This window comes from Bradyrhizobium campsiandrae, assembly GCF_014529705.1.
In the GTDB taxonomy this organism is placed as follows: domain Bacteria; phylum Pseudomonadota; class Alphaproteobacteria; order Rhizobiales; family Xanthobacteraceae; genus Bradyrhizobium; species Bradyrhizobium campsiandrae.
Window position 1 is genome coordinate 57672 of sequence record NZ_JAANIH010000003.1, and the last position, 55900, is coordinate 113571.

59 protein-coding genes (2 of these 59 only partly in view) are annotated in these 55900 nt (G+C 61.8%); 17 read left to right on the plus strand and 42 right to left on the minus strand.

The features are described 5' to 3' along the window. Both G8O24_RS02820 and G8O24_RS02825 read right to left on the minus strand, forming a co-directional pair. Positions 1-273, minus strand: partial view of a bifunctional acetate--CoA ligase family protein/GNAT family N-acetyltransferase gene (locus G8O24_RS02820; protein WP_188096264.1) — the start only. Its footprint begins 2418 nt before the window's first position; only the first 273 of its 2691 coding nucleotides appear in the window; it begins with the start codon at positions 271-273; its stop codon lies beyond the left edge, outside the window. Positions 274-341: 68 nt separating this feature from the next. After that, positions 342-1184, minus strand: a complete 843-nt coding sequence (locus G8O24_RS02825) for a universal stress protein (RefSeq protein WP_188096266.1) — start codon at positions 1182-1184, stop codon at positions 342-344. 172 nt (positions 1185-1356) lie between these two features. On the opposite strand from G8O24_RS02825, the gene G8O24_RS02830 reads away from it, so the two are divergent. Genes G8O24_RS02830 through G8O24_RS02840 form a run of 3 tightly spaced genes read left to right on the plus strand, consistent with a single transcriptional unit; the run spans position 1357 to position 4887 of the window. Further along, entirely contained in the window at positions 1357-2340 is a 984-nt protein-coding gene (locus G8O24_RS02830) for a zinc-dependent alcohol dehydrogenase family protein (RefSeq protein WP_188096613.1), read from the plus strand. Between the two features lie 23 nt (positions 2341-2363). After that, positions 2364-3887, plus strand: a complete 1524-nt coding sequence (locus G8O24_RS02835) for a bifunctional aminoglycoside phosphotransferase/ATP-binding protein (protein ID WP_188096268.1) — start codon at positions 2364-2366, stop codon at positions 3885-3887. 25 nt (positions 3888-3912) lie between these two features. Further along, the gene (locus tag G8O24_RS02840) at positions 3913-4887 is read left to right on the plus strand and encodes a CHAD domain-containing protein (RefSeq protein WP_188096269.1); all 975 of its coding nucleotides are present in this window, start codon (positions 3913-3915) and stop codon (positions 4885-4887) included. On the opposite strand, the gene G8O24_RS02845 is transcribed toward G8O24_RS02840, so the two are convergent. Continuing rightward, complete coding sequence (locus G8O24_RS02845) at positions 4884-6716, minus strand: PHA/PHB synthase family protein (protein ID WP_188096271.1); 1833 nt, start codon at positions 6714-6716, stop codon at positions 4884-4886. The two genes, G8O24_RS02840 and G8O24_RS02845, sit on opposite strands and share 4 nt — an antisense overlap. A gap of 216 nt (positions 6717-6932) precedes the next feature. Between G8O24_RS02845 and G8O24_RS02850 the strand changes: the two genes are divergently transcribed. Continuing rightward, positions 6933-7661 carry a CBS domain-containing protein gene (locus G8O24_RS02850; RefSeq protein ID WP_188096273.1) on the plus strand — a complete coding sequence of 243 codons (729 nt, stop codon included), beginning with the start codon at positions 6933-6935 and terminating at the stop codon, positions 7659-7661. A gap of 41 nt (positions 7662-7702) precedes the next feature. Here G8O24_RS02850 and G8O24_RS02855 read toward each other — a convergent pair whose 3' ends face one another. The 4 genes from G8O24_RS02855 to G8O24_RS02870 form a co-directional block, all read right to left on the minus strand. Next, positions 7703-8161: a RidA family protein gene (locus G8O24_RS02855; protein ID WP_376708091.1), complete on the minus strand. Its 459-nt coding sequence runs from the start codon at positions 8159-8161 to the stop codon at positions 7703-7705. A gap of 21 nt (positions 8162-8182) precedes the next feature. Then, positions 8183-9874, minus strand: a complete 1692-nt coding sequence (locus G8O24_RS02860; RefSeq protein ID WP_188096277.1) for a benzoate-CoA ligase family protein — start codon at positions 9872-9874, stop codon at positions 8183-8185. Between the two features lie 151 nt (positions 9875-10025). Further along, on the minus strand, positions 10026-10544 hold the full coding sequence (locus G8O24_RS02865) for a MarR family winged helix-turn-helix transcriptional regulator (RefSeq protein WP_188096279.1): 519 nt from the start codon (positions 10542-10544) through the stop codon (positions 10026-10028). Further along, positions 10528-10737 (minus strand): hypothetical protein, encoded by a 210-nt coding sequence (locus tag G8O24_RS02870; protein WP_188096281.1) that lies wholly within the window; start codon positions 10735-10737, stop codon positions 10528-10530. Before G8O24_RS02870 ends, G8O24_RS02865 begins: the two co-directional genes overlap by 17 nt. Before the next feature lie 57 nt (positions 10738-10794). Here G8O24_RS02870 and G8O24_RS02875 point away from each other — a divergent pair, with 57 nt between their 5' ends. Together G8O24_RS02875 and G8O24_RS02880 are read left to right on the plus strand one after the other, a co-directional pair. Then, positions 10795-11970: an ABC transporter substrate-binding protein gene (locus tag G8O24_RS02875; protein WP_188096282.1), complete on the plus strand. Its 1176-nt coding sequence runs from the start codon at positions 10795-10797 to the stop codon at positions 11968-11970. 30 nt (positions 11971-12000) lie between these two features. After that, a complete protein-coding gene (locus G8O24_RS02880) occupies positions 12001-12459 on the plus strand; it encodes a cupin domain-containing protein (RefSeq protein ID WP_188096284.1) in 459 nt (152 codons plus the stop codon). Positions 12460-12522: 63 nt separating this feature from the next. Here G8O24_RS02880 and G8O24_RS02885 read toward each other — a convergent pair whose 3' ends face one another. The 4 genes from G8O24_RS02885 to G8O24_RS02900 form a co-directional block, all read right to left on the minus strand. Next, a complete protein-coding gene (locus G8O24_RS02885; protein ID WP_188096286.1) occupies positions 12523-13773 on the minus strand; it encodes a flavin-dependent oxidoreductase in 1251 nt (416 codons plus the stop codon). Positions 13774-13825: 52 nt separating this feature from the next. Beyond that, positions 13826-16177: a bifunctional salicylyl-CoA 5-hydroxylase/oxidoreductase gene (locus G8O24_RS02890; RefSeq protein WP_188096288.1), complete on the minus strand. Its 2352-nt coding sequence runs from the start codon at positions 16175-16177 to the stop codon at positions 13826-13828. Between the two features lie 97 nt (positions 16178-16274). After that, positions 16275-17111, minus strand: a complete 837-nt coding sequence (locus G8O24_RS02895) for an enoyl-CoA hydratase family protein (protein WP_188096290.1) — start codon at positions 17109-17111, stop codon at positions 16275-16277. A 37-nt stretch (positions 17112-17148) separates the two neighbouring features. After that, positions 17149-17910, minus strand: a complete 762-nt coding sequence (locus G8O24_RS02900) for an SDR family NAD(P)-dependent oxidoreductase (RefSeq protein ID WP_188096292.1) — start codon at positions 17908-17910, stop codon at positions 17149-17151. 199 nt (positions 17911-18109) lie between these two features. On the opposite strand from G8O24_RS02900, the gene G8O24_RS02905 reads away from it, so the two are divergent. From G8O24_RS02905 to G8O24_RS02925, 5 genes are read left to right on the plus strand one after another with little or no spacing between them, the layout of a single operon-like run. After that, a complete protein-coding gene (locus G8O24_RS02905; protein ID WP_188096294.1) occupies positions 18110-18928 on the plus strand; it encodes an alpha/beta fold hydrolase in 819 nt (272 codons plus the stop codon). 7 nt (positions 18929-18935) lie between these two features. Next, entirely contained in the window at positions 18936-20225 is a 1290-nt protein-coding gene (locus tag G8O24_RS02910; RefSeq protein WP_188096296.1) for an acyl-CoA dehydrogenase family protein, read from the plus strand. Between the two features lie 2 nt (positions 20226-20227). Beyond that, entirely contained in the window at positions 20228-21754 is a 1527-nt protein-coding gene (locus tag G8O24_RS02915; RefSeq protein ID WP_188096298.1) for a class I adenylate-forming enzyme family protein, read from the plus strand. Next, positions 21751-22839: an NAD/NADP-dependent octopine/nopaline dehydrogenase family protein gene (locus tag G8O24_RS02920; RefSeq protein WP_188096300.1), complete on the plus strand. Its 1089-nt coding sequence runs from the start codon at positions 21751-21753 to the stop codon at positions 22837-22839. Before G8O24_RS02915 ends, G8O24_RS02920 begins: the two co-directional genes overlap by 4 nt. 3 nt (positions 22840-22842) lie before the next feature. Continuing rightward, on the plus strand, positions 22843-23835 hold the full coding sequence (locus G8O24_RS02925; RefSeq protein ID WP_188096302.1) for a 3-hydroxybutyryl-CoA dehydrogenase: 993 nt from the start codon (positions 22843-22845) through the stop codon (positions 23833-23835). Positions 23836-23929: 94 nt separating this feature from the next. Here the strand turns inward: G8O24_RS02925 and G8O24_RS02930 are convergent, their stop codons facing one another. The 6 genes from G8O24_RS02930 to G8O24_RS02955 all read right to left on the minus strand — a co-directional run bounded on the left by G8O24_RS02930 (position 23930) and on the right by G8O24_RS02955 (position 30279). Then, positions 23930-24976: a 2,5-dihydroxypyridine 5,6-dioxygenase NicX family protein gene (locus tag G8O24_RS02930; RefSeq protein ID WP_188096304.1), complete on the minus strand. Its 1047-nt coding sequence runs from the start codon at positions 24974-24976 to the stop codon at positions 23930-23932. Between the two features lie 37 nt (positions 24977-25013). Next, positions 25014-25778, minus strand: coding sequence for an ABC transporter permease (locus G8O24_RS02935; protein WP_188096305.1), 765 nt, complete (start codon positions 25776-25778; stop codon positions 25014-25016). Beyond that, positions 25778-26563 carry an ABC transporter permease gene (locus G8O24_RS02940; protein ID WP_188096307.1) on the minus strand — a complete coding sequence of 262 codons (786 nt, stop codon included), beginning with the start codon at positions 26561-26563 and terminating at the stop codon, positions 25778-25780. Before G8O24_RS02940 ends, G8O24_RS02935 begins: the two co-directional genes overlap by 1 nt. Further along, positions 26560-27405, minus strand: a complete 846-nt coding sequence (locus G8O24_RS02945; RefSeq protein ID WP_188096309.1) for an ABC transporter ATP-binding protein — start codon at positions 27403-27405, stop codon at positions 26560-26562. Before G8O24_RS02945 ends, G8O24_RS02940 begins: the two co-directional genes overlap by 4 nt. A 122-nt stretch (positions 27406-27527) precedes the next feature. After that, positions 27528-29222 (minus strand): dihydroxy-acid dehydratase, encoded by a 1695-nt coding sequence (gene ilvD / locus G8O24_RS02950; RefSeq protein ID WP_188096312.1) that lies wholly within the window; start codon positions 29220-29222, stop codon positions 27528-27530. 73 nt (positions 29223-29295) lie between these two features. Further along, positions 29296-30279, minus strand: coding sequence for an ABC transporter substrate-binding protein (locus G8O24_RS02955; protein ID WP_188096314.1), 984 nt, complete (start codon positions 30277-30279; stop codon positions 29296-29298). Between the two features lie 178 nt (positions 30280-30457). Between G8O24_RS02955 and G8O24_RS02960 the strand changes: the two genes are divergently transcribed. Beyond that, positions 30458-31366: an NAD(P)-dependent oxidoreductase gene (locus G8O24_RS02960; protein WP_188096316.1), complete on the plus strand. Its 909-nt coding sequence runs from the start codon at positions 30458-30460 to the stop codon at positions 31364-31366. Positions 31367-31372: 6 nt separating this feature from the next. Here G8O24_RS02960 and G8O24_RS02965 read toward each other — a convergent pair whose 3' ends face one another. The 9 genes from G8O24_RS02965 to G8O24_RS03005 form a co-directional block, all read right to left on the minus strand. After that, positions 31373-31933, minus strand: a complete 561-nt coding sequence (locus G8O24_RS02965; RefSeq protein ID WP_188096318.1) for a flavin reductase family protein — start codon at positions 31931-31933, stop codon at positions 31373-31375. A 9-nt stretch (positions 31934-31942) separates the two neighbouring features. After that, positions 31943-33172, minus strand: a complete 1230-nt coding sequence (locus tag G8O24_RS02970) for an acyl-CoA dehydrogenase family protein (protein ID WP_188096615.1) — start codon at positions 33170-33172, stop codon at positions 31943-31945. 64 nt (positions 33173-33236) lie between these two features. Further along, positions 33237-34505: a CaiB/BaiF CoA transferase family protein gene (locus G8O24_RS02975; RefSeq protein WP_188096319.1), complete on the minus strand. Its 1269-nt coding sequence runs from the start codon at positions 34503-34505 to the stop codon at positions 33237-33239. Positions 34506-34735: 230 nt separating this feature from the next. Next, positions 34736-35164 carry a GNAT family N-acetyltransferase gene (locus G8O24_RS02980; protein WP_188096321.1) on the minus strand — a complete coding sequence of 143 codons (429 nt, stop codon included), beginning with the start codon at positions 35162-35164 and terminating at the stop codon, positions 34736-34738. A 65-nt stretch (positions 35165-35229) separates the two neighbouring features. Then, positions 35230-35529, minus strand: coding sequence for a hypothetical protein (locus tag G8O24_RS02985; protein ID WP_188096323.1), 300 nt, complete (start codon positions 35527-35529; stop codon positions 35230-35232). After that, complete coding sequence (locus G8O24_RS02990; RefSeq protein WP_188096325.1) at positions 35526-35909, minus strand: hypothetical protein; 384 nt, start codon at positions 35907-35909, stop codon at positions 35526-35528. The genes G8O24_RS02985 and G8O24_RS02990 overlap by 4 nt, the downstream gene beginning before the upstream one ends. Then, positions 35909-36151, minus strand: coding sequence for a hypothetical protein (locus G8O24_RS02995; RefSeq protein ID WP_188096326.1), 243 nt, complete (start codon positions 36149-36151; stop codon positions 35909-35911). Before G8O24_RS02995 ends, G8O24_RS02990 begins: the two co-directional genes overlap by 1 nt. Next, entirely contained in the window at positions 36151-36300 is a 150-nt protein-coding gene (locus G8O24_RS03000) for a hypothetical protein (protein ID WP_188096328.1), read from the minus strand. Before G8O24_RS03000 ends, G8O24_RS02995 begins: the two co-directional genes overlap by 1 nt. A gap of 2 nt (positions 36301-36302) precedes the next feature. Then, on the minus strand, positions 36303-37046 hold the full coding sequence (locus tag G8O24_RS03005) for a hypothetical protein (protein ID WP_244645707.1): 744 nt from the start codon (positions 37044-37046) through the stop codon (positions 36303-36305). Between G8O24_RS03005 and G8O24_RS03010 the strand changes: the two genes are divergently transcribed. Both G8O24_RS03010 and G8O24_RS03015 read left to right on the plus strand, forming a co-directional pair. Then, complete coding sequence (locus tag G8O24_RS03010) at positions 37030-37752, plus strand: hypothetical protein (RefSeq protein WP_188096330.1); 723 nt, start codon at positions 37030-37032, stop codon at positions 37750-37752. The genes G8O24_RS03005 and G8O24_RS03010 overlap by 17 nt on opposite strands. A 461-nt stretch (positions 37753-38213) precedes the next feature. After that, positions 38214-39227, plus strand: a complete 1014-nt coding sequence (locus tag G8O24_RS03015; protein WP_188096332.1) for an acyltransferase family protein — start codon at positions 38214-38216, stop codon at positions 39225-39227. Here G8O24_RS03015 and G8O24_RS03020 read toward each other — a convergent pair. The 9 genes from G8O24_RS03020 to G8O24_RS03060 form a co-directional block, all read right to left on the minus strand. Further along, entirely contained in the window at positions 39220-40218 is a 999-nt protein-coding gene (locus tag G8O24_RS03020; protein WP_188096334.1) for a phage tail protein, read from the minus strand. The two genes, G8O24_RS03015 and G8O24_RS03020, sit on opposite strands and share 8 nt — an antisense overlap. A 51-nt stretch (positions 40219-40269) precedes the next feature. Further along, positions 40270-40491: a hypothetical protein gene (locus G8O24_RS03025; protein ID WP_188096335.1), complete on the minus strand. Its 222-nt coding sequence runs from the start codon at positions 40489-40491 to the stop codon at positions 40270-40272. Next, positions 40457-40945, minus strand: coding sequence for a hypothetical protein (locus tag G8O24_RS03030; protein ID WP_188096337.1), 489 nt, complete (start codon positions 40943-40945; stop codon positions 40457-40459). The genes G8O24_RS03025 and G8O24_RS03030 overlap by 35 nt, the downstream gene beginning before the upstream one ends. After that, positions 40942-41208 carry a hypothetical protein gene (locus tag G8O24_RS03035; protein WP_188096338.1) on the minus strand — a complete coding sequence of 89 codons (267 nt, stop codon included), beginning with the start codon at positions 41206-41208 and terminating at the stop codon, positions 40942-40944. Before G8O24_RS03035 ends, G8O24_RS03030 begins: the two co-directional genes overlap by 4 nt. A gap of 168 nt (positions 41209-41376) precedes the next feature. Continuing rightward, positions 41377-42567: a hypothetical protein gene (locus G8O24_RS03040; RefSeq protein ID WP_188096340.1), complete on the minus strand. Its 1191-nt coding sequence runs from the start codon at positions 42565-42567 to the stop codon at positions 41377-41379. A 2-nt stretch (positions 42568-42569) separates the two neighbouring features. Beyond that, the gene (locus G8O24_RS03045) at positions 42570-43352 is read right to left on the minus strand and encodes a tail fiber domain-containing protein (RefSeq protein ID WP_244645708.1); all 783 of its coding nucleotides are present in this window, start codon (positions 43350-43352) and stop codon (positions 42570-42572) included. 786 nt (positions 43353-44138) lie between these two features. Then, a complete protein-coding gene (locus tag G8O24_RS03050; protein ID WP_188096344.1) occupies positions 44139-44966 on the minus strand; it encodes a hypothetical protein in 828 nt (275 codons plus the stop codon). 198 nt (positions 44967-45164) lie between these two features. After that, the gene (locus G8O24_RS03055) at positions 45165-45599 is read right to left on the minus strand and encodes a hypothetical protein (RefSeq protein ID WP_188096346.1); all 435 of its coding nucleotides are present in this window, start codon (positions 45597-45599) and stop codon (positions 45165-45167) included. Between the two features lies 1 nt (position 45600). Continuing rightward, positions 45601-46164, minus strand: a complete 564-nt coding sequence (locus tag G8O24_RS03060; RefSeq protein WP_188096348.1) for a hypothetical protein — start codon at positions 46162-46164, stop codon at positions 45601-45603. 476 nt (positions 46165-46640) lie between these two features. Here G8O24_RS03060 and G8O24_RS03065 point away from each other — a divergent pair, with 476 nt between their 5' ends. Then, on the plus strand, positions 46641-47117 hold the full coding sequence (locus tag G8O24_RS03065; RefSeq protein ID WP_188096350.1) for a YfjT/YkfB family phage-associated protein: 477 nt from the start codon (positions 46641-46643) through the stop codon (positions 47115-47117). Between the two features lie 882 nt (positions 47118-47999). Here G8O24_RS03065 and G8O24_RS03070 read toward each other — a convergent pair. Together G8O24_RS03070 and G8O24_RS03075 are read right to left on the minus strand one after the other, a co-directional pair. Then, a complete protein-coding gene (locus tag G8O24_RS03070) occupies positions 48000-48665 on the minus strand; it encodes a hypothetical protein (RefSeq protein ID WP_188096352.1) in 666 nt (221 codons plus the stop codon). Positions 48666-49307: 642 nt separating this feature from the next. After that, the gene (locus tag G8O24_RS03075; RefSeq protein WP_311972286.1) at positions 49308-49676 is read right to left on the minus strand and encodes a hypothetical protein; all 369 of its coding nucleotides are present in this window, start codon (positions 49674-49676) and stop codon (positions 49308-49310) included. A 240-nt stretch (positions 49677-49916) separates the two neighbouring features. Between G8O24_RS03075 and G8O24_RS03080 the strand changes: the two genes are divergently transcribed. Beyond that, a complete protein-coding gene (locus tag G8O24_RS03080; RefSeq protein WP_188096355.1) occupies positions 49917-50393 on the plus strand; it encodes a YfjT/YkfB family phage-associated protein in 477 nt (158 codons plus the stop codon). 35 nt (positions 50394-50428) lie between these two features. Here the strand turns inward: G8O24_RS03080 and G8O24_RS03085 are convergent, their stop codons facing one another. Further along, positions 50429-51037, minus strand: coding sequence for a hypothetical protein (locus tag G8O24_RS03085; protein ID WP_188096357.1), 609 nt, complete (start codon positions 51035-51037; stop codon positions 50429-50431). Positions 51038-52537: 1500 nt separating this feature from the next. Here G8O24_RS03085 and G8O24_RS03090 point away from each other — a divergent pair. Next, complete coding sequence (locus tag G8O24_RS03090) at positions 52538-52783, plus strand: hypothetical protein (RefSeq protein WP_188096359.1); 246 nt, start codon at positions 52538-52540, stop codon at positions 52781-52783. Positions 52784-52787: 4 nt separating this feature from the next. Here G8O24_RS03090 and G8O24_RS03095 read toward each other — a convergent pair whose 3' ends face one another. The 4 genes in view from G8O24_RS03095 to G8O24_RS03110 are tightly spaced (at most 9 nt apart) and all read right to left on the minus strand, a layout consistent with a single transcriptional unit that may run on beyond the window. After that, positions 52788-54260, minus strand: coding sequence for a hypothetical protein (locus tag G8O24_RS03095; RefSeq protein WP_188096361.1), 1473 nt, complete (start codon positions 54258-54260; stop codon positions 52788-52790). Beyond that, positions 54260-54868, minus strand: coding sequence for a hypothetical protein (locus G8O24_RS03100; protein WP_188096363.1), 609 nt, complete (start codon positions 54866-54868; stop codon positions 54260-54262). Before G8O24_RS03100 ends, G8O24_RS03095 begins: the two co-directional genes overlap by 1 nt. Before the next feature lie 3 nt (positions 54869-54871). Then, positions 54872-55312 carry a hypothetical protein gene (locus G8O24_RS03105; protein WP_188096365.1) on the minus strand — a complete coding sequence of 147 codons (441 nt, stop codon included), beginning with the start codon at positions 55310-55312 and terminating at the stop codon, positions 54872-54874. Between the two features lie 9 nt (positions 55313-55321). Beyond that, positions 55322-55900: the end of a hypothetical protein gene (locus G8O24_RS03110; RefSeq protein ID WP_188096366.1), read on the minus strand. Its footprint extends 804 nt past the window's final position; 579 of the gene's 1383 nt are visible here — the last part of the coding sequence; the start codon falls outside the window, past its right edge; its stop codon occupies positions 55322-55324.

Here is a 55900-nt window from a genome sequence, read left to right on the forward strand (position 1 = left end):
TCGGCCGGCTTGATCGATGAGGTCGGGAACTTCGCCCGCCGGCGCCGTGATGACGACAAGCTCGGGCACGAAGGGCAGTTGAGCCAGGCTGCTCACGGCAGCCATCCCGCCGATCTCGGCATGACGCGCATTGACGAGGCCAAACAGCCCCTTGAATTCCGCCGAGCGAACGTTTTCCAGGACTGCGCGCCCCACCGACACGTGGCGGGGGCTCCCCCCGACAAGTGCCACCGACCGCGGCGACAAGAGGTTCTTCAGGCGGTAGGTCGACATGATCACAATCGTCCGATCGGGCAACGGGTCCGACAGTCAAGACTAACCCGATATACGTTGAAACGCATCTAGTGCGACATCATCACCCAGCACGGTGGCTGGCCGATGACAGTCTTGGTCACGCCGCCCCAGACCGTCTCGTTCAGTCGCGAATGATGGTAGGCGCCCATGACGATGGCGTCGACGGCATGGGATTGCGCCCAATTTCCCAGCACTTTGCCGGTCGAGCTCCCACCGCCCTTCACGGTTTCAAACGACGCATAGACCCCGTGTTCCCTGAGATGGTGGACGAGACTGGTGCCGGACTGCGCGATCGCTTGATCGTCGTCGTCGTCGGCCACAGTGATCACATGCACCAGAGAAGCGGCCTGCAGAAGCGGCAACGCATCACCGACCGCACGCGCGGCGCGCGCCGAATGGTCCCAGGCGATCATGACATTCTCGAATTCCGGACGGAGTGCCTCCACACACTGCTCCGGGCAGAGCAGAAGCGGCCGCCCGGATTGGAACAGGAACGTTTCAACGATGTTTTCGGTCCGACTGTCGTGCGGTTTCACGGGGATCAAAGCAAGGTCGCTGAAGCGGGCATGCTCGGCCAAGGTCAATGCGATCTGGTCCGCCGGCACCTTGCCCGATCGACTTTGGACACGAATGCCGGCGCGCGAGGCCGCGCTGGTGAACGCATTCAGGAGCCGCTGCATGTTGACCGCCTCGCGCACAACGCTGAGCTCGTCGGCCTCCTTGTCGTCGGGAAACACCACTTTCGGCCGTTCGAAAACATCGTCTTCGAGCGCGAGCCCGGTCATCCTGGCACCGAGGTCGGCGGCAACGGCGACGCACTTCTCGATCGCGGCGAGCGCGGGCCCGCTCGGCTGACCGATGAGCGGCAGAAAGACGTCCTTGATGGGCATCGGGAATCTCCTTGGTTGCCAAAATAGACGGCTTTTCGTTGGCCCCCTTGATTCTCGTCAAGGCGGGGAACTCCGCCCGGTCAGGCGCCGGCAGACGTTGACCGAAGTCAAGGACTGGCCGCTCCGTCATTCTATGGATATTCAATCGGAGCGGTTCGCCCCGGAGAGACTGATGCGTGCGATGGTGTTGCCGGCCCCACGAGCGCGACTCCGAATGGAGGAGCGGCCTGACCCCGTCCCCGGCAATGGCCAGATCCGGGTGAAGATCAGCGCTTGCGGGGTGTGCCGCACCGACCTGCACGTCGTCGACGCCGAGCTGCCCGATATTCGCTATCCGATTGTACCTGGACACGAGATCATTGGTCGGGTCGATCTCGTCGGCCCCAATGTTACAACACATGTGCCGGGTGATCGGGTCGGCATTCCCTGGCTCGGCTCGACCTGCGGAAACTGTCGATTCTGCAGGGAAGGCATGGAAAACCTGTGCGACACTCCGCTGTTCACCGGCTACACGCGTGACGGCGGCTACGCAACGCACACCATCGCCGACGCGCGCTACGCGTTTCCACTCGACGAAGGCAGCAATGACGTGGAGACCGCGCCTCTGCTGTGCGCCGGGCTGATCGGCTGGCGCTCGCTGGTGCTGGCTGGTCCTGCGCAGAGGCTCGGTCTCTATGGCTTTGGCGCGGCCGGCCATATCATCGCACAAGTCGCGGTCTGGCAGAAACGATCTGTCTATGCATTCACCCGGCGCGGCGATGACGCCGCACAAGATCTCGCGCGACGTCTTGGTGCCGTCTGGGCGGGAGCCTCTGACGAGATGCCCGCCGAGCCGCTTGACGCCGCCATCATTTACGCACCCGCCGGCGAACTCGTCCCGGCCGCGTTGCGCGCCGTCCGAAAAGGCGGACGCGTCGTGTGCGCCGGCATCCATATGACCGACATCCCGAGCTTTCCGTATGATTTGCTCTGGGAGGAACGACAGTTGGTCTCGGTCGCCAATCTGACCCGGCAGGATGGCCTGGATTTTCTCCGGATCGCGCCGCAGGCCGGTGTGCGCACCGAGACGACGGCATTTCCGTTGGATCAAGCCAACGAGGTCTTGGGCATGCTGCGGAATGGCCAGATTCTGGGCGCCGCCGTCCTGACGCCCTGACGGTGCTGCGGATGCCTGCCTCGATGAAAGATCAAACGGTGATCCAGGAACGGGTGTTCCAAGCACTGGCTGGACATCCCGGCGTGACGCGGATCGATACGCACGGCGCCTCGGTTTTTCTCGGCGGCGATCGCGCGTTGAAGGTCAAGCGAGCCGTGCGGTTTCCCTTCCTCGACTATTCGACGCTCGAAAAGCGCAAGGCGGCCTGCGAGGAGGAAATCCGGATCAACCGGCCACTGGCGCCGCAGATCTATCACGGCGTCGTCGCGATCACCGAGGAGCCCGACGGTTCGGTGACGATCGATGGCCGCGGTCGACCGATCGAATATGCGGTCGATATGTCGCGCTTCGACGAAAACCGGACGCTGGACCATCTGGCCAAGGCCGGGCCGCTGGATGCAGATCTCGCGGAAGCCATTGCCGAGGCGATCGCAGCTTCGCACGCCGCGACATCGCCCGCGGACCGGGAGGAATGGGTCCCTTCCATCCCCGCCCTGATCGTTGGCAATAGCGACGGCCTGCGAATCGGCAACCATTTCGACCCGGCAGCGATCGAACAGCTCGGCAAAGCCTCCCACGAGGCATTTGTGCGCATACGCCCCTTGCTCGAGGAGCGCTGTCGTCAGGGCTTCGTACGGCGCTGCCATGGTGATCTGCATCTCGCCAATATCGTGCTGATCGACCAGCGACCCGTGCTGTTCGACGCCATCGAATTCGACGCACGGATGGCAACGATCGACGTGCTCTATGACCTCGCATTCACGCTGATGGACCTGCTCCGCCACGACCAGCAGTTGGCCGCCAGCGTCGTCTTGAACCGGTATCTTGCCGTGACGCCGCCGGGAAATCTGGACGCGCTTGCCGCCTTGCCGCTGTTCATGTCGATCCGGGCCGCAATCCGCGCCCAGGTCGCTTTGGCGCGGCTGAAGCGCCCGCATGCCAGCGAGCCCGACATCCTCGATGATGCACGCCGCTATTTCGACCTTGCGCGTAAGCTGATCCAGCCTGCCGCTCCGCGCCTGATCGCGGTGGGCGGATTGTCTGGCACCGGCAAGTCGGTGCTGGCCCGCGCGCTTGCGCCGATTGTCGCGCCACAGCCGGGGGCCGTTGTGTTGCGCAGCGACGTCCTGCGCAAGCAGATGTTCGGGGTCGCCAATACGGAGCGGCTCCCGCCATCGGCCTACACGCCCGAGTTCGCGGCTCGCGTTTACGACACATTGGCCGAGCGGGCACGGCGCACGCTGGCCCAAGGCCATTCGGCCATCGTCGACGGCGTGTTCGCCCGTGATGTCGAGCGAGACGCCTTTGCCAGACTGGCGGCGGATTGCAACGTGGCTTTCACCGGCCTCTTCCTGGTCGCGGATCTGGCGACCCGGCAGAAGCGAATCGGAAACCGTAGCGGAGACGCGTCCGATGCCACGCAAGAGGTTGCCGCAATGCAAGAGCACTATAATATCGGCCATATCGGTTGGGCGACCATCGATGCATCCGGGACGCGGGAGCAGACGCTGCAGCGCTGCCGGGACGCCATCGCCGAAGGCAGGTAAGGCAATCTGATTGGCGCGGGCGAGCATGGTGCGATCCACCCCGAATTCGACGGCGACCGGCCGTGCCAAACCCGCGGCCAGGCGCAATTCACTGCCGGGCCGCCTCAGCCCAGGCATGGCCTGCGATACGGCCTTTCGGATCATCGCTCGCCGTCACCTCGCCGCTGTCCTCGCCCAGCATGAAGGGACCTGCCGCGGCGATCCTGACGCCCTTCATGACATCCGAATCGCACTGACCCATCTGCGGACCGCGATTCGCTTCTTTTCGCCGATGGTCGACGATGCGCTGCGTCCCAAGGTCTGGGCCGAGTTGAAATGGCTGAACAACCAGCTCGGCATGGTGCGAGACCTTGATGTTGCCATCGAGCGCGTGCTGGCAGAAGCCGGCGACGAGCTCGGCGTGATTGCCGAACTTCAGCACTGGGACGAAAAGCGCGCCGAAAGCCATCGCCTGCTGGCTCGCGCGTTGCAATCGGCACGGTATCGCCGTCTGGTCGAACAGACCTCGAGCTGGATCGAGAGCGGCCCCTGGTCGACCCGGCGAAGCAAGGAAGCGATCAGACTTCGACGCTGCACCCTCGCCGACCATGCGACGGCGCAGCTGACCGACTGGGAAAGGACGCTACTCAGGAAGGCCCGGAAATTGCGCAAGCTCGATGTCGAGAAACGGCACAAGCTGCGGATTCTCAACAAGCGGCTGACCTATTCGATCGAGTCGCTGGAGGATCTGTTTGCCGACAAGTCGCTGAAGAAGCAGAAGTCGGTTCTCAAGCACTTGCGGAGAGCGCAGAAATCCCTCGGCCAGCTGAACGACGATGCGCGCGGTCAGACGCTGGCCGCGTCATTGAACGAGGCCGTCCCCGAGGCGGGCATTCGCTTTCACGACCGCAAGCGCGAGAAGAAGCTGCTGGGCACGGCTGCGACGGCCTATCACAAACTCGACAAGACCAAGCCCTTCCGGTCCTCCGACCTGACACCCGATGCGGAGCCCGAGGATTAGGTGCGGACGTATTCACCAGGCGCATCGGCGAGGCTGTCAACGTCGCCAGTCCCGATCGGCGGCGGATCGCAGAGCTCGCCGGACTTCGCAAGGAGCCAGCGGGTCCATTCCGGCCACCACGATCCCTCGGCGTGAGGCGCTAGTTTCAGCCATTCATCCGGGCCCACATACGGCCCGTCTGCGGCCTTGGTCATGATCTGATAGCTGTGTCCGGGCTCGTCGGGTGGCGCAACGACGCCGGCATTGTGGCCACCGCTGGTCAACAGGAAGGTCAGGTCGGCATCGACCTGGTAGTGGATCTTGTGCACGGATCGCCACGGTGCCACGTGATCGGCGAGCGTACCGACCACGAACATCGGCGTATGAATATCGGAGAGCGAGACGCTCTTGTCCTCGACCCGGTACCGTCCCTCGGCGAGATCATTGTCGAGGAACAGCTTGCGGAGATATTCCGAATGCATCCGATAAGGTAGCCGCGTCGCGTCCGCGTTCCATGCCATTAGATCGCTCGGTGACGATGCCTCGCCCATCAAATAGTCATGCGACAATCGCGACCAGATCAGATCGTTCGAACGCAGCAGTGCGAACGCGGCGGCCATCTGTGTCGTATCGAGATAACCTCGCTGCCACATCATGTCTTCGAGGAAGGTGACCTGGCTTTCATTGATGAAGAGCGTCAGCTCGCCGGCCTCAGTGAAGTCAGTCTGCGCGGCCAGGAGCGTGATGGTCCCGAGACGATCATCGCCATCGCGCGCCATCGCGGCGGCGGCGATCGACAGCAAGGTGCCGCCGAGACAATAGCCGAGCGCGTGGATCTTCCGAGACGGGCCGATTCGGCCAATCGCGTCCAACGCAGCCATCACGCCCAGCTTGCGATAGTCATCAAACGCAACATCCCGATCTCCGGCGTCGGGATTGCGCCACGAGATCGCGAAGACGGTAAAGCCCTGGTCGGTGAGATATTTGACCAGCGAGTTGCTCGGCGACAGGTCGAGGATATAGTATTTCATGATCCAGGCCGGAACGATCAGGATCGGCTCGGGCCGTACTTGTGCCGTGGTCGGTTGGTACTGGATCAGCTCGACCAGCTCATTGCGGTAGACGACTTTGCCCGGCGACGCCGCAACCGTCTTGCCGACGACGAACTGCTCACTGCCGGCAGGCTTTGCTGCCGAGAGCATCCGCATAAGATCGCCGCACCAGTTCTGCCAGCCGAAGACAAAATTCTCTCCGCCACTCTGAAATGCCCTCTCCAGCACTTTCGGGTTGGTCATGGCGAAGTTCGACGGCGCCAGCACGTCGAGCATCTGGCGGACCGAGAATTCGACGATGGCTTCATTCGCGCGGGAAACGCCCCGCACCCCGGTGGTGGCATCGTGCCAGCAACGCTCGCCGAGCAGAAACGCCTGCGCAAGAATATTGAACGGCGCGACCTCCCATTGCGGATCCCTGAAACGGCGGTCCCGTCCCTCCGGCCGGATCACGGACCAGGGCTTCTGCCCCGGCGAGGTTGCATGCGCCGCGGCCTCCAGCAGGCGGGCAGAGTCGCGAAGTGCATTGCCGGCGATCTCCATCCGGCGCTGGGGAGCTGCGGCAAGGTGAGCGCTCCAATCGAGCCAGGCGAGCAGCAAAGCCACCGGCGAGAGTCCACCTGTGAACCGCGCGAGCATCGCGTGCAACGTGCGATCGAGTGGGTACGGCTCCGATGCCTGCTCGACGGCCGGCTGCTTGACCGGCACGCTGTTCGGCGCCGAGGGCACGACGTCCACAACTGGGTCGAGGATTGGCGCCGGCTGTTCGGACCGAGGAAGGATTTGCACGACATTCATGGCCAAGAATTCCCGCACCCTGCTGCTCACATATTGTGTGGGCGACAAGATAAGATCACCCGCTCCGGAAACGTTGAGCTGCATCAATTCCCGCGGTCGATCACAATCACTTCACCGGCCAGGGCCAGTCTTGTCCGCTTGACCTGGGTCAAACCGCACCACACCGCCTGATCTACATTTTGACGATCAAAACACGACAAGCCAGCGGAGTACTCCATGCGCGCCCACCAGATCATGACCCGGTCGGTTATCTCGGTCACGCCCGATACCAGCATCGTCGAAGCCGCGAACATCATGTTGAAGCGTCACGTCAGCGGCCTGACCGTCGTCAACGACAGTGGCAAGCTGGTCGGCGTGGTCTCGGAAGGCGACTTCATCCGCCGCAGCGAGATCGGCACCGGCCGCCAGCGCGGCCGCTGGCTGCGGTTCATTCTCGGCTCGGGCAAGTCGGCCAGCGACTTCGTCCACGAGCATGGTCGCAAGGTTTCAGAAGTTATGACCGCTTCGCCGGTCACCATCACCGAGGACACCGCGCTTGCCGAGATCGTCGACCTCATGGAACAGAACAATATCAAACGCCTGCCGGTGGTTCGTGGCGACCAGGTTGTCGGCATCGTGTCTCGCGCCAACCTGCTGCAGGCCGTGGCCGGCCTCGCCCGCGAGGTACCGGATCCGACCGCGGACGACGACCACATCCGCGGCCGCATCATTGATAGCATGGAGAAGAACGACTGGTGCCCGTTCGGGCTGAACGTCATCGTGCGTGACGGCATCGTTCATTTGAGCGGCGTCATCACCGAGGAGCGCGCGCGGCAGGCGGCAATCGTCGCAGCCGAGAACGTCGAAGGCGTGAAGAAGGTGCACGACCATCTGTGCTGGGTCGACACCATGTCCGGCGTCTACCTGAACTCCCCCGAGGACGACGAACTCGCCAAAGCGAGCTGAGGTGGCAGGCTGAGCGCGAGACCAAGCTCAGCGAGGGGAGCTCAGCGAGGAATGACAGCGGTGGCCTCGATCTCGACGCGTGCCGCTTTTTCCACGAGCCGGACGACCTGGACCAGCGCCATCGCGGGATAGTGCGCGCCGAAGATGGTGCGGTAGATCCTGCCCAGTTCCTTCAGGTTCGTCAGGTATTCGTCCATGTCGACGACATACCAGGTCAGACGCACCAGATGCTCTGGCCGCGCGCCAGCTTCAGCCAAGATCTCGGCGATGTTGTTCAGCGTCTGGTTCACCTGCGCAACAAAGCCGTCGGCGAGACGCTCCTGGGCATCCCAGCCGATCACGCCGCCTGTGACGACGATACGCCCCTCGGCCGCCATGCCGTTGGCATAGCCCTTCGGCATCGGCCAGCCGGAGGGCTGAAGCACCTGTGGCCTGGGGCTGGCGTCATCCTCGGCGGCTGTCGGTAGCACCGCAAGCTGGGGCCCTTTCGGCGTGATCACAGACAATTCTTGATCCTCATCTCATTCGGCTGCGACGCCCGAGGACGTCGCCGCCGCCTGCGCCAATTGCCGCAGGGCAAAGCGCTTCAATTTGCCGGTCTCGGTCTTCGGCAACTGTGTCACGAACTCGATCGCGCGCGGATATTTGTACGGCGCGATCTCGCGTTTGACATGCTCTTGCAACTCGGCCACGAGCTTTGCGTCCGGCGTCACGCCCGGCGCGGCGATGACATAGGCCTTCACGATCATTCCGCGCGCCTCGTCCGGTGCACCGACGACGCCGCACTCCGCGACCGCAGGATGCGTAAGCAGCGCTGCTTCCACATCGGTGCCCGCGATGTTGTATCCGGATGACACGATCATGTCGTCGGAGCGCGACTGATACCAGAAGTAGCCGTCGCCATCCATCAGATAGGTATCACCGGTGATGTTCCAGCCGTTCTGGACGTATTTACGCTGCCGCTCGTCGGCGAGATATCGGCAACCCGTTGGCCCGCGCACCGCGAGCTTCCCGATCGTTCCCGGCGGCAAATCATTGCCCTCATCGTCGACGATCTTCGCCTCATAGCCTGGCACAGGCTTGCCGGTGGCACCGGGACGGATTTCCTCCTCGGTCGCGCTGATAAAGATGTGCAGCAGTTCTGTCGAGCCGATCCCGTCCATCAGCTTGATGCCGGTGGCCTTCAGCCAAGCATCGAATGTCGGCTTGGGCAACGTCTCGCCGGCAGACACGCACTTTCGCAGCGAGGAAATGTCGCGGCCCGGCAGTTTGCCGATCATGGCGCGGTACGCGGTCGGCGCCGTGAAACAGACGGTGGTCTTATATTGCTCGATCGCCGTCAGGATATCGTCGGGTGTCGTCTTCTCGAGAACGACAAAGGAGGCGCCAATGTGCATGGGAAACAGCACACCGCCAAAGCCGAAGGTGAAAGCGAGCGGCGCAGACCCGACGAAACGGTCGTTTTGCTGGGCCTGCAGGATGTTGCGGGCGTAGCCGTCGCACACCGCCAGCATGTCACGATGAAAGTGCATCGTTCCCTTGGGATCCCCAGTCGTGCCGGACGTGAAGGCTATCAGGCAGACGTCGTCGGAAGCCGTATCGACCGCCTTGAACTCCGGGCTTGCATCCGCGATCAGGGCTTCGAACGAGTCGGGGGCGCCATTGCCCCAATAGACAACCTGCTTGAGGCCGGGCGCGGCAAGCTTTGCCTTCTCCATCTCGTCGGAGAGTTTTCCGTCGCAAAGCGCAAGCGTGATCTCGGCCTTTTGAATCGGATAGGACAGCTCCTTGGCACGCAACAATGGCATCGTCGCCACGCAGATGCCGCCTGCCTTGATCACCGCGAGATAAGTTGCAACCATCATCGGATTGTTGGCGGAGCGCAGCAGCACACGCCCGCCGGTCACAAGACCGAGCTTGCCGACCAGCACGTTGGCGATGCGGTTCACCAGCGCCTGCAATTCGCGGTAGGTGTAGCAGACGGCAGGACTGATGACGCAGGGCGCCTCGCCGTGCCCCTGCTCGACCCAGCGGTCGAGGAAATAGCTGACGCAGTTCAATCGTGCCGGATAGCGCAGCTCCGGCCGCGTGAAGATGAACTGCGGCCACAGATCCGGCGGCGGCAGATGCTGGCGTGCGAACGTGTCGACATGGGCGCTCGCCGCGTATGCGTCATGCGAGCCCGAAACTTGAACCTTGGCAGCGTTGGCCATCGCACGCTCCTTCGCGCATGGAAAGCACCCGGCAGCACTATCTGGAAAACATTTTAGGCTTAAAATAATTTGGCGCAATAGCGGATTTTAGGCATCCCGTGCATTTTCGTGCGGCAAGGTGGGAATGGCGGCCGTACCGGGCCCCATAGACCTAAGGCTTACGCCGTGCGGCCGATTTCTGCGCAGATGCCTTGGTCTTGGCCAGCAGCCGCATCAGCTCGCGTACATCCTTCGGCGTCAAATCGGCAAAGAGATCGGCGATCCAGGTCTCGTGCTCTGAGGCCATCCTGCGAAACTCGGCACGACCGAGTTTCGTGAGGCGGATCACCTGGACGCGGCGATCCGTCTCCGAGGTGCGGCGGTCGAGGTGGCCGGATTCCACCAGGCGCTCGACAAGGCCGGTGACATTGCCGTTGGACACCATCATCCGCTTGGACACGTCAGACAGCGTCATGCCGTCGGGCGCCTTGTCGAGCTGCGCCATCAGATCGAAGCGCGGCAGCGTGACGTCGAAGCGCTGCCGCAGTCGGCCGCGGACCTCGCCCTCGATCAAGGTCGTGCAGGTGAGCAGACGCAACCACAGCCGGAGCTCTTCGGCATGGTCTTCCGGCGTTTCGACAGCCTTGGTCTCGGAATCGAGCATGTCTTTGCAATCACTCACGGCCGGCATTGGCGCCAGCACGGATTCCCAACGTTTTGAGCTTCAAATAAATCCGGGCCGGCCGCAAGTCCAAAGCTGCAACAATCGACCACAGGCCAACTTCTTTAGGCTTCAAATAATTGGCGCGCGGCTTGCATGCACCGCTGCTCGCCAGACGGGCATCGCCTTGACCTTGGCTTGCCGCTAGCGCCGTCATCGGCATAAGCTTGTATCGCAGTACGCGGCTCGCACTGGGAGCCTTCGTCACGGGGGACAGATCATGAAGACGAAATTGACCATGGCTGCGGCCATCTTGTCGCTCGGCACCGCAATGAGCCCTGTCCTCGCCCAGGAGAAGATCAAGCTCGGCGTGATCGTGACCCTGTCGGGGCCGGCCGCCGCGCTCGGCCAGCAAGTTCGCGACGGCTTCGCGCTCGGCGTGAAAGATCTCGGCGGCAAGATGGGTGGCCGCGATGTCGAAGTGGTCGTTGTCGACGACGAGTTGAAGCCGGACGCGGCCGTGACCAAGGTCAAAGGCCTGCTCGAGCGCGACAAGGTCGACTTCGTGGTCGGCCCGATCTTCTCCAACATCCTTCAGGCGATCCACCGGCCCGTCACGGAATCCAAGGTGTTCCTGATCAGCCCCAATGCCGGTCCGTCGACCTTCGCCGGCAAGGACTGCAATCCTTTCTTCTATGTAACGTCGTATCAAAACGACCAGGTCCACGAGATCCTCGGCAAGGTCGCGCAGGATCGCGGCTACAAGCGGATGTACCTGATGGTGCCGAACTATCAGGCCGGCAAGGATTCGGTCGCAGGCTTCAAGCTCGACTACAAGGGCGAGATCGTCGAAGAATCCTACATGCCGCTCAACACGCTGGACTTCCAACCGGAGCTTTCCAAGATCTCCTCGCAAAAGCCCGATGCGCTGTTCACGTTCATGCCTGGCGGTCTCGGCGTCAATCTCGTCAAGCAGTACAAGCAAGCGGGCCTCGCCGACAGCATTCCGGTGCTTTCGGCTTTCACGGTGGATGAATCGACCCTGCCGGCGCAGCAGGATGCAGCCGTCGGCATGTTCGGCGGCGCGAACTGGGCGCCCAACCTCGACAATCCCCCGAACAAGAAGTTCGTCGCAGCCTATGAGGCCGCCTACAACAGCGTGCCCGGAACCTATGCCATGCAGGCGTACGACGCTGCGATGCTGATCGACAGCGCGATCAAGGGCGTGAAGGGCGACCTCTCCAACAAGGACGCCGTGGCGGCGGCCCTGAAGAAGGCGGATTTCACCTCGCTACGCGGGTCGTTCAAGTTCAACACCAACGGCTATCCGATCCAGGATTTCTACCTGACCAAGGTCGCCAAGCGGGCGGATGGCAAGTTTCAGACCGAGATCGTCCAGAAGGTTTTCGAGAACTACGGCGATCGCTATGCCAAGGAATGCAAGGCGGCGAACTAAGGCCGTGTCTCGCGCAATGGGAGGACTGCAATGAAGAGCGAAATCACCGGCGTCACGCGGGCCAATGAGGGTATCCAGGGCATCTCCTGGAATATTTTGGGCCAAACCTATGTCCCCAAGAGCTGCGCCGAAAACAGCTTTTCCTGGCACGCCACGCTGCCGCCGGGCACGTTTGTGCCCCCGCACATCCACCCCGACCAGGATGAGTATCTCTACATGCTGGAGGGCAAGCTCGACTTCATGCTCGGCAATTCGGAAGCGCAGGCAACGCCCGGCGACCTGATCCGGCTCGGCATGGGTGTGCCGCACGGCATCTTCAACAAGTCGGATCAGACCGCAAAGGTGCTATTCTGGGTGTCGCCGACCAAGAAACTGTTCGACTTGTTCTGGGGCCTTCACAACATGAAGGAGCAGAAGCCGGAGGATGTCGTGGCAATGGCTGCCGAGTTCAACATCCACTTCCTGCCGCCGCCTCCCGGCGCCGGCTAGCAGCACGACCCCGGAAAAGTGTGAAGCGGTTTTCCGGAAGGGTCATGCTCAATCAAGAACACGTCAGGCGCGCACCGCCGCGAGTCCCGGCACCGCGGCGAAACCGGCCTTGGTGGCATAACCGCGCACGATTGCCTCGCGCTGGGAATAGCTCAGCACATTGTCGATATTGTCGAAGCCGTCGGGCGCGAGCTGCTCGACGGCGTCGATGACGCCCTCCGGGCCGCCGCGCCGGTTGGAGCGAACGATATCCGCGGTCATCGGCAGGCGCTTCTTCTCGTATTCCATCAAAGCCTGACGCGGATGCTCAGCGCGCACAAGCGCATCGGCGAGGCAGCGCGCATCGAGGATCGCCTGCGAGGCACCGTTGGAGCCAACCGGATACATCGGATGCGCGGCATCGCCGAGCACCGTGACGCAACCGGACGACCAATAAGGCAAGGGATCGCGATCGCAGGTGGGATATTCGTAAAATTCAGGCGTCGCCGAGATCAGGCTTTTCACATCGATATAGGGCACCGAGAAGCGTGCGACATGCGGCATCAGTTCCTCGCGCCGGCCCGGCCGCGACCAGTCTTCCTTTCGTGGCGGCGGCGCATTGCCCTCGCCCACCTTCACCAGCACGGCCCAATTGGTCAGACGGCTCGCGGAGCTCGATCCTTCCGCGATCGGATAGATCACCACCTTGGCATTGAGGCCGCCGGCGACGATCATCGATTTTCCGGTGAGGAACAACGGCCAGTCGCGCGCACCGCGCCAGAGCATCAGGCCGTTCCAGCACGGCGGCCCTTCGTTCGGGAACAGCGTGTCGCGGACGCGTGAATGGATGCCGTCGGCACCGATCAGGATATCGCCGTGCGCGGTGTGGATGTGCGCACCCGCACGATCGAAGAAGTAGGCCGTGACGCCGCCCTCGTCCTGTGTGAAGGCGCCGAGCCTGCAGCCGGTGTGGATCGCCTCTGCTCCCAGCCGCTCCTCGACGGCGCGATGAATGACGCCCTGGAGGCGGCCGCGGTGGATCGAGAATTGCGGAACGTCATGGCCGGCGTCCACGCCGCGGGCTTCGCGCCAGACCTCCTGGCCATGGCGGTTGAGGTAGTAGAGCTGGTCGGTACGGATCGCGACGTCGTCGAGTTTCTGCAACAGGCCAAGGCTGGCAAGCTCCCGCATGGCATGCGGCAGCGTGTTGATCCCAACGCCGAGCTCGCGGATCGTGTCGGACTGCTCGAAAATCTCGCAGCCGATGCCGCGGGCCCCCAGCATCAAAGCCGTGGTGAGACCACCGATACCACCACCGACGATAATCGCCTTCATCGCCCTAACTCCACTCAATACGCAGGCAATGGGGTTAACGTCGCACGGGCGGTCACTCCGCCGCAAGCGGCTTTGTCGCCTCCGACCTGAGCTCGGCCCGGGTCTTGGGCTTAGCCTTAATTCTCAGCTCCTCGAGATCCTGCCGATCGCGGATGCTATTGCGGAAAATCTGGTCCTTACCTGGCAGATATTGCGGCGGGCAGAACGCCTCATTCGCGCCATACCAGGCCGCCGCCTTCATGGTGAAGAAGGGATCGACCAGATGCGGGCGCCCCAGCGCGACGAGGTCGGCCCGCCCGGCAGCCAAAATGGTGTTGGCCTGGTCCGCGGTCGTGATGTTGCCGACGCACATGGTCGCCACCCGCGCCTCGTTGCGGACCTGATCGGAAAATGGCGTCTGGAACATGCGGCCATAGACCGGCTGCGCATCGCGAACCGTCTGCCCGGTCGAGACGTCGACGAGATCGACACCCGCCTCGGCAAAGGCCCGCGCGATGGCCACCGCATCGTCTCCGGTAATGCCGCCGTCAGCCCAGTCGGTTGCGGAAATGCGCACAGACATCGGCTTGTGCTTCGGCCATACCGCGCGCAGCGCCTCAAATATCTCGAGCGGGAAGCGCAGACGGTTCTCAAGGGAGCCGCCATATTCGTCGGTACGTGCGTTCGTCAGCGGCGAGATGAAGCTCGCGAGCAGGTAGCCGTGGGCGCAGTGCAGCTCGAGCATGTCGAAACCGCAACGCTCACCGCGCTCGGCCGCGGCGACGAAGGAGTCTCGCACCGCATTCATTCCGGCCCGATCGAGCTCACGCGGCACCTGGCTATCAGGGAAGTAGGGCAACGGCGATGCCGAGACCACGTCCCAGCCGCCTTCGTCCAGCGGGCGGTCGATGCCATCCCACATCAGCTTGGTCGCGCCCTTGCGGCCCGCATGCCCGAGCTGGAGGCAGATTTTCGCTGCGGAGTTCCCGTGAACGAAATCCACGATGCGTCGCCACGACGTTTCCTGCTCATCATTCCACAGCCCGGCGCAGCCGGGCGTAATCCGCGCGTCGCGGCTGACACAGGTCATCTCGGTAAAGATCAAGCCCGCGCCGCCGATCGCGCGCGAGCCGTAGTGCACGAGGTGGAAATCGCCTGGCACGCCCTCTTTTGCCGAGTACATGCACATCGGCGACATCACGGCGCGGTTGGCGACCTCCATCTCGCGAAGCCGGAACGGCTGGAACAGCGGCACCATGGGCTTGTCGATATCGATATCGAAGCCGTTGCTGCGCACCTGTTGGGCGAATGACTTCTCCACTTCGGCAACGAAATCGGGCGCACGCAGCTTGAGATTGTCATAGGTGATCGCCTTCGAGCGCGTCATCACCCCGAACGCGAACTGCACGGGGTCGAAATCCCAGAAACGGTCGACGTGCTCGAACCAGACCAGCGAGACGTCTGCGGCGTGCTGCGTCTTCTCGACTTCTTCGCGGCGACCGTGCTCATAGACATCCAGCGCGGCCGTGATGTCCGGCGCCTTCGCCATGGCGTCGGCCAACGCGATCGCATCCTCCATCGCGAGCTTGGTGCCGGAGCCGATCGAGAAATGGGCGCTCGCCTTGGCGTCGCCGAGCAGGACCATGTTGTCCTTCACCCAGCGCTTGCTGCGGATCATGGGGAAGTTGCGCCACATCGAGCGATTGGTGAGCAGCCTGTGCCCGTCGAGGAACCAGCCGAAGATCTCGGCCATCCGCGCGGCGGACTGGGTCTCGTTCAGCCCGGTCAGCCCTGCCCGCTCGAACGTCTGCGGATCGGTCTCAAAGATCCAGGTCGAGTGACCGGCTTCATATTGGTAAGCATGGGCGATGAAAGGGCCCCACTCCGTCTCCTGGAAGATGAAGGTGAAGGCATCGAGCGGCCTGGTCGAGCCCATCCAGGCGAACTTGTTGGCGCGGAGATCAACCTCCGGCTGGAAGTGCTCGGCATATTTCTCGCGGAAACGGCTGTTCACGCCATCGGCGAGCAGGATGAGATCGGCATCGGCAAAGCGCGACTCGTCGTCGATGTCGACTTCGAAATGCAGGACAACACCGAGTTCGCGCGCCCGCTCTTGCAGGATCAGAAGCAGCTTCTGCCGCGAGCAGCCGCAAAAGCCATTACCCCCGACCCGGTGCACCGTGCCGCGAAAATGCACGGCAATGTCATCCCAATAGGCAAACTCCTGGGTGATGCGGCGATAGCTTGGAAGATCGTGCTTCTCGAAATTGTCCAACGTGGCATCCGAGAAGACCACGCCAAAGCCGAACGTATCGTCGGCGCGGTTGCGCTCGTAGACGGTGATGTCGGCGCTCGGGCGCTGTTTCTTCAGCAGGATCGCTGCGTAGAGACCCGCGGGTCCGCCACCGATGATCGCGACTTTCATGGAAGCCTCGCCAATTCACCTCGCCATAAAAACTATTTTAAGCCTAAAATAATTTCTGGCAAGCCTTGGTTTGTGCGATGCCAGCCCTCTCCGCAGCTCAGTCGCCTCTGAACACGGGCTTGACCTTGTTGGCGAAGGCCTCGAAGGCGCGCTCGAAATCGGCCGTGGTCATGCACAGGGCCTGGGCAATGGCTTCGGATTCGATCGCCTCCTCAACCGACATCGCCCATTCCATGGCCAGCATCCGCTTGGTCATGGTGTTTGCGAAGGTGGGGCCCTCCGCGACCTGCCTGGCCAACAGTTGGGCCTGGGTCAGCACCTGCTCTGGGGTGACGATGCGGCTGAAAAAGCCCCAGCGCTCGCCCTCGTCCGCGGTCATGAACCGGCCCGTGTAGAGAAGCTCTGAGGCGCGGGACTGGCCGATGATCCGCGGCAGGATCGCGCAGGCGCCCATGTCGCAGCCCGCAAGCCCGACCTTGTTGAACAGGAACGCCACCTTGGCACCACTTGCGGCGAGCCGCATGTCGGACGCCATGGCGATGATGGCGCCAGCGCCGGCACAGATGCCCTCCACAGCGGCCACGATCGGCTGAGGGCACGCCCGCATCGCCTTGACGAGATCACCGGTCATCCGCGTGAACGCCGTCAGCCCCTTGGTGTCCATCTTCACCAGCGGGCCGATGATCTCGAACACGTCGCCGCCGGATGAGAAATTACCGCCGGCGCCGGTGACGACGATGGACTTGACCGCGTCGTCGAACGCGCAGGCGCGGAAAAAGTCGGTCAGCTCTCGATAGCTTTCGAAGGTAAGTGGGTTCTTCCGTTCTGGACGGTTGAGCGTCACGGTGGCAACGCCATCGACGACCGCCAGCAGGAAGTGTTGCGGCGAATAGTCCGCAAGCGGCACGGTGACGGGATTGGCTGGTCTGCTCATGCAATCTCCTTGGCTTCCTTGTTCCGCGCCCGCGACGCTAGATCTCGCCCCCGGCCACGGCAATGGCCTGCCCCGTGATCGCGCTGGCGTGCTCGCTGCACAACCAGAGCACGGCATTTGCCACTTCCCGCGTCGTGACCAGGCGCCCCTGCGGATTGTGCTTCGCGAGCTCGGCGATCGCCTGCTCGCGGGTGCGTCCGGTCTTCTTCATGATGTTGTCGATGCTGCCGGCGACCAGATCGGTGTCGGTGAAGCCGGGGCACACCGCATTCACGGTCACCTTGCTGGCGGCCATTTCCAGGGCCAGCGAGCGTACGAGACCGACCACCGCGTGCTTGGCCGCCGTGTACGCGCTCACGTAAGCATAACCTTTGAGCCCGGCCGTCGATGCAATTGCCACGATACGCCCATAGGGCCGGTCCTTCATCTCCGGCAGCACCGCGCTGATGGCATGGACAACGCCCATGAAATTCACATCCATCATGCGCGCAAAAAGGGCGCTGTCCGATTTCGCAAACGGCGCCGATTCGGCGCTTCCGGCGTTGGCAATCAGGATATCGATCGGCTTTCGGGCGCTCGCCTCTGCGACCGCGGCTTTCAGTGCGGCTTCGTCGGAGACGTCGGCGACCGCCATGAAATGTGCAGCCCCTGCGGCAACCGCTTCCTGGAGGCTCGCGGAATTGCGGCCAAGCACCGTCACCGTGGCGCCCGCGCCGACAAGAGAGGCCGCAATCGCGCGGCCGATACCTCGGCCACCCCCGGTCACAAGCGCGTGCGGCGAGTGCGGCAATCCGGACATGCGCTTGCTCCCTCAAGTTTCTACGGACTGATTGCTCTGATATATTTTAACCTTCAAACATTTGCAAATGAAGTCGCGTTGCCGCTTCCACGGCAGTGATCTGAACAGTCCGGCCCGAAAATTGCTTTAAGTATAAAATTATCCCTTCCCATCCCCCACAGGCCTGTTAGCATCGCTGGGCCACGCATAAGGATGTCTCGTGTCGCAGCCTGCGCCAATGATAACAAGGGACGGACGCTTCGCCTATGAAGCCGCCGGAGATCCGGCCGCGATACCTCTGATTTTCCTGCATGGCATTGGCGGCGCAGCACGGGCTTGGCGGCAGCAGCTGGCCGCGTTCGGCAATCGCTTCCGCACGATCGCGTGGGACATGCCGGGCTATGGTGGATCCGCGCCGCTGACCAGCGTCAGTATCGCTGCCCTGGCCGATGCGTTGCAGCAGTTCATTGAGCAGATCGGCGCAGCGAAACCCATTCTGGTCGGCCATTCGATCGGCGGCATGATCGTCCAGAAATGGCTGGTGCAATCGCCGAAGCTGGCGCGCGCGGTCGTGCTTGCACAGACCAGCCCGGCCTTCGGCAAGGCCGACGGCGACTGGCAGAAATCATTCATCGCGGCGCGGCTGGGGCCGCTCGACCGCGGCGAGACTATGACGTCGCTGGCGCCATCACTCGTGAAAGAGCTCGTCGGCGACGATCCTGATCCCAAAGGGATGGAGCTTGCCCGCGAGTGCATGGGAAGCGTGCCGGAGGCGAGTTATCGCGCCATGATGCTGGCCTTGATCGGATTCGATCAGCGCAGCACACTTAAGGAGATTTGCGTGCCAACACTGCTGCTGTCCGGCTCCAAGGATAACAATGCGCCAGCGCCGATGATGGCGAAGACAGCGACCTACATTCCCGGCGCCGAATATGTCGAACTCCCCGGCGTCGGCCATCTCGCCAACCTCGAGCGCCCTGACGCCTTCGACCAGGCTCTCGGCCGCTTCGTGAACTCCGTCGCCGCAAAACACGGGTAACCGCGCCATGACCATGCAAGTCAGCAAAACCATCGGCGCGAGCGGCAAGGTCGCGCTGGATGCACCGATCTTCGATCCCGTGGCGTTCCGCCTGACCGATGAGCAGGCCGGAATCATCGCGCGGGCACGCGAGATCGGCCAGAGCGTATTCGCCGGCCGCGCCGCGGAATATGATCGCGAGGCGATCTTCCCGACCGAGAATTACCGCGACCTGCATCGCGTTGGCCTGCTCGGCATCGCGGTGCCCAAGAAGCACGGCGGGCTGGGCGCCAACTATCAGACCTATGCTCTCGCCGCAGCTGAAATCGGCCGCTATTGCGGCGCGACCGCCCTGACCTGGAACATGCATGTCTGCTCGACGCTGTGGTCCGGGCCGCTGGCCGATGATCTCGACATGGACGCGGACACCCGCGCCGAGCACGAAAAGCGGCGGGCGGTCCACTACAAGCGCATCGTCGAGGACGGCGCGATCTACTCCCAACCCTTCTCGGAAGGGGGCGCAGCGGCAGCCGGCGGCGTCGCCTTCGGCACCGAGGCAAAGCCTGTCCAGGGTGGCTGGATCGTCAACGGCAAGAAGATCTTTGCGTCGCTCTCCGGCCATGCCGATTATTACGGCGTCCTCTGCACGGAGATCGAGGAAGGCGAGAAAGCCTCGCGCCGCAATACGCTGTACCTCGCCATTTCAGCAAAGTCGCAGGGCGTCTCGGTCGTCGGCGACTGGGATCCACTCGGCATGCGCGGCACGGTCTCGCGAACGCTGCTGTTCAAGGATGTGTTCGTTCCCGACGACTCCGCGCTGATGCCACGCGGAGTCTATTTCCAGGCGGCGATGCGCTGGCCACACATGTTCCTGACACTGTCGCCGACCTATATGGGCCTCGCGCAAGCTGCCTATGATTTCACCGTTCGCTACCTGCGCGGCGAGGTGCCGGGCATGCCGCCGGTCAAACGCCGGATGTACCCGACCAAGCAGATCGCGGTCGCGCAAATGCAGATTAAGCTCGAGCAGATCAAGGCAATCTGGTTCCAGGCCGTCACCGAAGCGCGCGCCAATCCGAGCAAGGAGCAGGTGTTGCGCGCCTATGCTGCGCAATATTCGGTGATGGAGGGCGCCAACGACCTCGCGGCCCTCGCGATCCGCACCTGCGGCGGCCAGGCCATGCTGCGGTCGTTGCCGCTGGAGCGCATCTATCGCGACAGCCGGTGCGGCTCGCTGATGCTGCCCTGGACGGCCGAACTCTGCCTCGACCGGATCGGTCGCGAGGCGCTGTACGAGGCCGGCGAAACGGACGACTAACGGTGGATCTCTGTAGTCTGATCGATCGCAACGCGGCGTTTGCGCCAGACAAAACAGCCATTGCCTTTGAAGGGAAGCGGCTGAGCTACGCGGCATTCGCCGATCGCATTGAACGGACGGCGACAGGCTTGAAACGGGAGTTCGGCGTTGGCCGCGGTGATCGCGTCGCCATCCTGAGCCTGAACCGGCCAGACTACCTGGTCCTGCTCTACGCATGTGCCCGGCTCGGCGCGATGCTGGTGCCGCTGAACTGGAGGCTCGCGGTCGCCGAGCAGCTCTTCATTCTCACGGATGCCGGCGCCAAGGTGCTGGTGCTCGAGCAGGCCTTTGAAACCATCCTCTCCGAACTTGCAGCGGGGACTGCCGTCATCGGGCTCGATTTTGCACCACCGAGCGGAACGACATTTGAAGGCTTGTTGACGCACGGTGACGGCAGCAGCCAGAATCCGCACACCGATCTCTCCTGCCCCCTGCTCATCGTCTATACGTCAGGGACCACCGGACGGCCGAAGGGCGCGGTGCTGCGCCAGGAGGCGCTGTTCTGGAACGGCGTCATGAGCCAGCACATGCACAACATGACGTCGAACGATCATGTGCTCACGGTGCTGCCGTTTTTCCACGTCGGAGGCCTCAACATCCAGACGACCGCGGCGCTCCAGCTCGGTGCGACCGTCACGATCCACGCCCGTTTCGGCCCGGAAGCGGCGCTGGCTGCGATCGAACAGGAACGACCGACCTTGACGGTCATGGTGCCCACAATCATCCAGGCCATTAGCGAGCATCCTGCCTGGGCCGCCACTGACCTTTCATCGTTGAAAGCCGTCACCACCGGCTCGACGATCGTGCCGCCGCACCTGCTCGAGCGTTTTGTCGCGCGCGGCGTGCCGGTGCTGCAAGTTTACGGTTCGACCGAGACCTGCCCTATCGCAGTCTACACCCGTCTCGGCGGCGATCTCTCGCGCGCGGGATCGACTGGACTGGCCGGGCTGTGCTGCGAAGCCAAGGTGATCGATCAGGCCGGCAACGAAGTACCTGCTGGCACACCTGGCGAGATCGTCGTGCGCGGGCCCAACGTATTCTTCGAATATTGGGGCAACGCCGACGCCACGCGCGACGCGCTCCACGACGGCTGGTATCGCACTGGCGACATTGGCCTGCGCGACGCGGACGGCTATTTCTGGGTCCGCGATCGCAAGAAGAACATGATCATCTCCGGCGGCGAGAACGTCTATCCCGCCGAGGTCGAGCGCGTGTTGCTCGAACATCCCGACGTCATCGAATGCGCCGTGATCGGAAGGCCAGACCCGCGCTGGGACGAAGTGCCGATTGCCTATGTCATCCGGCGATCCGTCTGCAGGCTCGAAGCTGACGAGCTTAGAGCTCACGCTCAGGCCCAGCTCGCCCGCTACAAGGTTCCGCGCGACATCGTCTTCGTCGCCGACATGCCGCGCACGGCACTGGGCAAGGTCCAGCACTTCCTGCTGAAGCAGCTTGACGCGCAGACCCGGGCGCAAGGAGAAGCATCTTGAAGATTGCGGTTCTGGGTGGAGGAAACGGCTCTTTCGCGGCCGCGGGCGATTTTGCCCTGTCGGGGCACGAGGTCCGGCTCTGGCGCCGTGACGCGCACCAGGTCGAAACGCACCGCGCCGCAGGCTCTCGCATTCTGGTCAAGGACCACAATGGCCGTCATGATGTGACGTTGGCACTGGTAACGACCGACATCGCGGAAGCCATTGGCGGTGTGGAGCTGATACTGTGCCCTGCCCCGGCTTTCGCGCAACCGGATATCGCCCGCCTCCTCGCCCCGCATCTGCGGGATGGCCAGGTGGTGTTCCTGCCTCCGGCGACGTTCGGCTCGATGATCTTCGCGCAGGCGGCTCGGGACGCCGGCAATCGCGCCAAGGCGAGTTTCGCCGAAACCGGCACGCTACCCTGGCTGACCCGCAAGCACGGGCCATTCGAGGTCGCCATCACGATACGCGCCAAGCGCCTGCCTGTTGGCGTATTCCCGCTCGATCAGGCGCCGCATGCGCTTGAGGTGATTGGACGCGCCTTCCCTGACGTGATCGAACCCTGCGGTGACGCGCTATCCGGCGCGCTGATGAATGCAGGCTGCATCATCCATCCGCCATTGATCGTGATGAACGCGGGCCCGATCGAGCATTTTGAGCGCTGGGACATCCACAAGGAAGGAACGCAAGCCGCGATCCGGCGCGTGACCGATGCTCTCGACGCCGAGCGGATCGCCGTGCGCGAGGCACTGGGATATGGCGCACCGCATTTCCCGCTCGTTCATCATTACGCCAGGGAAGGCGAGATCTGGATGTATGGCCGGGGCTCGCACGATCGCCTGACCGATTCCGGCGATTGGCGCGAGCGGATCGTGCTGACTGAACACCGCTACATGCGCGAGGATCTGCGGCTTGGGCTATCGCTGCTGGTCTCCGTCGCGGAGCTGGCGGGCGCCGCTACGCCGCTCGCCAAGGCATTCCTCGCCATCGGCGGCGCAATCTGCGGCGAGGATTTCATGCAAACCGGCCGAACGCTGGAGACGCTGGGACTCGACAAGCTTCACAAGGCCGAATTGCAGACGCTGCTTCGTGAGGGATTCTGATCGATGAGCAGTCGCGCCAATATTGCATGTCTTGGAGCCGGTCGCATGGGCCGCGGCATCGCCGTGGCGTTTGCCTATGCCGGGCACACGGTCACGATGATCGACATCAAGGCCCGCTCGGCGGACGATTTCGCCAAGCTGAAATCAGACGCCCTTGACGAAGTCAGGAAGACTTTCGCCAGCCTGTCGAAGCTGGGATTGCTGAGCGAGGCCGACGCCGATCCTCTCATCGCGCGGGTTTCGGTAGTACCGGCCAGCCAAAGTGGCGTAGCTCTGTCCGAAGCCGAAATCGTGTTCGAGGGTGTTCCTGAGATCGTCGAACTCAAGCGGGAAATACTGGGAGCAGCTTCAAGGCAGGTCAGCCCGGACACGATCATCGCATCGACCACGTCGACCATCCTCGTCGATGATCTCTCTGGAGCGATCGAACGTCCGCATCGCTTCCTCAACGTGCACTGGCTCAACCCCGCCTATCTGATCCCGCTGGTCGAGGTGTCGCCCGGCAAAGCTACAGACCCCGCCATCATCGAGGACGTCAAAGCACTGCTCGAAGGCATCGGCAAAGTGCCGGTGGTCTGTGCGGCGACGCCGGGCTTCATCGTTCCGCGCATCCAGGCGCTCGCGATGAACGAGGCCGCGCGGATGGTCGAGGAAGGCGTCGCCAGCGCAGAAGAGATCGACAAGGCGATCCGCTACGGCTTCGGCTTCCGCTATGCGGTGCTCGGGCTGCTCGAATTCATCGATTGGGGCGGTGGCGACATCCTTTACTATGCCAGCAAATACCTGGAGGGCGCACTCGGCAGCGATCGCTATCGCGCTCCCGACGTCATTTCGCGCAACATGCATGAGGGCCGGATCGGCCTGCGCACCGGCGCAGGTTTTCTCGATTATTCGGGCCTCGACGTCGACGCCTATCGTGCGAAACGACTGCAGGCCATGGTGGACCTGCTCCGGCACTTCGACCTGGCCCGCCCTCCCGTGATCGACCGCACCTAAAGCGCGATGAGATTAGGGACCGTCATCGCGCTTTATGTTATTGTTTGAGCATGATCTCTTCGGAAAACCGCTTCGCACTTTTCCGGATCATGCTTTAGCCGAAGACGTCCTGAAGGGCACCCTCCCGCACCACTGCCATGCCGTCGAGCTCGATGGTCGTGCCCATCATCGGCAGGTCGAAATGACCCGCTGTGTAGCGACCAGCGAACTCATTGGCGCCGGTCGAGAACAGGAAGTTGCCGGAGACGGCGCGGATCTCAGTGCCGTTGGTGTCGCGCTGATCATACATCGACAGCGCCTCGTATCGCGCAGCCGGATTCATGCCGAATCCCACATGCGAAACTGCATAAGCCTCCCGATCGCCCCACGCGGCAAGATATGCGCGCATCATCGCAACATCCGTGCCCTCGCCCTCCAACTCGACGACGTAATCGTCCTTCAGGGTCATCTTTACTGGGGATGTCAAATAGCGCTTGAATGTGAGATTGATATCGCCGGGTGCCATCACCAGCGTACCGTTGATCGTCCCGCTCTTGGGGAAGCTCACGACGATGCCGCCCGGCCAATGCGCCAGCGTGCCGGGCTTGTCCGTCCAGCCCCAGACGCCAACCGTCGAAGCGCCGACCATATCCACATCGAGTGCAGTGCCAGCTTTCGAGGTGACCCGCATGCGCTTGGTGCCGCGCAGCATCTTGGCAGCCGCGCGGACTCGCTTCTCCAGCGCCGGATCCGGCACCATCCGCTCCAACGCCTCAGGATGCTCATTGGAGATCACCAGGATGCGCGCGCCGGCCTTGAGGATCTCAGGCGTTTCCACCGCATGCATCAGGCCCTCAATGGTGCAATCCACCACGAAGCCAGCCTGTTGAAGCGCAGTTATAACCGGACCAAGCCTTTGAATTGCCTCGCTAGCCCCAGTCGACCGAACCGGCACAATATTGCGGTTGCGCGGCGTCGGCATGACCAAGTGAAACGGTTTCGCCCCCATTCGCAAGAGGGCTAGCTCCGCCAAGTGCACATTGAGAGCGCGAGACTGCGTTTCCGACAGGATTGCGGCTGTATCGCCGGCCTTGACGGCGCAACGCTCAAAGACCTCGCAAAATGTGTCGATCCATTTTGCCTCGATGCGATCCGCCAGCATGGTTCACTCCCGGTCTTCTGGTTTCTTGTTCGTCAGGTCACGCTTCGGGGAAGCCCCGCAAAAGGTACGATCGCAACGCTCCCAACAACGCATTGAGGATCAACCCCAGCAGCGAGATCGTGATCAGCGGCACGAACATGTCGACCGCCTGGAACGTGCGGGCCGCGGTCACGAGCGCGTGCCCCAGTCCGTCGGTCGACGTGATCATCTCGGCTAGAAACACTACGATGCAGGAAATGACAAGGCCGATCCGGCACCCGGTCAGGATCGACGGCATCGCCGCCGGCAAGACGACCTTGAACAAAATCTCATAGCGCGGCGTTCCAGCCGCCATCGCCGACCAGATCAGCTTCTGCTCGACGGTTGATGCCCCGTAATAGGTCGACAGCAAGATCGGAAAGAGAGCGTCCGCCGCGACCAAGGTGATCTTCGATCCGTGGCCGAAGCCGAGCAGCAGCAACAGCGCCGGGTAGAGCGCGACCTTGGGCAAGGGCGCCAGCACGCGCACGATCGGACGAACCACGGCATTGGTCGCCGGGTTCACGGCGGCCGCAATGCCGATGCCGACGCCAAGGACGACCGCAATGGCAAAGCCGGCGAACAGCCGGACCAAGGTCGCCGCGATCTCCTGCTGAAACGTCCATGTCACGAGCTGTTGGAGCAGCCGGCCGAAGACAAAGCCCGGCGGCGGCAGCAAAACCGCCGGCGCGAAGCCGAATGATACCAGGGCCTGCCACAGCGCGATCACCAGCATGATCGGCACCAACCCAACGACGAGGCTTGGTGATAGAATACGGGACATCACGAGAAGCTCAGCGGCATGTCGAACTGGGGCTCCGACCACCGCACAAGCCCCGCACGGACCCGCTCGAAGATCGCATCGAGGCAGATGCCCATCGCTCCGACGATGATGATCATCGCATAAACCGTGTCGTACTGCCCCATGTCGAGCGCGTTGAACAGGATATTCCCTGCTCCCGACTGGCGAGCAATCATCTCGCTGGTGATCATCGTGATCAGCGCCAGCACCAGCCCGGTGCGACACCCCGTCAAAATCTCCGGCAGCGCGGCCGGGAGCACGATTCGGACCAGACGCTGCCAGGGTGAGAGCCCCATCGCAGCGCCAGACCACAGCATCTTCTCCTCGACAGCCTTGGCGCCTTCAAAACTGTGATAGATCACCGGCAGGCTGACACCGAGGAAGATCACCAAAATCTTCGTGGCTTCACCGACGCCGAGCCACAGCATGATAATCGGCATCAGCGCCGCCTTGGGAACAGGATAGATCACCATCAAGAGCGGATTAAAGAAGGATGCGACGGCCCGGCTGCGGCCCATCAGCAGACCGAGCGGAATCGATACCAGCACGGCAATGCCAAAACCGATCGCCATGCGGCGAAGCGACGCCAGGATGTTGATCAGCGATTCCTTGTCGCCAAGGATGTCCGGGATCGCGCGGACCGCTTCGAGCGCGGTCGGGAAGCTGTCGTTCTTCAAACCGAGCGACGCAAGCTGCCAAGCCGTCAGCAATCCGATGCAAGCCAGCACCGGCGCCGCGCGTCTTACGATGGTAGCCGGCGCGATCATGAGGGCGCGCCCGCGGCGTCGCTTTCATCGAACATGCGCTCGATGTCGACGACATATTTCTGATAGCGCGGATCCAGCAACAGCTCATTGCGAAGCCTCGGTCGCGGCAGATCGATATCGATGACTTCCCTGATGCGGCCGGGAGATTTCGACATCATCACGACCTTGTCCGAAAGGAAGACGGCCTCGTCGACCGAGTGGGTCACGAACAGCACCGTCTTGCGGTCACGCTCCCAGATGTTCAGGAGATCGTTCTGGAGCCGCGTCCGGGTATGAGCGTCGAGCGCGCCAAACGGCTCGTCCATCAACAGAACTTCGGGATGGTAGGCCAGCGTCCGCGCCAGCGCGACGCGCTGCTTCATGCCGCCTGACAATTCCTTCGGGTAGAAGTTCTCATAGCCCTTGAGTCCGACCATCTCGATCAGCGCGCGGCTCTGCGCTTCTGCTTCGGTGGCTCGCACGCCTTGCTGGCGCGGGCCATACATCACGTTGCCTAGCACGGTCTTCCACGGAAACAGCGCGAACTCCTGGAAGACCGGTCCACGATCCGGACCCGGCCCCATAATCGCCCGCCCCTTCATCTTCGCCGCACCGCTGGTTGGGCTGACGAAACCTCCGACGATATAAAGCAGTGTCGACTTGCCACAACCGGAGGGACCAAGGATGGAGACGAATGCCCCCTCTTCGATCGTCAAGGAAATGTCCGATAGCGCCAAATGATCCTTGCGCGCCGAGGTCTGGAAGACCTGCGAGACGCGGTCGATCTCGATGATCGCAAAAGCCGGCTTTTGTGACGCCACCGGTCTCATCCATTCGCTCGATTTCGAAGGCACGACCTTCATTCCGTCTCCCACTTCACTCGCACGCCAACGTCACGCAACCGATCTGCTGAATGTTCTTCATCAGCGGCACGAGCTTAGCAAGAAACCTGCCAGACGGGTCGTCACTCCGCACACGCGATGCATCAATCGAACCAGGGCCATTCCGCCGGTCCTTCGTGCGTGACCGCCCCGCCCGGCGCCTGACCGACCAGACGCGCATATTTTGCGAGCGCGCCAGCGCGATGGCGCGGCGGGCGTTGCTTCCAATCGCGTCGGCGTGCAGCAAGTTCCTGTTCGTCGACCAGCATGTCCATACGCCGCTTTGCGGCATCGATCCGGATCCTGTCGCCATCGCGGACGAGCGCCAGCGGACCGCCGACAAACGCTTCCGGGGATACGTAGCCGATGCACATGCCGCGTGTGGCCCCCGAGAACCGACCATCGGTGATCAGGGCCACCTTCTCGCCCATGCCCTGCCCGTAGATCAGTGCTGTGACGCCAAGCATCTCACGCATGCCGGGACCGCCCACCGGCCCTTCATTGCGGATCACCAGAACCTCGCCGGCCTTGTAGCTGCGATCGCGAACCGCGGTGACACACGCTTCCTCATCCTCGAAGACGCGCGCCACCCCCTCGAACAGCTGGCTCTTCAAGCCCGCAACCTTGATAACCGCGCCATCAGGGCAAAGATTGCCCTTCAGCACCGCAACGCCGCCATCGGGCATGATTGGCGCGCGGGCCGCGTAGACCACCTCGCCATCGGGCAGGTTCGCCACACCATATTCCTCCGCGAGCGTGCGTCCCGTAATGGTCAGGCAGCTGCCATCGATATGGCCGCTCTGGATCAACTCGCGGATCACGACGGCCGCGCCGCCGATGTCGTAGACGTCTTTGGCGGTGTACTTGCCGCCCGGCCGCAAGTTCCCGATCAGCGGCGTCCCGGCAAAGACCTCGCCGACATCGTCAATCGTGAATGCGATGCCGGCTTCGTTTGCGATGGCCGGTAGATGCAACGCCGCATTGGTCGAGCCACCAGTCGCAGCAACGATTGCCGCGCCGTTTTCCAGGGATTTCCGCGTCACGACGTCGCGCGGCAACGGCCCGCCACGCTCCAGCATCTCCATGATCAGGCGTCCGGCACCGCGCGAGATCTGTGCGCGCTCGGCATAAATGCCGGGCACCATCGACACGTTGGGAATGGTCAGGCCCATCGCTTCCGACACCATTCCCATCGTGTTCGCCGTGAACTGTCCAGCGCAGGCGCCAATCGTCGGCAGGCAGGCGCGTTCGATCCGCTCGAGCGTCGCCGCGTCGATCTCGCCGGTCATGAAGCTGCCAACGGCTTCATAGGAGTCGAGCACCGTCAGCGTCCGCCCATCCACGCGGCCCGGCAGCGAGCTGCCGCCATAGATGAAGATGGAAGGTACGTTGCAACGAACCATGCCCATCATCACGCCTGGGAGCGTCTTGTCGCATCCGCCATATCCGATCAGCGCGTCATAGGCGAGACCATGAACGACGGCCTCGATCGAGTCGGCGATCAACTCACGCGAAAACAGGGAGAACTTCATCCCTTCGTGGTTCATGCTGATGCCGTCGGATACCGAGATGGTCGAGAACTCGCGCGGCGTGCCGCCAGCCTCCTCGATTCCGGTCTTGGCTGCGGCCACCTGGAAGTCGTGGGTCATGTTGCAGGGCGTCTGCTCGCCCTTCATGCTGACAATGCCCACCATCGGCTTGGCAATGGCCGCATCATCCAGACCCATGGCGCGCATGAAGGCGCGGTGCGGAGCCCGGTCGAGTCCGTCAGTCGTTATCCGTGATCGTAACTTCTTCATGCTTGCATCATCTTCGTGCAACGTCGCGTACGCGGCGGGACGTTGCGACCTCATTCGCTGACGATCCGATCGCTTATTGCAACGGCGCGACGATCGTCGGGTGCTTGAACTGCGCCACATCCAGTTTCGGCAGCATTCCCGTCTCAGCATAGATATCCAGCATCTTCTGGATCGCGGGAAAATTGGGCGCCGCGCCGGGATCGCGCCCGAAATCGTTGTCCTTGAGCAGATAGGTTTCAAGCACGGGAAGCGGCGCCTTCAGCACTTCATTGACGACCTTCAAGGTCTCTTCGCGGTTCGCGAGCGCCTTCTTCATGCCCGAGGTAATGTCGCGGACATAAGCCTTCACCAGCTCCGGATTCTTGTCGACGAAATCGGCACGGCAGGCTTCTAGAATGTGCACGATGTTCGGCATCGCCTGCGACAGCGAGAACAGCTTTCGAGTGCCGCCCTTTGCCTCGGCCCGCGCCGCAAACGGCTGGTTCATGTTGACGGCGTCGACCCTGCCCTGGCGCAGAGCGTCCTCGGACACGGCAAAGCCGACTTCGACCAGCTTGATGTCCTTGGCCGGATCGACACCGTTTTGCTTCAGCAGCAGGTTGAATGGGCCCTGCGTGCCGCCGCCGATCACGGAAATGCCGACCGTCTTGCCCTTGAGATCGGCAATGGTCTTGATCGGGGAGTCATCCATCACCGCCCAATAGACCGAGAATCCACCGGGCTTCTCGAACACATGCTGCGCCACGATGTAGGCCTTCAGGTTGCCACCGACAACGCCGTTGGCCAGCGAAAGCGGCGCCTGCGTCGCGCAATCCAGAGCGCCCGCCGCTAACGCCTGCGTCATCGGCGCGGTGCCCTGAAACTGGGTCCATTCGATGTTGTAGGTCTTGCCGATATCAGGAAATTCGGCCGGCCTGCGCATCATCCAATATTTGGATTCTTCGGCCGGGATGGTCCAGCCGACGCGGATCGTCTGCTGCGCCCATGTGGGGCTCGCGCCCGAGATCATGGCCGCGAGAGCCCCTGTTGCCAGCATCCACCTCGAAACTGCCCGCATCGTGCCCACTCCGTTGCTTCGGCGCCGACCAGCGCCACCCAACCCGACCGGCCTAAATGTTTCATGGTTCAAACAATCAGGCAAGCCATGCAGGCCGGCCTGTTTCGCTGCGGGATGCGTTATGTATGGTGCGGTGGCGGCCGCGCGCCGCCGGCATTGCGAGAGAAGGAGGCAACCTATGGCTGATGCGAGCAAGGCGGACCCGCGGGGCGGCGAGAGGCTCGGCTATCTCGGCCTGGGATTGATGGGGACACCCATGACACGTCGGCTGCTCAAGGCCGGTCATCACGTCAGCGTCTGGAATCGTTCAGAGGGCAAGATCGCTCCTCTCGTCGAAGCTGGCGCAAAGCGCGCTGACACGCCCCGTGACCTCCTGGCGAACTGCGACATTGTCTTCATGTGCGTAACCGATGCCGCCGCCGTCGAGGAGGTGATTTTCGGGCCGGAGGGGCTCGCAGCGGCTCCAGGGGCGGGCAAGCTCGTGGTCGATTTCTCATCGATCCACCCCGACGCCGCACGCAAGCTTGCGACCCGATTGAAAGCTGCGAACAGCGCAAGCTGGATCGATGCGCCGGTGTCTGGCGGCACCAAAGGCGCCGAGGAAGGTACGCTGGCGATCATGGCGGGCGGAGAAGCAGCTGATATCGAGAGGGCGCGGCCCTACGTGCAGGCGATGGCGCGCAGGTTCACCCATATGGGTCCGACTGGCACCGGCCAGACCACCAAACTTTGCAACCAGGTGATCGTTGGATGCGCGATGGCCGTTCTCGCCGAAGCAACGCGACTTGCTTCGAACGCGGGGATTGACGCAAGCCGGTTGCCAGAGGCACTCGCCGGTGGCTTTGCGGATTCAATCCCGCTTCAGCTCTTCGTGCCGCGCATGGTCCAGGGTATTCACTCTCCGCCACTCGGCCACATCGCGACGATGCTGAAGGACCTCGACACGGTTGCCGACGTCGCTCAGGCAACGTCAACGCCGGTGCCGATGGCGACGCTCGCCGGCCAGATTTTCAGACTGGCCAAGGCGGCCCGCGGCGCCGACGCGGATGCTTTGGAGATCTACAAGCTCTCGGCGACGGGCCGCTGAAGGGCTTTACGGCGACTTGCGCTCGTCTTCGGCGAGAAAACGGCCATATGACCCCCGCGCAAACAACAGCGGCTCGTTCGCGTTGTAAGCATAGGCCTCGACGGCGCCGAGAAAGATCACGTGATCGCCACCATAATAGCGATTGACGGATCGGCACTGGAAATTCGCGACGCTCTCGGCAAGGACCGGCGCATTGCCGAGGCCCGGCGTCCAATTCACGCCGGCGAACTTGTCCTCGGACGATTTCGCGAATTTGTTTGCCAGCGCCTGTTGCGAGCTGCCCAGCACGTGGACCGTGAAATGGCTGGCGTTCTGAAACACGGTCAGGCTGGATGAATACACTCCAAGGCTCCAGAGCACCAAGGGCGGATTCAGCGAGACCGAGGCAAACGAATTGCAGGTGATACCATACGGCTTTCCGTCAGCCGCCGTGGCCGTGATGATCGTCACGCCCGTTCCGTAGGTACCGAGCGCATTGCGAAAATCACGCGGATCAATCTGCGAATTGTCGCTCGCGAATTCATTGGCCGGATCAGGAGCGGCCGGCTGCTTAGGCAGATCATTCATCAGCCGGCCTCACAAGGTGAGATTCTCGGACGGCAGGCCAAGGGCCACACGTCCGTAGTTGGTTCCGGCCGCATCGAAATTGAAAGCAAGGTGCGAATTGATCGCATGGGCATCTCGGAACTGGCGCTGCAGCACGCCCGTGGTGAACAGACCGCGCGCCCCGCTCGCAGCAAAGAGCATGGAAACGGCATCCGTGCACAGATTGACCGAGAATGCCCCGTCACGCCGATATTTGGTCTTCCTTGCCATATCTGGCGTGCGGTTGCGCCGCGCGTCCTCCATCGCCTCGATGCAGGCAGAACGCATGATGAGGCGCGCAGCATCGATCTTGGCGGAGGCCTCGGCGATCTTGATTTGCGTGCTTTGAAAGTCGCTCAGTTTGGCGCGGTTGTATGTCGATATGCGGTGACGCGCGACCTCCGCATAGTCGTCCAGGCACGCCTGCGCATTTCCGAGCGCGACGCCCGAAAGAACATAGGGAAACAGCGAGAACACTGGAAGCGCATACAGCGGATTGGGATTTACCTTGCTGCCAGGCGTCGCGCCACCCGCGAGATCCCCCACCGCGACCGTCATATGTTCGGGTACCAAGGCGTCCCTGACTTCGACATCCGACGACCCGGTGCCACGCAGCCCCGCGACGTTCCAGGTGTCGAGGATCTTGTAGTCGGCCTTGGGCAACAGAAAGATGCGGTATTCGATGCCATCGGCCTCATCGTCGGAGGCGACGACGCTAGCCAGCATGTTCCATGCGCAGGAGCCGACTCCCGACGAGAAGGGCCAGCTCCCGTGCAGCCGATATCCGCCCTCGACCTTCCTGGCACGGCCGGCGGGAAAGATGAACGATGACGCGATCAGCACATCGGGGTCCCCGCCCCAGACCAGATCTTGCGCACGCTGCTCGAACATGCCGAGCATCCAATGGTGACTCGCCAGATTGGCAAGATTCCAGGCCACCGATGCGTCGGCTTTTCCGAGCAGTTCGGCGCAATCGATTAGGGCAACGTAGTCGAGCTCGGCGCCGCCGACGCGCTTCGGCTGAAGCATCCGGAACAGGCCGGCGTCGTGCAGGTCGCGCTCGGTCTCGAGAGGCAGGTGCCGCAACTCCTCAGTTCGGGCTGCGCGTTCCCGCAAATGCGGCACGAGCGATCGGGCTTTGGCGACCATCGCCGCATAAGCTCGCTCGCCGGAATCTGTCGCTACCGACTGAACCTCGCTCGGCTCTTGACCACGCGCCATTCGTGTCCCTCGCTCTCGCCCATTTATGCGGCGAGAACCATGCCAAATCAAGCAGGAGCGGCGCTCAGGTCGATGTGCTGGCTTTGCGTAGCCCGAATGCCCCCTTTTCGGCCAACGCCGCAATCCGATTCTCATCGTAACCAAGCGTCTCGCGCATGACGTCTGCCGTATGTTCGCCCAGCAAAGGCGCGGCGACGGGATCGACCGCCGCCGTCAGGCTCATGCTGATCGGCGGCTCGATGTTTGGCACCCATTGCGCCGTGGGATGCGGGATGCGGCTCAGGCGCGCACGTTCGCGTGCTTCGGGTGCATTGAAACCCTCCTCGACGGTACGGAGATAGCCGACCGGAATATTGGCCAGTTTCATCTTTGCCATCCAGTTCTCGAGCGTGTCGCTGGCGAATACTTCCGCGATCGCCGCGCGCAGGAGCTCCTTGTTCTCGGATCTCGTTTTGCGTGTGGCAAATTGCGGCGCGTTGATGAGATCCGGCCGGTTCATCACCTCGACGACCAGCCGTCGATACAACCGGTCATTGGCGCAAGCCATGTAGAGCGGACCGTCAGATGCCTCGTAGACACCGACGGTGGGCGAGCCGCTCGGCGAATTGCCAAAGCGTCCGGGATTCTCGCCATTGATCAGATAGGCCATGCCGAAGAAACCGGTCATCCCCATGGCGACGTCGAATAGCGCGACCTCGACATGCTGCCCGCGACCGAGCCGATCCCGTGCCAGGAGCGCGAGCAGGATGGCATTGCAAGCCGACATCCCTGTCGCCATGTCGACAATCGGCGGGCCAGTACGAACCGCCGGACCGTCGGCAAACCCGTTGAGCGACATGAAGCCACTCTCCGCTTGCGTAATGGGATCGAAACCGGGGCGTGAAGCAAAGGGTCCGGTGCGCCCATAAGCCGAGATCGAGCAATAGACGAGCCGCGGATTGAGCGGTGCGACCGCCTCGTAGTCGAGGCCGAACTTCTTCATCACCCCGCTGGAGAAATTCTCGACAACCACATCCGCCTTGCGGATCAGATCCCGCGCGATCTCGCGCCCCTCCGGCACCGAGAGATCGAGTGCAATGCCGGTCTTATTGCGGTTCAGGCTGAGATAGGCCGCGCTCTCACCGCCGATTTCGGCGTGCTCATAGGCACGCGTGTCGTCGCCACCGTCAGGGTTTTCGATCTTGATGACACGCGCCCCGAAGTCGGCAAGCGTCTGTGTACAGGCAGGACCCGCGACCACGCGCGTGAAATCGATGACCAGCAGACCATCAAGTGCAGTTGGCGCTCCGGCCGCCCGCGACGGACGGACCGGCAATTGAGGCTTGGTGGACATCCCTGGAGCTCCCTTACATCGGCTTGTGCTCGCCGAATTTGCTGCAAGCGAACTTAAAGCCCGCCGACGCCGACTTCGCAAGTCTTCAGCTACAGCGCTTCAAGACGCAAAAAGCACCCGGCAGCGGTCAGGCTGCCGGGTTCTAGGGTGTTCCAGCTGGACGAGGTCGCACCTGGACTGGCGTATCCGATCTGACGGCGCATTCCGTTCCGCACCACGGGAAACCCGGTTCAGCGGAGCGACCGGCGCCAGTAGAGCGTGTGCGACCAGGCCCAGGGCACCTCGGGCTCGTAGAGCCGATAGCCCGCCTTGATGAAGTTATTCGCGGAGACGAGATTGTCCGTCGTGTCGGAGACGATCGCGTGCCACCCCATGCGCCGGCCTCGCGCTTCGACGGCCCGCATTAGTCGGAGCTGGAGCCCTCTGCCCCAGTGTCGTTGAATAACCCCGACCCTGGAGAAGTAGCCGCTGTTCCGCACATGGGTGGACGGCACGACGCCGGCAAAAGCGACCGCATCGTCGCCATGATAGGCGAGCCACCACGCTCCAAGGTCGAACTGCGGCATCGCCGCCGCATCGAAGAATGTCAGCCGATGCAGATCAGCCAGGGTGTCGACGACATCCTCATCAGACGCGTCGACCATGCGGATTCTGTACATGACGGGCCTTATCGGAATGAAACGATCAAGATCGGCCGTGCGTCGACTTCACCGCGACCAGAGCCTCATTTGCCCAGCACCACCTTCACGCCGAGCCAGACGGCTCCCATCAATCCGGTGGCAATCACCGTGATGACGGCCTTGAAAGTATAGCTTTGCGCCTGCTCCACGCTTTTTCGCCACCGCCGGAGATGCTGGAAATCCGCCCTCAGCTCCCTCCGGTCATCGTCTTCGATCCCGAAGGACGCCAGCACCGACGACACCGCCTTGAGCACGATCGCATCGATACTCTCTTGTTGAAATCGCTGGTGCTCCGCCAGCGTCTCGGTAACGATGGCCCTGATCTCGTCGTCTGGCAGCTTCATCGCTTGATGATCCTTGCAACATTCTCGAAACCGCGCTTCGTGAAGTAGAAGGAGACGACGAGGTTTGCAGTGATCGCCGCAAACCCCGCCAGAGGATCCGTCGATCCGAGGCCGAGAACCTTGTCCCAGACAAGGAGCTTCGCGAAATAGATCGTGACGCAGTATCCGATCAACTTGTCCGGTTCGTGCCAGTAGCCGAGTTCCGCCGTTCTGAACTGCGCGACGGCCTTGGTTTCCGCAGTCTGCGCCGCGATCTCGCTCGCTGCGAGATCCGCAGCAATCTTCGTGTCGACGGTCTCAGCCTTCAGCTTCGCGCTGTAGGCATCGACCAGCGCCTTGACGACGGGGCCGCCGAGAAACGAGATGATCGTCATCCACATCAGTCTTTCCTCCGAAGGGTTCGCAGCCGCGCGATAATGGTCACGACCGAGATCGCAAGCAGGATGCGTCCAGTGATCTTGACGTCGCCGATCGCCGCGCTGATCTGATCCTTGAGGCCGGGATCGCCCAGCGCGTCGGCAACATCGTCGACGATCGAAGCCAAAGCACCCGCGAGCGCGATGCAGTAGCTCCAGGCTATCGTCATGGAATGCAGACAAGCTGCCTTGATCTGGGTGAGCATCACAGCATGGCCCGCAGCGCGGCAAGCTTGGCCTCGAGCGATTTCACCTGGGCTTCGGTGCCGGTCACGAACCGGAGCAACGTGTCCTTGACAAGCCAGCAGGCACCGAAGCCGGCGACGAAGACGATGACGTCGAAAATGGTCGGCATATTCATTTCCTTCCTGAAATGGCTCTGATCAAATTGACGACGAACGCGCCGATCGAGCCTTTCGACGGGTTCGTCAATGAAGGCCTGGCGGGATCGGCGCTCGCCGAGCTCTTGGCGATCTTTGCCCCCGCAAAGCTGATGTTTGGATCAAGCTCCGTCAGCGCCATCAACAGCGCCGCACACCCCAGTTGGGGATCGACCTTGCTCGGATCGTAAACGCCGTCGCGCACGTACTTTCCGGCCCGATACTGGTCGGTCCCGGACCAGAGATAGGGCGACGGAACGGCGCGCGCTGCATAGCCAATGCCGTTGTAGGTCTCGAGCGCAGTCAGCGTGCCTGCGATCGACCAATCCTTATGATGCGCCAGGAAAGGTGGGCACTTGACCAGCGCATCGACCGCCGCAGTCTCCCAGGAGTCAAACGGACCCCGCCCGGTCGGAACGTGAATGGACACCCGATCCCAGGGGTCGCCTTGCGCCAGGGAGGCATTCCATTGCTGAGACGATTCACGCTCGTGAATGACGGCAATGGCCGGCCAGGGAACGCCCGTCAGTCGCTCCACGGCGCGATAGCGTTGCCGGGCCTTGTAAAGGCGCAGCGCGACATTGGCGGCCTCCGCCTTCCGGGTCGGCTTGGCATTTGCCCAGCGCTTCGCATTCGCCGCAGAGAGGGCGTTCAGGTCTACCATGGATTGACTCGGTTGGGGGGTGAAGTGATAGAAGCGCAAAATGCGCCAGTTGATCAAACAGAACGACACACTGCGGCGGCTGTATTACAGGTCGCGGCTGTGGCTACCCAAGTCGGAGGCCGACGAGGGAGACATCATTGCCAACTTGACCAAGGACTGCCCACGCACATTCATTGAATTTGGATTTCATCCGGTCGAATTCAATTGCATCAGGCTCGCTCAGAACCCGGAATGGCGAGGGTTGCTCGTCGACGGAAGCAAACAGCAAGCGGACGATGCCAGGGCGCTCTGGCCGGATCGAATCGATATTGTTCACTCGTTCCTGACACTCGACAATATCGACTTCATTCGAAATCAATTTCCTCAAGTTGGTGTGCTTTCGATCGACGTGGACGGCAATGACTATTGGTTCCTCAAAGCGCTGATCGGTCTTAGGCCCTCGCTTATCATCGCGGAGTACAATTCCACGCTCGGCCACGAACCAATCACTGTGCCATATGACCCGGCATTTGATCGCTTCCAAAAGCATCCGCGAGGCTGGTATCACGGTGCATCCCTGACCGCTTTGACCAAACTTTGCGCCGAACATGGTTATGGGTTGGCGGCAGGCTCTGACGGCAGTTGCAATGCCTTCTTTACAAAGACAGGCAAATTGAATCCGGCCGAGGTATGGAAGCCGAAAAAGCTGCGCGAACAGCTTTCCGGGGTTTCTCATATGGACCAATGGCAGAGCCTTAAAGATCTGCCTTATGTCCATGTATGAAGGTCCGGCTGCGACGGCATAGCGCGAGCTGCGTAGCGAATGTCGTTGTAGGTCTCGAGCGCAGTCAGCGCGCCTGCGATCGACCAATCCTTATGACTCGCCAGGAAGGACGGGCACTTGACCAGCGCGTCGACTGCCGCAGCCTCCCAGGAGTCGAAGGGAGCCCGCCCCGCCGGGACGTGACCGACACCCGATTCCAAGGGCGCTTTGGGCCAGGGAGGCATTCCATTGCTGGGAGGATTCTCGTTCGTGGAAGACGGCAATGGCCGGCCAGGGACGCCGGTCAGTCGCTCCGCGGCCTGGTAGCGTAGCCGGGCCTTGTAAAAGCCTAATGCGGCATTGGCGGCTTCTGCCTTCCGGAGCGGTTTGGCATTTGCCCATCGCTTCGCATTCGCCGCAGAGAGGCGTTCAGGTCTACCATGGGTTGACTCTATAAGGGGGAGGAGTGATACGCTCGCAATATGAGATTTGACGGTATTCAGATCGCGCGCGCCGTTGCCGCACTCAGTGTTCTTTATTTCCACTCATGGACCGCACTTGTGCGGTTCTCTGCGGACGCGACATATCCCCTCTGGCCACTCGCCCGGTTCGGAGAGCTAGGCGTCGATCTATTCTTTGGAATCAGCGGTTTCGTAATCTCAATGATTGCGGCAAAACCTGGTTTTCGCCCGCTCGAATTTCTAGTCAATCGCATCTTCCGTATCTACCCGCTGTGGCTCCTATGTCTCGGCACCATCGCGGTGCTATTCGCCGTCTGGCGCGGTTGGCAAAGCTCGGAGACCCTTTCTTACCTGCTATACTCCGCCACGCTTCTGCCAACGCATGAGCTGCCGTTCTACAATATTGGCTGGACCCTACAGCATGAGATTACGTTTTACGTTCTAGCGGCCGCGATCGTTCCTGCTTTCGGCTTGATCGGGCTGCTCGTTGTCTTAGTGCTCTCATTCGTCGCTCTCGGCAGCGCGCCCTGGTATCTCTCGAACTTTGCTGGGTTCCATCTTGAGTTTGCCGCCGGAATTCTCGCTTACATGCTGCTGCCTCGGCTGCGCTGGGTCGGCGCTCTATTACCGATCGCAGCCGGCGTCGTAGGCATGTGTGTTCTGCACTTCTACCTTGGGCATCGGGGCGTAGCCCCAGCGCTGTTGCTTGCCATCATCGGCTTCGCGAACCTCAACTCTGATAGTTCAGTGTCTCGTTTTTTCGTCTCGATGGGAGACCGATCCTATTCGATCTACCTGCTTCACCCCATCGTATTTTGGAGTTTCTCGTCTATTGTAAGCCTACTGATCGCGAAGATCCCTCTTTGGACCGCAGAACCCATCCGATTTACCTGCATGGCAATCGTGATCGTAGCTGCTGGCCAAACATGGGTTTATGTCGAGCAGCCAACAATAAGGTTAGGCAATCGCTTCGCAGCTCGGTTGACGCGAAACGCGCCAACCCTCACCGGCGCCTCGCCCTCTTCAGCTAGATGATCCGCAGCAACCTATTTGCGATGATCGTGGGAGGAATGATCGCAAATGGAGTGCTTGTACCCCCCTGTGGGTTCATGGTGAGAGTGCCGTGCACTCCGACGGCCGAAAGAGATGAATTCGCTGGAGAAGTTGCGCCACTGATCTGCCCTCCCGCTGCGGCGGCGCCGATAGCGCCATTATCGTTCCAAAGAACATTGTGATCAGTGGTGCCGACGAAAACACCGCTTGGCGTGTAAGGCGGCAATTCTCCAACAATCAACGTGTGAGCTTGGGTACCACCCGTTGCACCAAGCGCGAGTGCGCTATTGCCGAGGTACGTATTCGTCAAGCGAGACGCTGCGCTTCCGCCCATGTCGTCCCTTCCTGCGACGAATCGGCCGCGGCAATCCGGAATGTTGAAGGTGGTCGAGCCGTCGCCCGCGCCATAGGTCGTGCCGAACAAGGAAAACAGCGTCGCATATGTCGTACGCGAAATCGCCTGGCCGTACGCTAGCACGAAAGAACTGTTCGGCGCGGTCAAGCCCCAGAAATCAACGCTCGCACCGATAGGGATACTATAGGGATTCCCAAAAAAGCTTTGCAGGTAAAATGCTTGGTCGCCACTGTTGTAAACGGCCAAATACGGCGTCCCCTGGATGATCGTACCTGCTGGGAGATCAACGTTGGGAGACGAACGCAGCGGCTTGGCACCGAGCCCGTCAACGTTCAGGGTCACCATCGCACCGCAGGTCGCGTGCGGCGAAAAGGCAATGACCTGATTTGCGAGCGCCGACCATGAGCCAAAGCCTTGATAGCTCGCGACCGTGTACGCCGTACTCGTCCCCCCTGTTACAATTGCTCCCGCTATATCATCGCGATATTTTGCGATTGCCGCCATCATGCCGCGCGCGGAATCGTTGACACTGGAGGGGGCTTGCCCTTCGGCCCAATTGATCGTCGAGTCTGCCGTCGCGTCGACGGACGCCGTTTGAGACCATTTATAAAGAGTCATCTTGCTTCCTTGATGTGAGACACCTGTGGATGTCAGGGGCGCTACTGGCCGTCAGTCCTGGCTCTTCGCTTCGCTGCCGCACAGCTCGATATATTGCGCGCAGCGGCAGGCTGGCGCACGGGCCGTGAGCAGGTTGCGAATCACGCCGGGCGGCACTCCGGGGCTCTGGCTTGCGATCGTCGCCACGCGTTCGTCGATGATGCCATCGATCTCAGCACGCAGGTCCTCGATCCGGTCTTCAAGCCTCGTCGCGCGCTGTTGCTTCGTCGCCATGCGTCGCTCCATCCTTCAATTGAGTTTCAAGCGCCGCCAACTTCCGGCTGGCTGACGCAGCTTCATTTTGCGCGCGCCGGAGCGCGCGTTCGCGCCGGGTCTCGTGCGCCGCGAGATAGACCTGGATGTCGTAAGGGAGCGCACGGAACCGCTGTTTGAACTCCCGCGGCCAGGATCTGGGCGGAGCCACTCCCGCAATCGCGCTGATCGCATCCGCGGCGGGGCCTCCAAGCGTGGGATCGGCGAGGCCCAGCAACGTATGCATCCGCGATATCTCCTGAAGGGCCGACCAGAGCCGATCCCGACCGAGGGATGCGCACTCGGCCACGAAGCGCGCCACCGACGAAGGCATCGCCGGACAAGGCGCCACATTGTTCAGTTCGCACCATCTCACGAACACCGGCGCATCGCGCCTGCGCGCCTGCGCGAGCGCGTTCAGCAACGGATGCGTCATCGATTGGCTTTGCGAAGCGCCTCGTGGAGGCTGCCCATGCGCCGGCGCAGCTCGATGAGCTCAACGCGCCTTCGCAGGCTATGAGCGCTCGAATCGATCGTACCGCCCAGTTCGGCATCGAACCGTTCGAGCGCTTCTACGCGATTTTTCAGGCCGTGGAGCGCGAAGTTCTCCACGATCCGATCCGTCGACATCGGGCTTCCGTACAGATTTCCGGTGATGGATTCAGCGCGTTCGATGAAATTCCTGTCGTCTTCGCTCATCGTGGAGCTCCTGTCATGGGCATATGGCGATCTGGCACCGCGATCGATGTATGATCGCAGGGCATGCTCGGCTGGGACTTGAGGAGAACTAGGATGGATAGGTGGCGTGCCCCGAGGCCAAACGAGGTTCAATTGTCTCTCGTTTGGCAATGGCATCAACGTAGCCGCTTAGCGCCGGCTCGCCGTCTTCGCCTGGTAGAGCGCGACCGCGTCCTTGAGATCGCCTGAGCTGGACAGCCGGGCGCTCAACGCGCGCAGATCATGCTGATCGCGTTCGCCTCGGCCGGCCGCCATGCCCGGCCTTTGCACCGGCGGTACCGGCTTTGCCGTCACGGCGTCCCTCGCTTTCATCATCAGCCGGTACTTGCCGGCGTCGTACATCATCCGCTGAAACGTCGCGTTACGCATCAGCGGTTCGCTGTCGAACAGGCGCTGCAACTCGCCCGGCTCGATACCGCTGGCCTTCGCCGACGCCATGATTTCCTGCGCGACAGCCTGCCGGACATCTCTCGCCTCGCCTTTGAGCAGCGTCTCCAGCCGCGCGTCCTCTGTCCTTGCGTAGTTCTGAAAATCGCGCCGTGAGGCGTCCGCCGCTCGCCGCATCTCCTCGCCCTGCCGGGCACGCAGCTGCTCGCTACCCGCGATGATCGCCTGAACGCGCGACAGCTTCGCGGGATCCTGGCGCGCCATTTGCGCCAGCGCTTGCGGAAGCTGCTCCGGACCAAGGACGGCCAGCTCCGGAAACTGGCTGACAAAGCTGGCCTGGGCGATCTGCATGGCTGCATCGAGCCCTTGCAGATAGTCCTGCCGCGCGCGTTCGACCTCACCGACCTTCTCCTCGAGCGCCAGGCGGACCTGCGGGTGCTGCATGAGCATGTCGATGTCGGAATCAAGCGGGCTCGGCTCTCGATCGCTCGTCTCGTCCGACGGAGGCGCCGTCTCGTCCTCTCGCTCGCTGTGAGCTTCAGAGGATTCGAATCCGTAGAATTCCGGCGCATCAGGATCGCTCGCCGCCACCTCGGCGCGCAATGCATCGATTCTGTCGGCAAGAGCCTCCGACGACAAGCTCTCGGCGACCTGCTGGTCGCCAGCAGTTGCGCTGGCATAATCACGGGCTGCGCGGGACAGCGTCACAGCCTCGTTTGCAGCCGCGCGCTTCCCCTCTGCATCGGTGTATTGCCTGACGACAACTTTGGCCTGCGGATCGGTCAGCCGGTCGGCAGCATCGTGGAGTGACGCGCTGTCGCTCACGATCGACTCGCGTTCCTGCTCGCGGCCAGGGTCCGGCATTTCCGAGTAGCCCGCGTGAGCGAGGTCAAATGAAGCGCCAGTCAGGTTGGAATCGGGTTCGACGGTCATGACTACTTTCCGAAGTTGAACTTGAAGGGGCTCATGAGACTGCCGATGCCGCCGGCAAGCGTCGCGAATTGATCCAGGCCGGATTTGTCCTGCGTCGCCGTCGTCGTGTTGTTGCCTTGGCTCCCGAGCTGGGCGATGGGCACACCCAACTGCGTGAGCAGGCTCAGCGCCTGCACAGGAATGCCGCGGCGCTGCGCTTCTTCCGCCAGCGTGGCGTTGGCGCCATAATTCTGGGCATCGAGCGCCGATTGTGCGGCGGTCACGCCCTGGCCGCGATTGGCGAGATCGGCCTGCTGCATCTGGGTCAGCGCATTGGCCGTGGTATTGCCGGCATTGTACAGCGCGTTCGTGGCCGCCAATTGGTTGGTCACGTCCTGATTGTATTGCGCGGCGATCACCGGCGCCTCCCCGGCCGCGACGCCCCTGCCATAGGCCATCATATTCGCGGCGCTGAGATCGCGGCCCGCGGCGGCGAACTGCGAGTTCACGTCGTTGCCGACGTCGGACCTTATCTGCGCCAGCTGCGCCGTCAGGGCCGGATTATTCCCGATCATGCTGCCGCTCGCATAGGGCGTCAGCCAGTTGCGATAGGCCGCGAGATTGTTCTGCACGTTCGCGGCCTGCGCAGTGGCATCGCCGCCGTTCAGCATCGACCGCGCATAGTCCGCGATCTGGCCCGCATAAGGGTTGCCGGCAGCGGCGTTGTTCTTCAGCGAATCCAGCGCCGAGCCTTCCGCGGACGTCAGGCCGGTGTTGTTGAGCCCGGTACCGATCTGACTCAACATCGTTTGCAGGGCCGGCTGCGCCGCGGTCCAAGGCGCCGACTGGGATTGCACGGTTTGTGTCGAAGTGGATTGTCCGCCCATGGACGGTGTTCCTTCTGAGCTAGAGCAGTGTGGAGACGAAGCCGCGACGACGGTGAGGCCCCGCGACCATGAAAAATTGTCAGTCGAATGGAAAGAAAATCGGCGGTTGGATTGACCTGCCTTCTGAACGATCGCTCCCGCTCAAACGCAGCATCTCGCCCCGGTGTCGCAGCAATGCATCCAGCTGCTTCGAATAGAATGGCAGAGGCTGGACGAGATCTGGCTCCGGTTGAACGAAGCGGCCTGGCTGCCGGTCCATGAAATCCGACGACGGCCCGTCAATGCCAGGTTTCAACGGCAATGGCCCTGCATCCCAGCTCCGTTCGGCACGGCGTGCCCCCATCAGCCAATCGAGCAAATCGGATCCGCCAGGGTCCCGCTCTCTGGAGTTGGCCGCAGCGGAGCAGGCATCTGCGGTGGATTGCCGAAGGGATTTGAATCGGGAGAGACCGCTGGCGGTGGCGACCACGGCGGAGACGCGGGAGGGACTACTCGCCAATGGTCGGGGTCTGCCCACCAGGGCGGCTTGGGTATCGCCCCTTCAATGCCGAAATTGGGGACACGCGTATATGGATATCTATATGATCGCGCCATCTGTGCTCTCACGGAAACAAAAGTCATGTGAACGATGTATCGGTCAGCATGGCGCAGACGTCTCGTGCGAGAGGTCTGCCACCGATCTGCAATTTGTGGACGATTTGCCAATCAGGGGTCGTAGATTACGCGACGCACGAGGCCCAACCGTTTTGCGATTGCATCGACCTCCTCCTGACTGTCCGGATAGTGCTGGTAGACGAGCCTGGTCTTGATCGCATTGGCATGATAGCGAGGGTTCCAGGTCCATAGCACGACAGGATACTGGCCAGTCGATCGATACAGATTCATCAATTCGCGCCTGACGAACCTGCTCTCCGGTGGATCGGTAAAAGCAGTCGCGGAAACTCTATCGCGATAGAATTCATTCCACCGTCGTTCCACTGGCCTCTCGTCACCGGGAGGCGCCGAGCAGCGCAACGACGTCAGGAGAGGACCCAACTGATCCTCACCCTCGATGAATCCCGTGCAGTCGTCGTCGGCATAGCGCCGAAAAACGCCCCAGGCCACCAGGGCATCGTCGGGAACGTAGGCCTCAGCCGAAGCAAGCAGGATGAAACTGGCGCAGGCATACAGACAGAAATCGCGCACGACGACGACTGCATTGCGATCTCGAAGCAAATTCGCCAATTGAACTGCGCGCTCAGCGTCCCCTCCGCGGCTGCGAACCACCGCGATGCCATGGGCCGCTAAATCTGCTGCGACCGAAACGTTCAGGTCCGATGGGACCACGCCATCGAGACACAGCACATGTTTGTCCTGCGATACCGCGATCGGCCGAGCCACATCGCCACGACAATATTCAGCCGCGCGAGCATAGGACGATAAGCCAGCCTCCTGCGCCGCCGGAGTGCGACCGCCCGCGCCAATCAACAGGCAGAGCAGCGCAAACCCGCTTCTCGCAACGAGACGGGATAGCCCAGCTCCGTTCCCCAGCATCCAACGGCATCTCCGCCGCCACGTCGCGGAGAGCGCGACGCACTTCTCTCCCGAACCTCCCGCGATCAACGACATCGTCGGCCTCTTCGCTCGCGAACCGATAGCCGTTTTAGAACAAAACAGGAACAATTGCAACCCGCGGCTGCACGAATGCGGCAGCAAGTGTCCTCTGCCCCGCTTCCGATAAGCGCCTCGCCGCTACGCCAAGCGCTTGTCGATGATCGCGTAGGTCTGTTCGTATCCGTCGAGAATGCGAGCCCAGCCTCTACGCCCGAAGATGCGCACGCAGCGGCATCCCTCCGCCTGTGCATACGCCTCGATGCCGCTGATCAGCGGCAGCCATTGCCTCATGTCCGAGCCGGCGCAGGCCGTGATGACGCAGACCTTGCCGGCGTCCGTCCGCTGGAGGCTCGTCGCAGCAGCAGCCGCGATGCTGTGGCCATTCCAGACGATCCAGAGCAGCGAAAGACCATCGAGGACATCGCGCTCGATTATGGCAAACGCCGATAGACCCGTTCTGCTGATCGCCCGCCTCAGCAGCGGCGCTGCGAACGGCCAGATCGAGCGCACGTGCTCCGGATCAATACTGACCAGCCGCGAGTCCCGGCCGCGCTGATCGCCTGTGCGCGTCATTTCAGAACGGAAAGAAAATCGGCGGCTGCACCGACAACGGCCTTGAGGGCTCGTTGGTCAGCAGTTCGCGTTGGCGCTCATTCGCCGCTTGCGGGACATCGGGCGTCGGATGGGGCAACGCGTTCGATGATGCATCCTGCGGCGATGCGACCAGTCCTGCCGGAAATGCCGGTGCGCCGAACACCGGGTCAGCATGATCGGGAAAGGCTGGCGCTTGCGGACGCGGTGGTGACGGTAGCGTCCGCATCTTCCGGTCAGCCCATGACTTCAGGTCTCCGATCGTCATGTTTTCGAGAAATGGGTTGGCTGTGACAGCATCATCGCCAAGCACCGACCTTGCCGAAGCGCCGGGGTCCGCCCCGAGCACCTTGAGCGCGCCCGAGGGACCGGCAAAATGCGCCAGATAGATGTTGCCAGGGGTCGCCTCATGTCCGGCCCGAACAAGCTTCTTGGCGTTCTCGGCCGCATAAGCCTCTACCATTTCCGCCGACAGCCTTGGGTCCTTGCGGAGCGCCGCAAGCTCGTCCGGCGTGCCCGTCAGATCCGGACGGTATTTGGCCAGCATGTCGAGCCAGGTCCGGCGCAGGAATTGTCCGGCTCCCAACGCGCTCGAGAGCCCGTTGGCGGCGTTTGCTCTGCCGCCGCTTTCGGTGCGGACGATCTGGCTGGTCAGCGGGTCGGTGGTCCTCGCCACAACCGGTCGATAGGCAGCCTGTTGCTGTTGAAGCGCACGAATGCGATCGATCAGATCAGCTGCTGCGCCGCCGAAGGCCTTGCGATCATAGACGTCCGGCGCTGTCGCGGCAGCCTTGGCTCCCTGTCCCGCCTGCCCAGCGCTCGCCGACAGTCTGCCGATCAAACCGCCGGCGCCAGCGTATGTCTGCGGGTCAAACCTAGCGTCATTGCGGAAACCCATATCCAACTCCATGTCGGGATCTGAAAAAGAGCTCGGCCCATCTTTGAGACGAGCAAGTCAAGTACAGTTGCAATGCTGGACGATCCATCTATAGCTATGGACCCCACCACCGCAGGATGCGATCGATGAAGCTGCTACCCGTTGCGTTTGCCCTGATATCGAGCTGTACGACCGCCAGCGCCGTCGACTTCCGCTGGACCCTTGGCTACGGCCAGGGCACGCTGGAGGCGAACATCGAGAACGCCGCCGGATCCACCTTCAGCATCTATTGTCCTGCCGGCAGCGATGACAAAACGCCGGGCATGTTCATCTCGGCGACGCGGATCAAGCCCCAGGTCAAAGAAAGCATCACCGCGCAGATCATCATCGACGGCAAGAACCATCCCTTCCTGCTCGAAGGAAGCCAGTTCAAGGCGGAAGGACGTCAGAACCAACAGGATTTCAGGCAACTCGTCATAGCATTGGCCACAACCAAACAGAAATCCTTCGTCGTCGAATTCCCGAAGTATCAGACCCAGGAGACGTTTTCGCTACTGGACGTAAGGAAGACCCTGGGGACTGCGAAGAAGACGATCATCCGGGAGTGCGACGATGGGACGTGACGGGGTCGTCGCAAAAAGCTGTGCGCTTATGGAAGTGAGCAATCCGCCGCCTCACCAACCACGCGTCTTCTGAATCGCGTCAGCTGGGCGGACATCGCGCGTACACGACGGGAGGCGGCTCAGTAAAAATCCCAAAACGATCCGCTCGATCCGGAACGGGACGTACCGCGCTGGCTCAAATTGGAAAGAAAATCGGCGGCTGGACAACTCTCTCCTTCGCCGGCCGTTCTGCTGCACGCCACGGAGTTGACGCGGCTTCCGGCTGAAGTCTTCGCGCTCCGCGTTCCCCTGCATTTCAATCAGACCGATGCGGACCTTCGCCGGGCGCACCGTCGACACTCGCCGTCTGGTACGACGGATCATATGTGCTCCGCTGAACTATCGCATGTATCATACCCGGCAGGCCGCCCGGTTCGTTCTGTCCTTGCCCGGGAAAATCCCAAGGCTTCAACTGATATGGAGCAGGCTGCTGCTGCCTGAACATGTCCGGCAAACGAGGCACGGGCGGGTCCGGAAACGGAGTGGGGCTCGTGGGGAGCAGCGGCGGAAGCAGCCACGGGGGAAGCATGGGCCTCGCGTCTGGCGCGGGACGAACTGGCGGGTCATTCCAGATGTTCAGCTGTGGCGGACGCGGATCAATCCGCGGCGGTGGTCCGAAGGGTTGCTCGGGATTTGCAGGCTGCGGAAGCAACTTCCGGCCATCGGGGATTGTCGACTGATCTTCCGGACGGGACGGGCGGCCTATTCGGGTCTTGTCGGACGATATGTTGTCGCGGAAGGAACGAGACATCGGTCTTCTGCCAAAATCAGAAATGGAAATGTGAAATGGCTAACGTCGGCAGTGAACACTGAGCGACGGCGTCATTGCGCCATGGGAGCCGACTAAGGATCGTAGATAACGTAAGTCCCGAGGCCGTATCGCGCCACCAATGCATCGAGTTCGGCTTGGCTGCTCGGGTAGGCCTCATATGTAATCTTCGTCTTGAACGCGGCGGAGCTATATCTGGGATTCCAGGTCCAAAGGACATTTGGGTATGTCCCCGTTGATTCAAACATGCTCTTCAACACCCGGCGTACCGGGATGCTTTCCGGCGGATCTTCGTACGGGAAACGCAGCAGCCGAGAGGCAAAGAACGTTTCCTCCAGCTCTTTCAGCGCAAACATGGCGGGTCCGTACACGGGCGCGGCATCCGAGCAGGCATCCTGTTCCAACCGTCTTGGTCCGCCATCTATTGCATCCCGGAGCACTGGACAGAGAGGCCACGTCGTATGGTGCCAGGCGACGATCGTATCGCCGATGACATAGGTCTCGCTCGATGCAACCAACAAGTAACTGGCGCAAGCTGACAGGCAATAATCGTAGACGATAACGGTCGCCAGCCGCTCCCGCAGGAAATCGGACAGCCAGGTGGTTGTACGCGCTTCACCCCCAGGACTGCGAACGACGAATAGGCCCCCCTTGCGCAACTTGCTCAAGAGCGAGAAGTCAAGGTCGCGCAAAATCGCACCGTCAAAGCAAAGGACGCGTCCATCGAGATCGACGGTCATGGGCCGCTTGGTGGCACCACGGCAAAACTCTACTGCTCGCCTGTACACGCCAAGATCTGCACTTTGAGCGAAAGACTTGTCCGCAACTCCGAGCATACAAGGCAAAAACCAGAGCACAGCCAAGCACACCGCATGAAACACCGATCGGCGAAAGCTCCGTGGCATCTCCGCGCCCCCATGAATACGCGCGGAGCACGTCATGCTGCTGCACCAAGCCTCACTCCGGAGCCCTTTCCAGCTTCGCATGATCGACCCACCTCAATAGACCAACCGCAGGTAGAATAGAACATATCATGAACAAAATCAACCCTTAATTGTGAGCCTGCTCTTCGGGCTCACCCCACTACCGCCCACAAAAACACCCGCCCCGTCGTCGCGGAGTTCGCATGCGTGATCGTGAACACGCCGTTCGCCACCGCGCGCACATACATCGTATAGTTACCAACCTCCGCCGCTGCGTTCGCCCACGCCGGCACAGAAGGACCATGATGTCGCGGCCGGGATGCGTATCTGGAAGCGAGAATAGCAGGTGTCGCGCCTGACGTCACAGCGGCGGCTCCGGGCATTGACCAGGACTTCCGCACCTGCCGTTGCCGCCGCTGCTGGCGTGTCATCACCCCCCAACCGCACGCCTTGCTGTCACTACAAGGGCTTGTCGATAATCGCATAGGTCTGTTCGTATCCGTCGAGAACACGGGCCCAACCTTTCCGCCCGAAGATGCGCATGCAGTGGCATCCTTCCGCTTGCGCATACGCCTCGATGTCGCGGATCAGTGGCAACCAAAGCGTCATATCGGAGCTGGCGCATGCCGTAATGACGCAGACCTTTCCGGCATCCGTTTGCTGCAGGCTCGTCATTGCAGCCGCGTCGGCCGCCTGGCCATTCCAGGCAACCCAAAGCAGCGAGAAACCATCGAGGACGTCGCGCTCGACCGTCGCGAAAGCCGACAGACCTGCTTTGCTGATCGCCTCTCTGATCAGAGGCGCCACGAGCGGCCAGATCGAGCTCACGTGCTCCGGATCGATGCTGACGAGCTGTGTGACGGCACCGCTCCGATTGCATGTGCCCGACATTTCAGAACGGAAAGAAGCTCGGCGACTGCACCGATCTTTCGTTGTCCTCGAAACTCATATCAACTCCATGACCGAATGTGGGAGGAAGCTCGCGCCTGCCTCAAGGCCAGCAAGCGCAGTTGCGATGCCGGACGATCCCTCTATAGCTGTCAGACGATCTAATGCAGGATGCGAGAAATGAAGCGGTTACCAGCTGCGTTGGTTCTGATATTGAGCGGCACGGCCGCCCTGGCCGTCGACTTTCGCTGGCCCCTTGGCTATGGCCAGGGCACGCTGGAGGCCAACATCGAAAACAGCGTCGGATCCACCTTCAGCATCTATTGTCCGGCTGGCAGCGAAGACAAGACGCCAGGCATGTTCATCTCGGTGACGCGGATCAAGCCCCAGGTCAAAGAAACCATCACCGCGCAGATCATCATCGACGGCAAGAACCATCCCTTCCTGCTCGACGGAAGCCAGTTCAAGGCGGAAGGACGTCAGAACCAACAGGATTTCAGACAGCTCGTCATGGCATTGGCGACGGCTAAACAGAAATCCTTCGTCGTCGAATTCCCGAAGTATCAAACCCAGGAGACGTTTTCGCTACTGGACGTAAGGAAGACGTTGGGGACTGCGAAGAAGACGATCATCCGGGAGTGCGATGATGGGATGTGAGGGGGCGGTAGTAAGACGAAGATCGATCGATAGCTTCACATATAGTCGTTTGGCTGCTCGTATTCGGGTGGTTCATCAGCTAAGCGATCGTCAGGACGTTTCGGACGAAACTCGTTGTAACGGTCGAGGACATTCTTTCTGATAAATCCGGGCGGCGCTCGGTCAACGAAGTCACGCTCGCGGCCAACATCTGGAACACCCGGTAAAATCTCTAGTGAGATAATCTCCTCAAGCACATCCGAGAACTCGTCTCCACGACCGAGCCTCAACAGAATTCGCGCCTTATTGCCCAGCGCCTCTCTCCGAAAAAACCCCGTCCGATGCGCTCGCACCAAGGCCACATTGATTGACTTCAGCGCGTCGATCGGCTGATCGAGTAAATCGTAAATGTTCGCTTTGACTATACCGGGCCGGACGTCACTCGGATCGCGACGCAGCTTGGCGTCGAGGATCGCCAGAGCTTCCGTGTCTCGCCCAGCCTCCCGCAAGAGAGAGACTAGCTCGTCGGAGAGGAAGCAAAATCCCTCATCCTCCAAAAGGGGGAGGCGAGCGGCGACAGTACGAATGACGGTAGCTATCGAAGAGCTCCGTCGAAGGTCCTCGATCCATTCGTGAAGGACATCTACTGATTCAAAGGAGGTCATGTTTCCAAATGAGGACTGGGGGCGTGAGTCCAGTACTTTAGCATGATTGGGCTCTCTTTCCTAACGATCCCCATTGAGCCAACGCTCTTCGTCTTCGGTCCCCCATTCTCCCAGCTTGTCATCCTTGTTCCGGTTCCGCAAACACAGCCCGTATCTATAATCAGCGCGATCCAGACAACCTCGTCGAAAATCGCTCCACGGACGCCCATCGAGTCCGATTGCATTGCGTTCGTTCCAAGTCTGCCAACATGTATTCTTCTCCGCTTCTCTTCGTGTACTACAGTACCTCTTGCCACCATTTCCATTCTTGCGACCGCCGTTCCTGTTCCCGCCCGTACCCGAAGCAGTGATCTCGGGACGTTTCCTTTCGGGAGACGCCTGCTCTGGCGCCAATGGCGGAGATTCGACTTCGTTTCGTGGCTCGTCCTCACCATCAGGTCTGGACAGGATTGCGGCGCGAGGATCGGGGCCGACGCGCCTCAATTCTCTATAATTTGGATCCCCTCCCGATGGCAGTCCCGCAAGCCCGACAATGGAAGGAGGCAAGCGGCGACCACCGCTCGCCTCCGGCGCGAGCGGCGGCCTGGAGGGCTGCATCTCGGGAAGTTGCTTGCCACTAAACGTACTCGAAAATCCAAAAGTTCTGTTAGCATCGGGTAATGTTGGCGGGAGGACTTGCCGCCCAACGGCGCCAACGGGTAGAGGGCCAACTGGCATGGCGCCTGGAGGCAAGAGAGTTTGCATCCACCACGGCAATTCAGCGGGCGATGAAGTCAAACCCTCGCCTGCCCTGCTCCCGGCACTTTCCCTAGCAGCAGGTCTTAAGACTGCGGGCGGCGGGCCATAGGGCTCAGGCCGAGCAGACCGCAAATCACTCGGAAGAACACCGTTCGCCGGTTGGGCCCCACCCTCAGCACGAAATGCTAAGCCACCCGTTGGCCTAATGGGAAGACCTCCGACGACTTTGGGCACCGTAGGAGAGGCTGCGCTTGCTACCTCGAAGCCGGCGCGCGGCAAATAGTCTCGCGCTTGATTATATATGTAGGCTTCTTCCTCTGTCGTGGGGGCCGGACCGGTAACGATGCGAGAGGCATCAACCATATCTCGGACCGTTTGAGGTAGACTCATCAATCCTTTGATTTGGGCAAGGAGACCGAACGGGGTTGGATGGTCCCAGACATCTTGAAATCGCTCCGAAAACGATCGGCTCGAACGTTCAGGCTGGTCGACATACGACATCGCATTTTCCTCAATAAGTTGATCAATCGGTTCGGAACTGCAATCGAGTTCGGTCGCTGGCTCGGATCGGTCTCCACGGTCGGGGCACGAGCGCGCTCGCACGCGTGCATGACAGGCGCGGGCCTTGGATTTTGTCGTTGGTTGGCTACGGGCAGTAACTCAAAGAAGGAGCAATAAGGATCTGGCGCCGCGCCCGCCTCTCACCCCACCACCGCCCACAAAAACACTCGCCCTGTCGTCGCGGAATTCGTATGCGTAATCGTGAAAGCGCCGTTTGCAACGGCGCTCACGTACATCGTGCCGTTGCCGACCTCCGTCGCCGCGTTCGCCGACGCCGGCACCAGGATCGGCACCGAGCCTGCCGCGCAATTCGTCGTCGTCACGGTCGTGCTCGACGCGCCCGTCGCCAGCGTCACGCTGCCGACGGCGTTCGATCGGCCGGCGGCGAGCTGCTGGATTGCGAGTACGATCTTCTTTAGATCTGTCTCGGTGATGCCGGGAACGTAAGCCGTCATAGCGTGCCGTTCGGTGAGAGATCGGGAACGATGCCGGCGCAGAAGGACCACGCCGTCGCTGCGGGAATGCGAACCTTGAAGCGCGAATAGCGGGTGTCGCGCCTGATGTCGCAGCGGCCGGTCCGGGCATTGACCAGGACTTCCGCGCCCGGCGTTGCCACGGCAGCCGGCGTATCGCGCCACGAGACCGAGCCGAACAGCGTCGCCGCATCGGTCACAGGACGGAAGCCGCGGATGGTGATGCGGTTCTCGTCGGTGCCCTGCTCCGGGCTCTCCAGCGTCGCTTCCAGGCTCGGCCCGCGGAAGAAGCCGAGCAGATGAGCACTCGAGAATTGCGCGATCTCCGGCTGCACCGCGGTCGCATAGGCATCGAGGCTCAGCGTCAGTGCATCCAGCGACGACGAGATGCTGTCGAGATTTTCCAGCGTCAGGCCGGTCTGCGAGATGCCCAGCAGATATTCGCCTGTGACCGCGACCGGGAAAAAGCGATCGAGCAGAAAATCGTAGCCGAGCAGCTTGTCATAGGTGCCGACCGTGCCGGACACGGATTTGTAGGCCCAGTACACCCGTGTCGAGCGCGGGTCGGCCGCGCCCATGAAGAGCTGAAGGTTGCCCTTGTCGAGATCGGCGAGAAAGGTGCGGTCGACCTTCTCGCGCCCGATCTGCTCCGGCACGCCGCCCGGCTCGATCTTGTGAAAGCCCTGGCCCGCATAGAAGAAGATCCGCTCGCCGGCGCGGATGATGGAATACGGCGCGTACAACCCTTTGTCCTGGGTGATGCGATCGATTTGGAAGATGATTGGCGAGCCCGGCACATAAGACATGCGGCGGATCGCCTGGTCCTGGAAGATGATGCCGGCTTCGCCGCCGGCGACGCCGCGAACGATGCCGCCGTCCGGAAAATCCTGGAAGTCGGACGATTTGATGCCGCTGGTCCAGCTGTCAGCGGCGTTGAAATTGTTCAACCCCGACCACTGAATCCGATACGGCGTCGACAGCAGCCCTGATAGCACCAGGAAGCGCCCGACCACGCTGATATAGGCGGCCTGCGGCGGCCCACCCAGCGCATCGGCGAATGCCGTCGACGATGACAAATCGAATATCTGCAGCACCGCGTTGGCTTGTGTGGCGAACACGAAGTTTCCCGTCTGGGCAAACTGCCATTGCGCCGTGGCTGACAGTGCCGAATAGGACGCTCCGCCCTTGGAGACGTCGACCCAGGTGAAATCGATGTTGTTGAGCCGATAGAGCCTGGTGCTGGTGCCGGCGAAGGTGATGACGGTGCCGTCCGACTTCAACGCATAGAAGGCGCCCCGGCAGGGCGCCGGCAGCGCTGCGGTATATGCCGAGAAGGACGGAAATGGGCCATAGCCGTCGCCGCGCGGTATCACGTTGAGGATGTTGCGCGTGGCCTGCCCTTCGTAGTCACTGACGTCGGGGCGATACTCGCCATAGGAAAGTAGCGGCATTATTCGGTCGTCCACGGTTCGAGTTCGATCGGAGCAGATGTCCATGTGCTCGCCGGCGCCACGTCGATCATCCAGAGGCTTGCAGGAGGTGCGGCACCGCCCCAGGTCGTCGACTGCAAAGCCGCTTTCACTTGCCAGAACATCGTGTCGAACGGCCGCCGGACCCAGGCTTCATGATCGCGGTCGTAGGTCGAGACGCCGCCGGTCGAGACAAATGCACCCTGCATCGAAGCAAGCGACACAAGAAATCGGGGCGACACTCCCGACAACGCGACCGCGCCCGGTGAAGCGATTGCGCTGATCGTTTCGCTCGCCGCTGAACCCGTCAGCGCGAACGAAGCTCGAAGACCCGGCAGCAAGGATACAAACGCAGCCGCGCCACCGGCGAGAGTAAAAGCCCCGACACTGCCCGGCTCCGATATGCCGAAGCCGGCAGGGTTGCCCGATGCAGTCAACGCGCCCGGCGCAGACAACCAAGAGGTCCGGAAGGCTGCAACCTGCCCGGCCACAGCGACCGATTGCCCGGAGGCCTGCAGCGCAAGATTGCCATTGCGCGGGAGTTGGGCCAGCGCCCATCGGCCAAGCGCATCAAAGCCGAGAAGGGACATGGCTCAGAGCACCGCGGCTGCGCGAAAGAACGTGTCCAGCTGGTCCGAGGACCAGCCGTAGGCCGTCGCGATGGCAATTGTCAGCGGGTGCCATCGCTCGAATGTCGTCGCGCCGGCAACGATCATCGTTGCGCCGAACTGCTCGTCGGCCGGCAGGCCGTTGATCAGCTGTTGGAGCGCGGCCGGAATAACGCCGGTCCTCACTGCAGCCAAGGCGTCGTCTTGCGAAACGATGCCTTGTAGCGCGAGCTGCTGAAAGAACTGCCGATCCGAGATTGCGGGCGGCACGGCCGCCGCCGGTACAATGTACGGGCCAGGTGTGTTTCCAGCGGCGATCCACGCATCGAACGCTTGGCGGTCGATGTTTTCAGGATCGTTCGGGATGTTCGCATGATCGGCCAGGCGAACGACGGTGTCGGTCTCAGTGAGTAGATAATCAGACATGATCGCCTCTTACATGCGGGCGTCGGATTTCCAATGCAGCCAAATGTTGGCGGTGGTCACCGAACTGAGAGCCACCCAAACATGAAAGCTGCCAGTTCCGACGGTCGGAACATTTGCCGCCACGTTGATCGACGAGTTTCCGCTGTAAGCGTTCCCTGCTGCGCCGTTGTTCGGTGAATACGTCGTGATCGTCGGCGTTGCTCGCTTCGGAGCCTTGAAGCCGACCTGGAGCCCAATCGCTGTCAAGGCGGAGCCTTGATTGATGATCTGCCATTGGCCTACCGACGTAGCCGTGCCGGGCGCGGTGCCGTAGTCATAGGATTTCTCCCAATAGCGCTGGCAGGTCAGCAGCTCAGAGGCAAAATCCGGAAGCTGGAAAGCTGGAGCAGCCGCCCCCTCATAGAGGCCCACGTCGAACAACTCCATCACGGCGCCATTCGTTGCCAGTAGGTTGGCTTGTCCGTTGATGGCGGCGTAGACACGCAACTCCATCCCGACGGTGTTGTCTGTGCTCCACGTTCCCGTAGCGACCCCCGCCAAAGTCACCGTCTTTACGACATCGGCTCCTGCTTCGCCTGCCGAGATCGT

Coding starts and splice junctions, on each gene's coding strand:
- G8O24_RS02900 (WP_188096292.1), bottom strand. CDS start 17,910: ATGTCCGGATTGCCGCACTCGCCGCACGCGCTTGTGACCGGGGGTGGC.
- G8O24_RS02830 (WP_188096613.1), top strand. CDS start 1,357: ATGCGTGCGATGGTGTTGCCGGCCCCACGAGCGCGACTCCGAATGGAG.
- G8O24_RS02960 (WP_188096316.1), top strand. CDS start 30,458: ATGGCTGATGCGAGCAAGGCGGACCCGCGGGGCGGCGAGAGGCTCGGC.
- G8O24_RS03040 (WP_188096340.1), bottom strand. CDS start 42,567: ATGACCGTCGAACCCGATTCCAACCTGACTGGCGCTTCATTTGACCTC.
- G8O24_RS03020 (WP_188096334.1), bottom strand. CDS start 40,218: ATGACTCTTTATAAATGGTCTCAAACGGCGTCCGTCGACGCGACGGCA.
- G8O24_RS03025 (WP_188096335.1), bottom strand. CDS start 40,491: ATGGCGACGAAGCAACAGCGCGCGACGAGGCTTGAAGACCGGATCGAG.
- G8O24_RS02970 (WP_188096615.1), bottom strand. CDS start 33,172: ATGGCGCGTGGTCAAGAGCCGAGCGAGGTTCAGTCGGTAGCGACAGAT.
- G8O24_RS02850 (WP_188096273.1), top strand. CDS start 6,933: ATGCGCGCCCACCAGATCATGACCCGGTCGGTTATCTCGGTCACGCCC.
- G8O24_RS03045 (WP_244645708.1), bottom strand. CDS start 43,352: ATGTTGAGTCAGATCGGTACCGGGCTCAACAACACCGGCCTGACGTCC.
- G8O24_RS02865 (WP_188096279.1), bottom strand. CDS start 10,544: ATGCCGGCCGTGAGTGATTGCAAAGACATGCTCGATTCCGAGACCAAG.
- G8O24_RS03060 (WP_188096348.1), bottom strand. CDS start 46,164: ATGCTGGCCAAATACCGTCCGGATCTGACGGGCACGCCGGACGAGCTT.
- G8O24_RS03030 (WP_188096337.1), bottom strand. CDS start 40,945: ATGACGCATCCGTTGCTGAACGCGCTCGCGCAGGCGCGCAGGCGCGAT.
- G8O24_RS02995 (WP_188096326.1), bottom strand. CDS start 36,151: ATGCTCACCCAGATCAAGGCAGCTTGTCTGCATTCCATGACGATAGCC.
- G8O24_RS02925 (WP_188096302.1), top strand. CDS start 22,843: ATGAGCAGTCGCGCCAATATTGCATGTCTTGGAGCCGGTCGCATGGGC.
- G8O24_RS02940 (WP_188096307.1), bottom strand. CDS start 26,563: ATGATCGCGCCGGCTACCATCGTAAGACGCGCGGCGCCGGTGCTGGCT.
- G8O24_RS03085 (WP_188096357.1), bottom strand. CDS start 51,037: ATGACCTCCTTTGAATCAGTAGATGTCCTTCACGAATGGATCGAGGAC.
- G8O24_RS02980 (WP_188096321.1), bottom strand. CDS start 35,164: ATGTACAGAATCCGCATGGTCGACGCGTCTGATGAGGATGTCGTCGAC.
- G8O24_RS02840 (WP_188096269.1), top strand. CDS start 3,913: ATGGTGCGATCCACCCCGAATTCGACGGCGACCGGCCGTGCCAAACCC.
- G8O24_RS03055 (WP_188096346.1), bottom strand. CDS start 45,599: ATGACGCGCACAGGCGATCAGCGCGGCCGGGACTCGCGGCTGGTCAGT.
- G8O24_RS02910 (WP_188096296.1), top strand. CDS start 18,936: ATGACCATGCAAGTCAGCAAAACCATCGGCGCGAGCGGCAAGGTCGCG.
- G8O24_RS02930 (WP_188096304.1), bottom strand. CDS start 24,976: ATGCTGGCGGATCGCATCGAGGCAAAATGGATCGACACATTTTGCGAG.
- G8O24_RS03070 (WP_188096352.1), bottom strand. CDS start 48,665: ATGACCGTCGATCTCGATGGACGCGTCCTTTGCTTTGACGGTGCGATT.
- G8O24_RS02825 (WP_188096266.1), bottom strand. CDS start 1,184: ATGCCCATCAAGGACGTCTTTCTGCCGCTCATCGGTCAGCCGAGCGGG.
- G8O24_RS02875 (WP_188096282.1), top strand. CDS start 10,795: ATGAAGACGAAATTGACCATGGCTGCGGCCATCTTGTCGCTCGGCACC.
- G8O24_RS02880 (WP_188096284.1), top strand. CDS start 12,001: ATGAAGAGCGAAATCACCGGCGTCACGCGGGCCAATGAGGGTATCCAG.
- G8O24_RS02945 (WP_188096309.1), bottom strand. CDS start 27,405: ATGAAGGTCGTGCCTTCGAAATCGAGCGAATGGATGAGACCGGTGGCG.
- G8O24_RS03035 (WP_188096338.1), bottom strand. CDS start 41,208: ATGAGCGAAGACGACAGGAATTTCATCGAACGCGCTGAATCCATCACC.
- G8O24_RS03010 (WP_188096330.1), top strand. CDS start 37,030: ATGCGCCAGTTGATCAAACAGAACGACACACTGCGGCGGCTGTATTAC.
- G8O24_RS03105 (WP_188096365.1), bottom strand. CDS start 55,312: ATGTCTGATTATCTACTCACTGAGACCGACACCGTCGTTCGCCTGGCC.
- G8O24_RS02985 (WP_188096323.1), bottom strand. CDS start 35,529: ATGAAGCTGCCAGACGACGAGATCAGGGCCATCGTTACCGAGACGCTG.
- G8O24_RS02965 (WP_188096318.1), bottom strand. CDS start 31,933: ATGAATGATCTGCCTAAGCAGCCGGCCGCTCCTGATCCGGCCAATGAA.
- G8O24_RS02870 (WP_188096281.1), bottom strand. CDS start 10,737: ATGCCGATGACGGCGCTAGCGGCAAGCCAAGGTCAAGGCGATGCCCGT.
- G8O24_RS02955 (WP_188096314.1), bottom strand. CDS start 30,279: ATGCGGGCAGTTTCGAGGTGGATGCTGGCAACAGGGGCTCTCGCGGCC.
- G8O24_RS02890 (WP_188096288.1), bottom strand. CDS start 16,177: ATGAAAGTCGCGATCATCGGTGGCGGACCCGCGGGTCTCTACGCAGCG.
- G8O24_RS02990 (WP_188096325.1), bottom strand. CDS start 35,909: ATGTGGATGACGATCATCTCGTTTCTCGGCGGCCCCGTCGTCAAGGCG.
- G8O24_RS02885 (WP_188096286.1), bottom strand. CDS start 13,773: ATGAAGGCGATTATCGTCGGTGGTGGTATCGGTGGTCTCACCACGGCT.
- G8O24_RS03095 (WP_188096361.1), bottom strand. CDS start 54,260: ATGCCGCTACTTTCCTATGGCGAGTATCGCCCCGACGTCAGTGACTAC.
- G8O24_RS03080 (WP_188096355.1), top strand. CDS start 49,917: ATGAAGCGGTTACCAGCTGCGTTGGTTCTGATATTGAGCGGCACGGCC.
- G8O24_RS03000 (WP_188096328.1), bottom strand. CDS start 36,300: ATGCCGACCATTTTCGACGTCATCGTCTTCGTCGCCGGCTTCGGTGCC.
- G8O24_RS03100 (WP_188096363.1), bottom strand. CDS start 54,868: ATGTCCCTTCTCGGCTTTGATGCGCTTGGCCGATGGGCGCTGGCCCAA.
- G8O24_RS03065 (WP_188096350.1), top strand. CDS start 46,641: ATGAAGCTGCTACCCGTTGCGTTTGCCCTGATATCGAGCTGTACGACC.
- G8O24_RS03015 (WP_188096332.1), top strand. CDS start 38,214: ATGAGATTTGACGGTATTCAGATCGCGCGCGCCGTTGCCGCACTCAGT.
- G8O24_RS02935 (WP_188096305.1), bottom strand. CDS start 25,778: ATGTCCCGTATTCTATCACCAAGCCTCGTCGTTGGGTTGGTGCCGATC.
- G8O24_RS03050 (WP_188096344.1), bottom strand. CDS start 44,966: ATGCTGGGGAACGGAGCTGGGCTATCCCGTCTCGTTGCGAGAAGCGGG.
- G8O24_RS02895 (WP_188096290.1), bottom strand. CDS start 17,111: ATGAGCAGACCAGCCAATCCCGTCACCGTGCCGCTTGCGGACTATTCG.
- G8O24_RS02975 (WP_188096319.1), bottom strand. CDS start 34,505: ATGTCCACCAAGCCTCAATTGCCGGTCCGTCCGTCGCGGGCGGCCGGA.
- ilvD (WP_188096312.1), bottom strand. CDS start 29,222: ATGAAGAAGTTACGATCACGGATAACGACTGACGGACTCGACCGGGCT.
- G8O24_RS02845 (WP_188096271.1), bottom strand. CDS start 6,716: ATGAATGTCGTGCAAATCCTTCCTCGGTCCGAACAGCCGGCGCCAATC.
- G8O24_RS02835 (WP_188096268.1), top strand. CDS start 2,364: ATGAAAGATCAAACGGTGATCCAGGAACGGGTGTTCCAAGCACTGGCT.
- G8O24_RS02860 (WP_188096277.1), bottom strand. CDS start 9,874: ATGGCCAACGCTGCCAAGGTTCAAGTTTCGGGCTCGCATGACGCATAC.